Here is a 57,010-nt window from a genome sequence, read left to right as displayed (position 1 = left end):
AACTCGTGGTTGCCGACGCCGTTGATGTCGAGGCCGAGCAGGTTCATGGCCTCGATCGTGGGCTCATCGTGGAACAGCGCCGACACGAGCGGGCTCGCGCCGATGAGATCGCCGGCCGAGACCACCACGGTGTTCGGGTTCGTGGCGCGGAGCGCGGCGATGCGGGACGCCAGGTAAATGACGCCGCCGGCGTCCACGGTGGTGTTGGTGGGTGTGGCAGGTACGGTGATCCTGCCGCTGCTGCCTGTGGGGGGCTCCAGGTTGCCGTGGAAGTCGTTGAAGGCGATGATCTGAACGCTCACGGTGTCGCCGCCGGAGCCGCCGGAGCCGCCAGCGCCGCCGGTGCCATCCGAGCCGCCGGAGCCACCGGTGCCGCCCGAGCCACCGGTGCCGCCCGAGCCGCCGGTGCCACCAGAGCCGCCCGAGCCGGCAGCGCCGGTGCCACCGGAGCCGCCCGAGCCGCCGGAACCACCGGAGCCGGCAGCGCCGGAACCACCGGAGCCGCCGGAGCCGGCTGCGCCGCTGCCGCCGGAGCCACCTGAGCCGGCTGCGTCGCCGCCGGAGCCGCCGGAGCCGGCAGCGCCGCCGCCCGCGCCGGTACCCGTCGCGCCGCCGCCGCCGCTGCCGCTGGACACCGAGGCGGTGGTCGTCGCCCCGTCATCGCCGCAGCCCGCGCTGGCGACCGGCGGCACGCACAGCGCGGCTCCGAGGAGCGTGACCCGCCACGCTTGTGCGCATCGCCCGGGGACCCACGAAGCTCCGCTCGATCTCATCTCTGCTCCTCCACGCCACAGCGCTCGCCGCTCCATGGTGCCACATGCTGGATTCCCCTGGAAACGGTCATGTGAACGCCGCGCGGCGGGCTCATGGCCGGCCGCGGCCGCGGCTCCAGAACGCTACGACGTCCTCTGGCAGCTCGCGCTCGCGCAGGACCCGAAGGTCGTCGGCGTCGACGCCGAGCACAGCAGGGATGCCGCGGCTGCAGTGGCGGGACCACATGCTCAGCGTGTAAGCCCCCGTGTCGCGGATGAGCACGAGATCGCCGGGCGACAGCTCCGGAAACGCGAGATCGCGGGCGAGCACGTCGCCGCCGAAACAGAGCGGGCCGCCGAGGGTGCACGGCGAGAGCGGCCCCCCCTTGGGTTCGGCCTCGGGATCGAGCGCCATGAAGTCATGGTGCCAGTCGTCCGGGTGATACGCGCGGCGCAGCAGGAAGTCGGCGCCGAGGTGAAGGATCGCGGTGCGCCCGGCCGAGTCCTTCTTCACATACTCCACCCGCGAGACCGCGAAGCCGCAGCCCGCCTGGATCCAGCGCCCGAACTCGGTGATCAGCGTGGTCCCCTCCTCGAAGAGCGTCGGCACCTCGCGCCGCAGCGCGGCCGCGTAGTCCTCGAGCGCCGGGGGGCGGTCCGTGCTCCGGTAGGCGACCGGCAGACCGCCACCGATATCCATGGTGCCGGCGGCGAGCGGGCCCATCGCGCGCCGGAGCTCCTGGCGCAGCGCCTCGACGCGCCCGATCCCGTCGATGAGCTGCGAGAGCGCGCACCCCTGCGAGCCGACATGCACGTGCAGCCCGTCGAGCCACGGGTACCGCGCAAAGGCGGCGCGCACCGCGTCCGCCTGTTCGAGGGGGACCCCGAACTTGGAGCGCCGATCCGCGACGCTGGTCAGGGCGATGCTCGAGGCCCCGACCTGCGGGTTGATGCGCAGCCCGATGCGGCTGGCCACCCCCCCGTGACGGACGAGCTCGTCGATGCGTCCGAGCTCATCGAGGTTGTCGGCGTTGAGCCGCACGCCCAGGCGGAGGGCCTCCGCGATGTCGGCGCGGGACTTCGCGGGAGAGTCGTAGACGATGCGGTCGGGTGGGCAGCCGGCGGCCAGCGCGAGCTTCACCTCCTCGAGGGAGGCCGCCTCGAGCCCCGCGCCGCAGTCGACCGCCGCCCGCAGGACCTCGACGAGGGGGTTCGCCTTGATCGCGACGGTGTGGAGGGCGCCCGGCGGAAACGCCGCGCCGATCCGTCCGATGCGCGCCCGCATGCGCCCCAGATCGTGGAACAGGACCGCCGGCTCCACATCCATCCCGCGGCGCCGCGCCTCGCGGAACGCGCGCGCCATGCTCCCGGGATCCAGCCGATCCGTGTCGCTCATGGAACCTCCCTGCCGCAGTCTGGCGCCCCGGAGGGCGATTGTCCGCCCCGCGCCGGCGCGGCGAACGGAAGAGGTGCCCTGTTTCCTCGAATTTTCGTGACGCTCGGCGGGCAGCGGGCAGGCGCCGTCCCGGCTCGCCGAGGGGTGGCCCGGGTCGAGCCGGGGCGTGACGCACGGCCCCCTGGGCAGGACATCCGTGCGCTCAGGCATCGACGATGATGTTGAGAATGCTGGTGACCAGCCCCGAGGTGTACGTGGCCGGCATGATCACGTTGCCTGGCGGCGGATCGAGGCTGGACGCCGGGAGGTTCGCCGAGCGAGCCGCGTAGGCCGCCTCCTTCTCGAAGACCTCCGCGCTGAGGTCCGCGTCGAGATAGAGCTGCGTCGTGATCAGCCTGGTCGTGGCTCCGTTGATGCGAGCGACCATGTGGACGTGGACTGGCCGCCCCGCGTCCGACCCGGGATAGATCGACTTGAAGCCCACGATCCCGTTGCGATCCGAGAGCTGCACGCCGCGGCAGAACCGATCCTGGCTCTCCGGCGTGCGCTCGGCCGCGCCCGTGGACGGCGTGGAGGGGCGCTGATGCTCGAAGCCGCTGGTTTGCCCATCCGCGTCACAGTGCCAGAGGTAGACCTCGGCGTCGGGGATGGGCTCGTTGTTGCTCCGGGCGTCGAGCAGGCGGACATAGAGCCGGAGCTCGCAGCCGGGGTGGTCGTCCCGGATGTCGCTGCGAAACAGGCTGATGTCGTTCGGGATCTCGCTGTTGTCGATGAAGAACGGACCCCCGATGTCCTTGGCGGTCAGTCGGCAGCTGCCGGCGCCCTCGAAGATCGACGGATCCAGCGCGTCGGCGCCGCCGGCGCTGCTCGAGCTGGTGGCGAAGGGGCCGGCGGTGCGGCTGCCCTTGCTACCAGGGCCGCTCCACGTGCCCCCCCCGCCGCCGGTGCCGCTCCCGCTCAGGTCGCCGCCCCTCTCGTCGTCCTCCCTGCAGGACACGAGTACGGGCCTTGTGATGGCGAATGCCCCGAGCTTGACGAGGGGCTGCCGACGGTTGAAGACCCAGTCGAGCAGCTCTCGCGGCACGGCTCCTTGGCTATTGCGCATACAACGGTCTCCTTCGATGAGTCGCTGAGCCGACCCGTGCAACCACCCTGGCTTGACCGGACAGGGAGCGGCGTCCCGCCCCGGCGCTGCCCATGCCGGCGCCGTGGCTGACGGTGGGGCCGTTGTCGACGCCGCCAGCGCCGCTGGTCGCCGAGGAGGCGCTCGTCGACGCCGCGTCATCGGGGGCCTCATCGCTGTTCCCGGTCTCGGACTGGCACGCCACCATGACGAGCGACGGGATGAGCGCGCCGAGGAGGGGTCGGGGAGCACGGGGACCGAAGCTGCCCGAGGACAGGCTGCCCCACCCGCTGTTCACGGTGAGACAGTGCTTCAAGGACATACGGGCTTGGCCCTCCTAAGTAAGAACCGGGCGACGCGCCGAGGTGCGCGGTAGCGGAGCGACGTACCGCGAATGAGAAGCTCTCGCCCCGTCCAGCTCTATCGTGGCCGAGCCAGGGCTCTCATCGAAGCAGCTCTGGTGAAAAAATGCAGTGCGCGCGGTGCGCACAAGGTTTCCTGTGTGACTCAGACGAATTCCCGGAACGCGCCGATGTGATCACGGCACGGGTTCGAGGAGGGGCCAGGTCGGTCCTCGGAGGCCGCCGCGGGGCACCTGACCAGCGCGCAGCCGGGCCTGGAGGGCTCAGGGGCGCCGCCGGGGACGCGCTCTCCTGTCGGAAGGCCGACAAACGCTTCCGATTTTGCCGTTTGTGGTGTACTAGGCGCCCCCTCGAGAGCTCGAGCCGGACCCGCCGCATGACCCGCATCCTCCTCATCGACGACTCCGCCGCGATGCGGACGTACATGCGAGCCGCTCTGGAGGGGGCGTCAGAGCTCGGGCCGGCGGTCGAGGTCGCCGAGGCGGCGAGCGGGTTCGAGGCGCTCCGGCGGATGCACGGGGGCGCCTACGACGCGGTGATCCTCGACATCCACCTGCCGGACATCGACGGCCTCGAGCTCATCCGTTTCATCCGGCAGAGCCGGCACCATCGCGACGTCGCGGTCGTCATCGTGTCGTCGATGTCCTCGCCGCGCGAGCGGGAGCGGGCGTTCCGGCTCGGCGCCCATGCGTTCGTCGCCAAGCCGTTCGCCCCGGATACGCTGGTGGCCGCCGTCCGGCGGGGGGTCGCGTCGAGCCAGCTGGGCCTGCGCGTCGCGACGTAAGCGGGCGCGACGCCTCGCGGCGAGGCTTCCGGCGCGCCGCTCCGAGCTGGTAGGGTGCGGGCCATGACGCTCCTGTCCCACCTGCGCCGCTTCCGCGTGGCTGCGTCGCTGGCGCTGCTCGCCGCGACCGCCTGCTCTGCCTCGTCTCCCGCGCCCCGCGTCGAGCCGCCGCCCGCGGCCGCCGCGCCGGCGTCGTCCGGCGCGCCAGGTGAAGTCGGCCCGACCGGGCTGCTCTCGGAGGAGGACTTCAAGGCCCTCCACGAGCTCAGGGCGGACAAGGCCCCGCCCGCGCGAGGACAGACGGTCGAGGTGGCTGGCACGAAGGCATACCTGAGCCTGCCGCGGGACGCGAAGCCGCCGATCGCGGGCGTCGTCGTCATCCACGAGTGGTGGGGCCTGAACGAGCACATCAAGCACTGGACCGATCGCCTCGCGGAGGACGGGTATGCGGCGCTCGCCGTGGACCTCTACGGCGGCAAGGTCGCGACCACGCCGGACGACGCGATGGCGGCGATGAAGGCGGTCGACGAGGCGAAGGGGATCGAGGTCGTGCGCGCGGCGCACCGCTTCCTCACGACGGACGCGCGCGTCCTCGCGCCGCGCACGGCCTCGATCGGGTGGTGCTTCGGCGGCGCGTGGTCGCTCAAGCTCGCGCTGAACGAGCCCGAGCTCGACGCGGCCGTGATCTACTACGGCCGGCTCGTCACCGACCCCGCGCAGCTCAAGGCGATCAAGGCGCCCGTGCTCGGCATCTTCGGCAACCAGGACAAGGGCATCCCGCCCGAGGTCGTCAACGACTTCGACAAGGCGCTCCACGACGCGGGCATCGAGCACGAGGTGCTCCGGTACGACGCCGACCACGCCTTCGCGAACCCGTCGGGAGAGCGGTACAACACGAAGGCCGCGGCGGACGCGTGGGAGAAGGCGCGGCGGTTCCTGGCGGCGAAGCTGAAGGGGTGATGAGCGGCGTGGCTGGCGAGGAGGGCTCAGGCGGCCATCCCCCTCGCCGGCCAGGCGCTCAGCGCGACTTGAGCCGCTCGATCTCCGCGCGCGCCTGCGCCAGCTGCCTCTCTGTCTCCTCGCGCAGGCGCTGCTCCCCCTCGCGCAGGCGCTGCTCCTCCTCGCGCAGGCGCCGCTCCCTGTCGAGCTCCGCGGCCAGCTCCTCGGCGATGCGCTGCGCGTCCTCCTGGTGGGAGATGACCTGATCGAGCATCCCGCCAAGGCGGGCGATCCTCTCATCGGTGTCCTCGAGAGGGGCGTTGCCCGCGAAGAAGCGGAGGCGCGTGCCGTCGAGCAGCAGATCGAGTCCGAGCACCTCGGAGGCGAACCGGCCAGCCTGAGGCACGATGCGCTGGTAGGCGCGCGGGCGTGAGGGATCGCTTTCCTGTGCCGCGGCCGCGGGCAGCCTGTAGGCGTGCAGGCGCAGGCGGGCGCGGTCGAAGAGGAAGTACTCGTGGATGCCGAGCCGGGCGTAGCGGTCGACGTTGAGCTTGTGATCCTTCGTGCGGCTGCCGGCGACGTGGACCTCGATCACGAGATCGAGCCCCTTGCCCTCGTGGTCGACCACCCACCGCATGCGCTCGTGGGGCTCGACGTCGACCACGGCGAGAAGATCGGGCGCGAACCGCGGCTCGCCTGGATAGAAGACGGCGAGCTCGGAAGAGAGGTAGATCTTGCGGGCGGTGCGGCGAAAGAAGCCGTCCAGGGCGTCCAGCGCGTCGCGCTTCGCCTTGCGGTGCGCGTCTCCCTCGGGAGGCATGAGCTCCAGCGGGACCTCGGCAGGGAGCATGTCGACGACGCGCGCGCGCTCGGCCGGGGTCATCCGCGCCCACTGCTCGCTCGTCGGCGCGCGGGGGTCGGCAGGGTCGAAGAGATAACCGGCAGGGAGGGCCTGAACCACACGCAAAGCCTAGCTCAACCGACCTCGCTCGGGGAGGCTCCCAGGGCGCCGCGCGCCAAGGGCACCCCTTACGGCCAGGCATCGTTTTGCGTGTGATTTTCAGGGGCGGCCGTCGCTCATCGCCTCAACGGAGCTCGCGCAGCGCTGCGATGAGCTCCGCCAGCGACGTCGTGTCGCTCCGATCGAGCGCCCCCGATCCCGCGGCGAGCGCCTCGGCGAGCGCGCGCGAGCCCCCGGCCTCCGGCGCGGCGGCGGCGACGGCCGACTCGGCGCGCGCTATCTCCGTCACGAGCGCGCCGATCGCCGCCGGGTCGATCTCCGCCGCCCTCGCCGTCGCGGAGAGCGCGCCCGCGGCGCTCTCGACCTGCTCGACGGAGGTGCGCGCCGAAGCGTGCAGCTCCGCCAGGCGCAGCCGCTCGAGCAGCGCGCCGTAGGCCGACTCCATCGCGGTGAGCTCGCGCAACGCGAGCGCCGCCGGGCCCTCCGCTCCCTCTGGACCGGTCGAACCGTCTTCGCCGGGCGCGCCCGGCGCGCGCCGCTCCGCGATCTCCACGACCTCGGCGCGCGCCGCCCGCACCTCGCCGAGGAACGCCTCGATCGACGCCGCCGCCGGGGCGAGCGCGCCCGCGCCCAGGGTCGCGAGCGCCTGCGTCGCCTCGCGCGGCCGCCGCCGCAGCAGCCGCCGGAGCGGCGCGTTGCATGCGATCCGCAGCGCCGCGGCCTCTGCGGCGGCGAGCACCCGCTGGCCCATCGACAGCTTCAGCGCGGCCTCGTCGCACGCGCGCGCGAGGTCCTCGGCGAGCGCGCTCGCCTCCGGTCGCTCCTCCGACTGCGGCCCGTCCTGCGCGCCGGCGCGCTTCGCCTCGAGCGCGGCGCGCGCGCCGGCCAGCGAGCCCACCGCGGCGCGCAGCCGCGCGACGGCGTCGTCGGCCGCCGCCGTCTCGGCGGCGAGGTCGTCTCCCTCGGCGTACGCGCGCTGGCTCGCCGCGAGCAGCCGGCGCCGCTCGTCGCCGGCCCGCAGCGCCGCGGCGCTCCGGCGGGCCTGCGCCGCCCCGAGCGCCGCCGCGGCGCGCGCGCCGAAGGTCCACGCGCACGCCGCGGTCGCCCCGATCGCGGCCGCGGCGGCGATCCCCACGGCGGCCGTCGGGACGGTCGCGCCCGCGCCCGCGCCCACGCGCAGCCCGACCATCCCGGCCGCGAGCGCGCAGGCCGCCGCGCCCGTGCCGACCGCGCGCGCGCCGCGCCGGCGCGGCGCGGCCTCGAGCGCCGTCACGCCGAGGTAGGCCACCGAGCCGAGCGCCACGAGCAGCAGGACGAGCGCCAGCGGCGACGTCAGCGTGACGAGGAGCCAGCCGAGCAGCGAGACGTCGATCATGGCAGCGCGCCGCTCGCCAGCGTGACCTCCCGGTCCTTCGCGCCGATCGACCCCGGCGCGCTCGTCACCTGGAAGGACGCCCCGTCCCACACGATCGTCGTCACCACGAAGCGCACGTCCCTCCCCGGCGGATCGCTGCGGAACCGGACGCGCCACTCGAGGCGCGCGAGCTCCGAGGCGGGCAGCTGCACCGCCGCGAGCCCGACCGCCGGCGCGAAGGTGCCGTCGCCGAGCGCCGCGTCCACCTGGCCGTCCCGCGCCGCGAGGGCGAGCTCCGCGGCGTAGTCCTCCCAGAGCACGACGCGCAGCGCCCCGGGGCCGCTGAAGAGCTGGAGCTCCTTCAGCTTGCGGGCGAGGCTCTCGGCCTCGGCGCCGGCCGCGGGGGCCGCGCCGCCGCCCCCGGCGAGCAGCCGGCCGATGCGCGCCGCCGACAGGAGCCGCGCCCACGCGCGCGGATCGTCGGGCCCCGGCGTGCCCTCCGCGGCGGAGACCTTGCGCTGGATGCGGAGCGCCTCGTCGACGCGCCCGCTGCCCGCGGCCGCCGCGGCGAGCCGCAGCCAGCCCTGGGGCTCGGCCGGCGCGAGGTCCGTGAGCGTCGTGTACTGGCGGTACGCCGCCGCGTACCAGCCGTGCCGGAGGTAGACGTCGCCGAGCATCGCGCGCGACGCGGGGCTCGTCGGATCGAACTCGACGACCTCCGAGTACGTGCGCAGCGCGTCCGCCTCGAAGCCGCTCGACGCGAGCACGTCGCCGAGATCGAGCGCGAGCGCCGGGCTCATGAAGCCGCGGTCGCGCAGCCGCCGCCCGTAGGCGAGCGCCTCGTCCTTCCGGCCCGCCTCCGCGAGCAGGCGCACCCGCCGGATCTCCCCCTCCGGATCGTCGGGCCGCTCGGTGAGCGCCTGCCGCACCAGCGCGAGCCGATCGTCCACCGCCGGGATCGCCGCGAGCCGCTCGTCGAGGAGCGCCCAGCTGGCCCTGGGATCGACGCCCCCGAAGAGCGTGCGCCGCACCGCCGCCGAGACCGCGGGGTCCACGCTCCGCCTGAGGAGCGCGTGCGCGATGAACCGCTGCGCCTCGGGCTCGCCGGCGAACCGGGCGAGCAGCGCCTCGGCGCCGCCTTCCGTGGACACCCTCGCCTGGAGGAGCGAGAGGAGCGCGGCCCTCGATCGCCAGTCCGGCAGCTCGCAGGTCGTGAGCGCGCCCTCGTAGCGCGCGATGAGCTGCTCGGCCGTCGTGGCGCGGGCGAGGCGCTTCGACCAGACGACGATGCGCTCGGCGAGCGGCCGCCGCGCGGTGTCGCTGCACGGCGCCATCGCGACCTGCGGGCGCCTCGGCGGCGGGGAGGTCCGGGGAGCGGGGCGCACCGCCGCGGGCGCTGCCTTGCGGGCCTTCTCCAGGCGCGGGATGGCGTCGGACGGCGCGATCGCACCGCCGCCGCCCGTCGCGCGCTTGGCCTCGGTCGAGCGGATCGCTGCGGGCTCGGACGGCTTGTCGGCCGCCGGTGCGCTCATGGGCGCAGCCAGCCGGCGGGGGGCGGCCGGCTGGTTCGTCGCGGCCTCCTGCTTCTGCAGCAGGGGCTCTTGCTCCGCCTCCTCGGCCGGGCGCGCCGCCTCGGGCGCAGGGGGCGGGGCCGCCAGCGTGGCGCCGGGCGCGGCGACATCTCCCTTGAGGCCCTGGTCCCGCTCGTTGCCCTGCTCCGCGATCGCCGGCGCCATCGCCGGCGCTGGCGCCGCCGTCTGCGCCCTCGCGCCGCGGCCGCCTTCTTTCGCCGAGCTCTCCTCGTAGGCCGCGCTCGGCTCGCTCCTCGAGCACCCGGCGGCGACGGCCGCGGAGGGCGGCGCGAGCAGCGCCGCGAGCTCGCGCTCTCGCTGGGGCGTGAGCGCCGTCAGCCGCTCGCCCCGGAGCGGCGAGCGCCGCCGCCGGATCCCCTGGTTCACGTAGGCCTGCTCGCTCTCGAGCGCCAGCGTGCTCGTGAACGGCGTGATCAGCCCGTAGTCGAGCCCGAGCTCGACCACCTTGCCCCGGTGCGCCTCGATGTCGTCGCCGTCCGCGAGCAGCCGCCGCATCTTCTCGGCCGCCCAGAAGCGCGGCACCAGGGCCGCGCCGACGCCCCGATCGAGCTCGATGGGGTGCTCGCGGGTGTACTCCTTCCCCGCGAGCCGCCCCTTCACGATCGCCTTCGTGGGCAGCGCGTGGTGCGTGCGCGCGAGCAGCACCACCTCCTCGCCGCGCGACACCTTGCCGCTCGCGGTGAGCATCGGCTCGTCGAGCCCTGCGCCGAGGTCGATCGCGAGATCGGTGATGGTCGGCGTCTTGATCGCGCCGGCGAGGCGCAGCACCTCGGACGTCGAGCCCTCGGCCTCGTCGATCCGGAACGCCTGTCCTCCCCCGGCGCGCGCGAGCTCGCGCAGCAGCGCGTGGTTCGAGTTCTCGCCGACGCCGACGGTGAAGAAGCGCGCGCGCGAGCCCGTGAGCGAGCGCCGGAGCCGCTCCGCGAGGCGCGCGCCCGTCACCTCGCCGCTCGTCGCGAGCCCGTCGCCGATGTAGATGACCGCCGGCTGCTCCTTGCCGTGCACCCGCCCGAGCGCCGACTCGAACAGCGCGCCGAGGTCGGTCGCGCCCCCCGTCGCGTGCTCGGCCAGCCGCGTGAGCGCGGCGGAGATCTCCTTGTCCGACGCCTCGGCCAGCCCGTCCTTCGGGTGCAGGACCGCCGGCGCCGAGTCGAGCGCGATCAGCGCGAAGTGATCCGACGGCGACATCGCCCGCAGGATCGCCTCGGCGGCCGCCGCCTTCTGCTGCCGCGCCGACTCGTCGGCCGACGCCGACGTGTCCACCACGACGACCAGGTCGGCGGGCAGCTCCTTGAGCTCGGCCCAGTCCACGTCGGGCACGTACCTGGCCATCACGTAGTCCGCGCGGTCCTCGCCCGCGGCGAAGCGCGACACCCGAAGCGGCGTCGCCTTGGCCTTGACGGAGGCCTCGAGCTGGAAGTCCGCGCGCGGCTCGTAGCCGCTCCGCCGCATGCTCACCCGCCGCCCGCCGTCCTCGATCACCGCGTCGGCCAGCGTCGCGATCTCCAGCCCCTGACCGGCCTGGCCGAGATCCACGGAGAGGGAGAACTCGCCGATCTGCACGGGATCGCTCGCGCGCATCGGGTAAACGTAAGCAAGCTTACCTGACGGCGCGCTGAGCATCTCCACGTAGCGCAGCACGACGCGCCGGGAGCCGCTGGCGGGCACGGGGAAGATGCGGGCGCGGTAGCTGTGCCCGTCGACCCACTCGAGCAGGGCCGGCTCGTGGCCGGTCTGCACGGCGGTCTGGTACCGCTGCGCCGCTTCCTTCCGCTCGATGACCTCGCCCTCGACGAGCACGCCGTTGGTCTCCACGGCGAACGAGCTCACGATCGCCCGCTCGGGCACGGTGAACCAGTACCAGCCCTCGACCTGGCGTCCGCCCGGGTTCGAGAAGGTCTGGTCCACCTCGGTCTCGGCGATGCCGTCGCGCAGGACGGCCCGCACGGCTTGCCGGCTGATCTCGAGCGTGCGCGCCTGCGTCCCGGGGGCGCCCTGCAGGTCGACGCCGTAGATCCGGCCGGATCCGCTGCCTTCGCCTGCGAGCGGCCGGTGGTCGCCCATGCCGCCGGTCCAATCCTCCCAGTAGGCGAGCGGCGCCACCTTGGGTGCGGCGCCGCCGGCGACCGTCGCCTGCTCCCCTGCGTGCACCTCGACGCGCCCGCCGGGGGCCGCGACGACGGCGAGCCCGCGCGCCACGTACACGCTCACGGCGTCGCCCGAGCGCCTCATCGACAGGCCGGCGTCGGCGGCCGAGACGTTGACGTCCCCGAGCGCGTGCGTGAGCCCGCTGCGCCCTTCGGGCGGCGCGTCGAGCCAGACCTCGCCCTGGGCGATCGAGAGCCCCTCTGCGCGGAGCGCGATCTCCGAGTCTGCGCGGAGGAACACCGCCGAGCCGTCGGCGAGCCGGACGAGCGCCCGCGCGCCCTTTCCGGTCGCGAGCTTCGCCCCGACCGGGACCGGGATCCCGGACACCACGGTCGACTTCCTTTCGCCCTGAGCGTTCGCCGCGAGCGTGACCTCCCCCGAGGACAGCTCGAGCCGCGCGCCGATGGCGCTGGTCTTCTCGGGCTTCGTCTCGTGGGTCAAGACGAGCGCGGTCACGCTGGCGGCCAGCGCGAGCGCCCCGAGCGCCAGCCGGAAGCGCAGGCCGCGCCTGCGCCGCGCAAGCTCGGCCCCCGCCCTTGCTGCGCCCTCTTCTGCCGGCGTCTCGGCCGGCTCTATCTGTTCGTGCGACGACATCCAAGACCTCCTCGCCGCGGTGGCCCTCGCCCCCGGGAGCCCTGCGCGGGGCCGCATGCAGACGTCTCATGCCCCCCGGCGATCTACGAAGCGATCGCGCTGGTCATCGTAACGGGAAAGCGCGGAGGAAGCGTAGCCCCAAGCCGGAGCGGGACGGCGAGGGGCGCGCATCCGGCTGCCGCCTGGTGTGGGGACGATCTGCGAGCCGCCCAGACGGCAAGAGAGCAAGAGAAGAGGAGAAGAAGAGTTGAACGCCAAGACGCCAAAAGACGTCAAGAGAAGAGAAAAAAGCTCGTGAAGGCGCCAGGGGAAGTTTGCAACGCCAGCGCGCCAAGGGAGCGAAGGAGGAAAATGTTCTCTCTCGCATTTGGCGTCTTCTGGTCTCTCTTGGCGTCTTTTGGCGTTCGATTCTTCCTCTCCATCCGACCGGCGCTTCAGGTCATCTCGCGCCCCGCGGGCCAGGCGCGGCGGGTCGCGTTGTGCTCCGCATGGAAGCTCTCTATGCTCTGTCCATGCAATGGACACATCGATTGCTTGTGATTTCCGTCGTGAGCTGTCTCGGCTGTGAAACGAGCGGCCCCGAGGAAGGCGTCAGCGCCGGCGGCACGGATGTTCCGGACGTCTCGGGCGGCACTGGAGGCTCGGATGACGCCCGGGACCCGGACTTTGGCGCCGGGATCATCCCTTCGGAGGGAGAGTTCGATCCCATCCCGCTCGAGGGCCTCACGCCCTGCGCAGAGCGTCCGGTGTTTTGCGAAGCTGGAGGTACCTCTGAAGACGTTGCGACGGAGCGCCTGCTGGAGATCGGCGAGGATTGCGTCATCGCCACGAACTTTCCGTGCGGCGCTGGGTTAGCGGCCAAGTTCGATGAGATGGGCTGTGCGGTAGGGATACAGGATCCTGACATCGACGCGAGAGCAATGTCCTGCGTCATCGAGGCCGTCACGGCGGAGCGATGGGCTTGCGCCACGGGCATGATCGTGCGCGCGGGCGCCTGGACTTGTGAATAACCGGCGCTCGCCTCGACACGCCACCCAGGGCCGCCAACGCCCAAGAGCGGGGTTAAGCAAGCCGAGCCGCCACGGTGATCCGGACGCATGATCCGGGATGGCTCACCCGCGACGTGGAAATCTTGCTGCGCTACGCCGTTCCGGACGCTGATCGGGCACGCTGCCGCCACGATGGCCGACCGGGCGATGCAGAACAGCAGGGCGGCCTTCTTGATATCGCTCGCGCTGGCGGCCGTCGCCGCCTGCGGAGACGACGGCAGCGGAGAGGCGAGCGCCTCGACGGCATCTTCCGCGAGCTCGGGCACAAGCGCGAGCGCCGGGACCGGCGGCGGCTCGACCGGCGAGGGCGGCGCGACCGACGGCGGTGGCGGCAGCGGCGGCGCAACGGACGGCAGCAGCGGCGTGACAGGTGGCGGCGGCGCTGGCGGCGTGGGCGGGTCGGCCGGCGGCGGCGGCGCGGCGGTGGAACTCCTGGATCAGCTGCGCGCGCTCGACGTCGCCGTGGTCACGGAAGAGGCGTCCAAGATCCCCGGCTATCGGTTCTTCGTCATCGAGCTCGAACAGCCTGTCGATCACGATGCCCCGGGCGGCGAGCGCTTCCGGCAGCGGCTCGCGCTGCACCACCGCGACTCGAGCGCGCCGCTCGTGCTCGCCGCGACCGGCTACTCGTTGTTTCTCCCCGAGCAGTACATCGAAGAGCCCACCGCGCTCTTGAACGCAAACCAGATCTACGTCGAGCACCGGTTCTTCACGCCGTCACGCCCGGAGCCGGCGGATTGGACCAAGATGACGATCGAAGCGGCGGCCGCCGATCACCACCGCGTCGTCGAAGCGTTCCGCACGATCTACACCGGGAGATGGATCTCCACGGGGGCGAGCAAGGGCGGAATGACCTCCGTCTACCATCGTCGTTTCTACCCCGATGACGTCGACGGCACGGTGGCCTACGTGACTCCGCTCAGCCACGGCGTCGAAGATCCACGCTACATCGATTTCCTGAACCAGGTCGGCGAGGCCGACTGCCGCGAGCGCATCGCCGCGTTCCGGCGCGAGGTGCTGCTCCGGCGCCCGGCCATGCTCGAGCGCGCGGAGACGGAAGCGGACGCGCTGGGCTTGACCTACGACCTGTTCGGCGTGGAGGCGCAGCTCGAGAGCGCTGTGATATGGCTCCCGTCCTACTTCTGGCTCTACTCGCTCGAGGCCGCCTGCGGCCAGATCCCGGACGTGTCGGCGTCCGACGACGACCTGTGGCTGGCCCTCGGCCAGATCTCTCCCGTGAGCGCCGGCGCCGATGCTGCGTATCTCGCCTTCGAGCCGTATTACTGGCAATGCTACACAGAGCTCGGCGCCCCCTTGCCCGACACCGCTGATATCGCTGACCTGCTCACGTTCGACTGGGGGTCGGTCGACCGCCTGCCGAGCATCCCCATCGAGCCGGAGTTCTCGCCTGCCGCGATGGAGGACGTCGCGCGCTGGGTCGCTACAGAAGGCAGCGAGCTCCTGTTCATCTACGGCGAGAACGACCCCTGGTCTGCCGGGGCCTTCGATCTCGGCGCGGCGGTGGACTCGTATCGTTATTTAGCGCCGGGCGCCAACCACGGCGCGCACCTCGGCGGCCTCGCCCCGGCCGACAGGGAAGCCGCGATGGCGACGCTCGCCCGGTGGGCGGGTGTGCAACGGTCGCTCATGACGGCGCAGCCCTTGCGCGCAGGCCTCCCCCGCTCTCCGCGCATGCCGCGCCCTCGATTCGCTCTCTGATCTCTTTGACCCCGGGTTACCCTCGACCGATGACCACCGCGGACCACGGGCAGCACCTCCTGGCGATGCGGCCGCAGCAATGAGCGAGGACGCTCCCGGGGCGGCTTCGCCCGAGCGACTTTGCAAGGTCGAGGTGCAGGACGCCCGCCGCGACAAGCGCCTCCTCGGGTCCGTGGTCGTCACATCGCTCGTCGGCACGTTCGCCGCTCCGTGGGGGCTGGCCGTGCTCGGGATGGAGAAGGCCTCGCTCTTCGCCGCGCTGATCGGCCTTGGCAGCTACTTCGCCAGCGCGCTGTCGTTCGCTGGCGCGGACCGCGGACCGGGCGAGCGCCGCCTCCGCGACGGCCGCGTGAAGATCGAGGGCGAGCGCCTGCTGATCGCGGAGGGAGCGAAGGAGAGCCGTCTGCCGCTCGCGCGCCTCGCCGGCGGCTGGACGGAGCGGACGCCGAACGGCCACGCCGCGGTGCTGTCGTTCTCGGATGGGCGCGTCGCCGCCGTCGCGCAAGCCTCGGAGGAGGAGGCGATCGACCTCCTGTCGCGGGCCGGGGCTGGGGCGCAGGCGCGCGCGGTGCGGATGCGCACGTACCGCGAGGACTCCAGCGGTCGCAAGATCGCCGGCTGTCTCCTGGCCATCTTCGTCCTGATCCTCGCCCCGGGGGTGCTGGCGTTGCTGATTCTGCTGTTCATGGCCATCGCGGAGTGGTCCATCGCGCCCCTCGGTCCGATGGTGGCAATGGGCGGGCTCGCGCCGCTCCCGGGCGTCGCGGCCTGGCTCTGGTCCAAGGTGACGCCGACCTGGGTGCATATCGGCACCGACGGGGTGATGGTCAAGGGCGCGTTCCGGCGGCGGTTCTTCCCGCACAGGGCCATCGTCCACGTCACTCTCACCCACGGGGGCGTTGGCGGCGCCTACTATTTCGTGAAGATCGGCCTGCGGGACGGCAGGTCGATCACCGTCCCGGCGGCCAGCCCCGCCGAGGCCACGGCGCTGATCGAGCGTATTCGGGCCGCTCAGGCCGCCGTCGCGATGCAGGATCGGGCGCGGCTGCTGGAGGTCATCGCGCGCAATGGCCGGCCGCTCGCCGAGTGGAAGAGAGCGCTGGGGTCGCTGGTGGCCAGGGCAGGCTACCGGACGGCGGGGAACGACCTCGAAGAGGTGCTGCGCATCGTCGAGGACGGTTCTGCGCCGCCGGAGCAGCGCGTCGCTGCGGCGCTCGCGGCGCGCCCGCACGGGGGCGAAGCGGTGGAGAAGCGGATCCGCGTCGCCGCCGAGGCGAGCGCCGAGCCGAAGCTGAGGCTGGCGCTGGAGAAGGTGTCCGCGGGGGAGGACGAGGAGGATTTGCTGGAGGAGATCGTCGCCGGCGACGCCCGGAAGGCGGCGGGATGAGCGGTGCTATGAAGAAGAATTGAACGCCAGAAGACGCCAAGAGACGCCAAAAGATGCCAAGAGAAGAGAAAAAAAGCTCGAGAAGGTGCCAGAAGAAGATTGCGACGGCAGCGCGCCAAGGGAGCAAAGAAGGAAATATTCTCTCTCGTCTTTTGGCGTCTCTTGGCGTCTTCTGGCGTCCAGATCTTCCTCTCTCCATCCGACGGCGCTTCAGGCCACCTCGCGCTCCCCGGGTCAGGCGCGGCGAGCGCTTTCCTAGGGCCAGGGCCCTCTCTATATCTTCATGGAACAGGCCGCCTGGCAGGGCGAACGTCCCTGCGATGCGCGAACGGCGGTCTCTGTGGGGCTATCCATCATAGGAGGGGGCGATGGCAGGATTGCTTCCGGAGTTCCGGAGGTTCATCGACTACGTGTCTCTTGTCGCCTGGAGGCGGGGGCCGCGCCGAGAGCTGCCGGGCGACAGGTTCCTCGCTGAGGTGGTGAGGACGGTCGACGGCGACACGCTCCGCGTGCGCGACGAGAACGGCGTGATCCATCCTGTCCGTATGCTCTCCATCGATACGCCGGAGACGCACTTCCTCGGCGCCTCGCAAGGTTACTGGGCCGAGCTGGCCGCCGAGCGGCTCTCCGAGCTGCTCCCCGACGGCGCCGAGGTCGAGATCCAGACGGACCAACAGCCGTTCGACGCCTATGGTCGCGTCCTCGGATACGTCCTGTCGCGCGGTCGGCTCATCAACCGGCAGATGCTGGAGGAGGGCCTTGCGACGACCTACATCGTCGCCCCGAACCTCCGTCATGCCCGGGAGCTCTCCGAGGCCGCGCGGCGGAGCTTCGCCGAGCGCCGCGGCATGTTCGGCGACGCCAGCGTCCTGCTCCCGTACGAGTTCCGGTGGAGGATGCGAGGCCAGTCGAGCGCGAAGCTCGTCGGCAGCCTGTCCCGAGGCGAGGTGGTCGATCTGGCGGAGCGGGAGCGGATCCCCGTCTGGGATCGGGTGTTCTTCTTCGACGCGAAGGACGTCAGGGCGCCGTTCTTCCGCGCCAGGCCGGAGCGGGACGAACAGGGCCGCTGAACGGACCGCCGCCGGGCGCGCGCGCTCGCGCCCCGGTCGCGCACGCGGCGCGGCGCGGCGCAAGCCATGATGCCACGGATCGTGGCAGTTTGCCTCGCGCCGCCCGCACATCGGCTGGACGGAGCCGCGCTCGTGAGCTCCGCGGGCACGGCGACCCGCGATGGCGCGAGGCGTGCTCGTTCGCCGATCCGAGCGAGGAGGCACGATCTCCCGCGCAAATTGCCCCGCTCCGCGCCTGATCAGCAACGGAGCGCACAGCGGGCGCACCCTTGGCACAGGAGTCGCCTGCGGGCGGAACTGCCCACGGCGCCTCGGCTGTGTGCCCGGCGAGCCGCCATTCGTGTGCACCGGGCGGGAGCTCCGCGCGCCAGGAGGCGGGGCGCTCGGCCAGCCATTTCTGACGACGTACCCCTCGTGAAGGAGCCGCTCGTATGCCTGTGAAGAGAATGGATATCACGTGCGTGGTCGCGTGCACTGCCGCGCTCTCGCTCGGCCTCGTGAACTGCGTCTCGACGCCGGGGGCGGTACATCTGGCGCCTGACAGCACGCGTGGCACGCCGCCGGGGACGCCCGAGGCGGTCGCGCCCACGGGCCCGAGGGCGCCCATGAACGCGTATCCGCCGCCCGGCCCCGCCACGCCGCGAACGAGCTACCTGCCGGTCGACGACAAGGAGCCGTTCGCCGCGCTGCTCGCCCGGATGAAGGCCGACAAACCCGCCGTGATGAAGCGCCACCAGACGCTGCTCGACGCGCGGTACGACCTGGCGAACCGCCCCGCGCCCGGGGTCACCATGTCACGCGGAAAGCCCGTCCAGGGGGGCGTCCGTGTGAAGCTCGAGAAGGGGACGACGTGGGAATCGCTGGCCGCCCTCACGCCCGACGCCATCCGGGACCAGGGCCTCTGGCCGCAGGGCTTCCTGCCGCTGCCCCACCCGAACCAGCCGGAAGGCGGGATGCTCTTCCCGAAGCTCCAGATCGAGGAGCTGAAGCGCCAGACGGGCAGGGATCTCACGCGCTTCGATCTCGACTTCGATATCCCGGATCACCTCATCTCCGAGTTCCCGCCGCCGATCTACCTCACGACGCGGCCTGACCTGGGCGACGTCTCCAAGGGGCAGCTCGTCACCATCGACAACTTCTACGAGCTCTTCAACGGCATCCTGAACCCGAAGCAGCTCGAGGGGCTCCGCCTCCTCGTCACGCCGTTCCCGCAGATGCAGTTCAACGCGACCGCGGACCGGCGCTCGGAGAAGGCGAGCCTCGGCGTCGCCTGCTTCGATTGCCACGCGAACGGGCACACGAACAACGCGACCCACCTCGTGGGCGACATAAGGCCGCAGGAGTTCCGTCACCGGGTCGACACCCCGACGCTGCGCGGCGTGAACATCCAGCGCCTCTTCGGCTCGCAGCGCGCGCTCAAGACCGTCGAGGACTTCACCGAGTTCGAGCAGCGAGCGGCGTACTTCGACGGTGACATCGTCATCGCCGTGAAGAAGGGGATCAACATCCTGGACCGGGGGCACCAGGTGCACCCGATGGCCGAGTTCCAGGAGATCCTCGACTTCCCCCCGGCGCCGAAGCTCGCGTTGAACGGGCGCCTCGACCCCGCGAAGGCCACGCCGGAGGAGCTCCGCGGAGAGCAGATCTTCAACGGCAAGGGCCAGTGCGCGACGTGCCATGCCGCGCCGTACTACACCGATAACCTGATGCACAACCTGCGGGCGGAGCGCTTCTTCAAGCCCGTGCTCATCAACGGACGGATGGCGACGGCGGACGGCCCCATCAAGACCTTCCCGCTGCGCGGCATCAAGGACAGCCCTCCGTACCTGCACGACGGGCGCCTGCTCACGCTGGAGGACACCGTGGAGTTCTTCAACCTGGTGCTCGGCACGAAGCTGACGGCGCAAGAGAAGGCCGATCTCACGGCGTTCCTGCGCGTCCTTTAGGAAGGCCGCGGCTACCGCCGCTCGCGGGGGCCTTTTCCCGCCGCCGCGCCGCAGGAGAGGCGCGCGGCGATGCCGTCGAGCACGCAGTCGAGACCCCTGTCGAACGCGGCGTCGGCCGGCGGGTGGGTGGCGTCCTTGACCACCTTGGCGAGCGTCGGGAAGCGGCCGGTGGCGATCATCCGGCGGATGTACGCCTCCGACGCCCGCTGCCATTCGGTCTTATCCATGCCACTCGCGACCTCGGCGCGTAGCTCGTTCGCCTCGCTGCGCATGGCGCCGATCACGTACGCGTTGACGGTCCCGACCGCCATCATGACGGCATCGATGTCCTCGAAGCCCGGAGCGCCGCTCAGCGCGGCGAGCGAGGCCTCGAGGTGCGCCAGGGCGTTCGGGCCCAGATGGGGACGGCCTCCCAGCAGATCGATGAACCACCCGTGCTCCCTGGCGGCGCGACGGGTGCGGTGGGCGATCGTCCGGAGGGCCTCGCGCCAGCCGCCGGGGATCGGCCCCGCGGACGCCATCTCCCCGTACACCGCGTCCACCATGAGCTCGAGCAGCTCCTCCTTGGTGTCCAGGTAGCCGTAGAGGCGCATCGGGCCGGCGTCGAGCGATGCCCCGATCTTGCGCAGAGACACCGCGGCGAGGCCTTCCGCGTCGGCGAGCGCGATGGCCGCGCGCACGATCCGGTCTCTGCTCAGCGGCCCAGGAGCGGGACGGAGCGCCGGCTCCGGGCGGTCCCAGATGAGGGAGGCGCCGGTCGCGTGCGGTTTTTGGGAGCAGGCGGCGCCCGCGATCGAGCGCTCGCCGTGCTCGGGCGCCGCGATCGCCCAGGATCGTCTCGAGCCCAGGCTTCGAGACAGGGCGGTCGAGCTCGGCGCCGACGTGAGGCTCGGGACCGAGCTGACCCGCTTCGAGCAGGACCCGGGCGGCGTGACCGCCTGGCTGCGCGAGCGCGACGGGCGAGAGGTGGCGCTGCGCGCTTCTTACCTGGTGGCGGCGGACGGTCACCGCAGCGCGATCCGCGAGGCGCTCGGGATCGGCCGCGCCGGCAGAGGGCACATCCGGACGGTGCGCAGCGTCCTCTTCCGGGCTCCGCTCGAGGAGTACCTTCGAACGGGGGTCACGCAGTTCGCGATCGAGCAGCCGGGCTTCAGCGCATTCCTCACCACCTACGGCGATGGCCGCTGGGTGCTGATCTTCTGGGATGACGAGGAGCGCGACGCGGCGACGTTGAGAGCGCTGATCTCCAGGGCGATCGGCAGGGCTGATCTGGAGATCGAGATCGTCACCACCGGGCGCTGGGAGATCAGCGCCTTCGTCGCCGATCGATTCACGTCCGGCAGGGTGTTCCTCGCCGGGGATGCCGCGCACACGCTGCCGCCCAACCGGGGCGGTTACGGCGCGAACACCGGCATCGAGGACGCCCACAACCTCGCGTGGAAGCTCTCTGCCGTCCTCTCCGGCGCGTCGGCGCCGGAGCTGCTCGACACGTATGACGCCGAGCGGCGCCCGATCGCGTGGCTCCGGCATCACCAGATCTTCGCCCGGGAAGACTACAAGGCGCACGCGGGCGGGACCGCCGGAGGCGCGCCGATCCTCGACGACGACGCCATGGAGCTCGGGCAGCTGGTCCGATCGACGGCGGTGCTCGGCGCCGGCGACGGGCTCCCGCCGGCATTGCGGCCCGAGCAATGGGCGGGTCAGCCCGGCACGCGCGCGCCGCACGCGTGGGTGGTGAGGGGCGGAGAGCGGCTGTCGACGCTCGATCTGTTCCAGCGACGCTGGGTGCTGCTCACCGAGGACGCGCGGTGGTGCGCCGCCGCAGCGCAGGTCGGTGAGCAGCTCTGCATCGAGCTCGAATGCGTCTGCATCGGCGCGGAGGTGCTGCCATCCGAGGAAGGAGCGTTCTGCAAAGCGTTTGGCCTCGGGGCCGGGGGAGCGTCGCTGGTCCGCCCGGACGGCTATGTGGCGTGGCGCTCGCTCGATCTGCCGGCGGATCCGCGCGGCGCGCTCGCCGATGCCCTCGGGCGGGTGTCGTCCGCCGCGCGCCGCGCCGCCGAGCCCGCCGCCCTCACGTAGGTGGTCATCGCCAGCCAGGTCGACCGACGAGGAGGCTCACGACCGAGTGATCCGGAGGACCGGGCACGCTGACGGGCAACCGCTCACTTGACGTAGAAGGCTCGCACCGGCTCAGCCACGCCCTTCAGCCGGAGCTCGCCGGCCGACTCCAGCGGTACGGCGCTGCCCAGCAGCTTCGCCGTGCTCTCGCCGATGAGGATACGGCCCGGCTCACTCGCCGTCTCGAGCCGCGCGGCGATGTTCACGGCAGGTCCGATGACGGTGTAGTCCGAGCGCGCCAGCGACCCGAAATTGCCCACGACGGCATCGCCCGTGTTGATGCCGGCGCGGGCGACGAGGCGAATACCATCACCCACGCTCGGCAGCGTGGCCTGAAGGTCGCGCGCGAGCGCGACGCAGCGACGCGCCTGCTCGGCCGGGTCGAGGGGATCGGGGGCTCCGAACACGATCATGACGGCGTCCCCGACGAACTTGTCGACCGTGGCTCCGTGCGCGTGCGCCACGTCGGCCGCCGTCGACAGGTACCGGTTGAGCAGCCGCCCGACGGCCTCGGCGCCGAGCCTCTCCGACAGCGACGTGAACCCCACGAGGTCGGTGAACATCACGGTCACCACCCGCCGCTCGGGCTCGGCGTCCATCCGCAGCTCTCCGTGCGCGGCGCGCTCGACGAGCGACGGCGGCAGGTAGCGCCGGAGGACGGACTCCGTGAGGTAGCGGTGGAGCTTGGCGGTTTGGTTCACTGCGTAGTTCGACGCAAAGAACACCAGGAAGATGCCGGCAGCCATGTTGGCCATCACGGTCGCCGCGGCCGCGGGCTCGGCATAGAAGAGGTGTGGAGAAGGTGGGCTGAACAATGGCTGCGGTCGGATCACGCCGGTCAGCTCGAGGGCGCCCACGCCACAATACAGACAGGAGCCGAGGACCGCAGCGAAGAGGCCGAACCGAAAGTCGAGGAAGATCCGGTACAGCGCGACGAACATGACGATGTACAAGGCCGACGGTGACATCAGCGTTCCGGTGGCATGCATGCCGAGCTGATTCGACACGAGCTCGGCGGTCAGCGTGACATACGTCAGCGCGCGAGCGACGAACGAGGCGTCCCGCCCTCCGACCCGCGTCACCGCCAACAAGGCCGCGTTCGCGACGATGTACACCGGCAGCAAGGCGAACCAGGCGGCCACGATGGAGTGTGCGTGCACCGGGTGAGGCGCGCGCTCCGCAAATGTAGATAACGCCAGTCCCGCTGGCACCACGATGGGTGGAGCGACGAGGAGCCTCACGCAAGCGGCGGTCCGGATCCGCTGGCGCGTGGCGCGCTGCGCGCCCGTGTCCGTCAGGAATTCGCGAAAGAACACCCGCACGGACGCGCCGAGATGGCCGGCCCCGCCGTGCTCCTGCATCTCACCGACCGAGGCGCGCACCGGGCGAGCGTACACATCGCGCGCCGGCGCACGCAAGCGTGGTCGTCACTCGGCCGCTGCCGCGCCGTGCTCAGCGTGCGGGGACGGAGCGCTCATGATGTCGGGCAATCGCGCCCCGCGCGCCGCGACCGGGCGGCGGTCTCTCGATCGGGCTGGCGCCCGGATCACCTCAGGTAGTCGGAGATCGCGTCGTACCAGCGGCCCGCCATCCGGGCGTAGCCAGCCTTGTTGGGATGGACCCCGTCGCCGAGCTCGGACGTGGGGAAGTCCTTGAACTGATCGACGAAGACGACGTGCGCGCCCTTGCTGGCGCGCGCCTCGACCAGCGCGGGGATCTTCGCGTTGTACGTGCTCACCGGGTTCGCGCTGCTCGGGAGAGGAATGATGTTGCTCACGACGATCAGCGCGTCGGGCGCCTCGGCGATCAGCTCGTCGATGAGCGCGCCCAGGCGGGTGTCGGCGCCGTTCGGGTCTCGATACATGTCGTTGGTGCCGGCGTGGAGCAGCACGATGTGCGGCATCTCCCGGAGCCCCGGGGTCGGTATACGATTGGCGATCTGCTGGATGGTCTCTCCGCTGATGCCCTCGTGATTGCGGGGGAACGGCTTGCCATCGACCATCGCGGGGCCGTTCATCTGCTGCGTGCCCGTGAAGGTGACCTCGTGGCCGTCTTGCGTGGCAAGGTGGAAGAGCTCGACCCGGTAGCCGCCGTCGAAGCCGAGACCGAAGGTGATCGAGTCCCCGAGGGGCAGGATCTTGCAGGCGCCCGTCGCAGGGCAAGGCTGGAACCCTGTGTCGGGAGAGCCGCCGCTGCCGCTCGATGCTTCCGCTGAGCTGCTGCTGCTCGCGCCCCCATCCCCTCCGGCGCTGCTCGAGCTGCTGGAAGAAGCGCCACCGCCCGAGCCGCTGGTCGCCGTCGTGCTGCTCGCTCCGCTCGTCGTCGACGAGACCCCGGAGCCCTCACCCGCGCTCGTCGTCTGGGCGTCGCCGGAGGAAGAAGCCCCTCCTCCGGAGCCGCCCGAGCCGTCGGACGACCCATCGGAAGCGCTGGAGCAGGCCATGGAACCGACCAAGAGAAGGCCCACGAGCGGAATCCCGCGGGCAAAGGTGCCGAATGCGCCACGGCGGACGAGCAGCGAAGAGGTCGAGGTAGACATGTGAGCCCCGCTCCCGGTCAGCGACCGAAGAAAATTGTGTTGTAAGCAGAGAGGGCGGGCGCTCGGCGCAATGCCACACCACCCGCACAGCCTCTGCGAGGAAGTGAAGGGAAGGGTACGTGGCGCTCGCAGAGAGGTCGTTCAAATTCCCGGCGAAGCTTTTCAGGATCCCGACGCGCGGGACCCGATCCACCCGGCGCCAGCGAGCAGAGGTGTGTGTGCGCTCACATGCCCAGCGCACGAGGGGGCTTGACCCCCCTGTTCCTCGACGCCGACGATGCTCCGGGGCGACCCGAGGCATGACCGCGGAGTATTCAGCAAAGTACGGCGCGGCGCTCACCGGCTCGGACTGGGTGGGGCTGCCGCTCCGGATCGGGTATGTGCCCGAGAGCGGCCGGCTCGAGGGGCTCGAGGCGCAGAGCGACGCGGTCCTTGTGTGGACGGGAGGCCCCTCGCAGGTCGACATTCGCTTCGCGGAGCCGGCCTCGGGCGAGGTCCGGGAGCATTCCTTCGAGCGGCTCTCGGGAATGATGGACCTCTTGCCGCGGAGGACCAGGCTGTACAGCGTCGAGTGGCGGGGGCGGCCCTCCGTGTGCACGTCGGTGAACTTCCCCGAAGCATCCATGTTGGCGCTCTGTGCGTCTCCGTCCGGCGTGCTGGTCCCGGAGCGGGAGCCGCGGTTCGGTCTGGTCGACGCCCATGTCGTCGACCTGGTCCGTCGCCTGCAGGCGCAGGCCGAGGGGCAGGAGTACTTCGGGGCCGTCTACGTGCAGTCGCTCTGCCTGGCGCTGGCTTCCTACCTGTCGGCGCGGTACGGCGCGGGATCAGGGGCGGAGATCTCGCTGCGCAACGCGAGCCTCTCGAGGAGCCAGCGAACTCAGATCGAAAAATTCGTGGACAGCGAGCTCTCCTCGAACTTCGGGCTCGTCGACCTGGCGGGGCTGGTGGGCTATTCGCCGGACCATTTCTCGCGCCTGTTCAAGAGCGCCTTTCACCAGACTCCCCACCAGTACGTCATTTCGCGCCGCATTGAGAGGGCGATGACCATGCTCCAGGACGAGCGGCTGTCCATCGCGGAGATCGCGCTGGAGTGTGGCTTCTCCAACCAGGGGCACCTCACGACGGCGTTCAAGCGCCGCACGGGGACGACGCCGGGCGCCTATCGGAAGAAGTGAGCGCCCCGTCAGGCTTCCTGGGCGCAGGCGATCCCTTCGCGCCGAGCAGGGCCGGGCGCTCCGGCGCGCGCCGGGGGGCGGCGCCCGCGACCTGCATGAGCGGCCGCGCGCGGGCTCCGCGATCACTGGACCAGCGGGGCCGGCGGGCCCTCGGCTTCTTCCTGGGATCCATCGAGCGTCAGGCCCGGATCGACCGGCGCCACCGCGCTTCGCAGGGCGAGCTGCCGCTCCAGCAGCTGCTTGGTCCGCCGGACGCCCGACACCGAGCGGATGAGGCTCCGGTGATCCGCGCCGAAGTCGATCCGCGGCACAGAGAACGGCGCGTCCGCGGAGCTACGGAATCCGCTGGCCGTCGCATGGTCGCCAGGCCAGTTGGTCACGGCTCCCAGGAAGCCGAGCCGGCGAAGCGTCGCGCACTCGCGAGGACCGAAGTCCGTCCCCACGTGCCCGTTCGGATAACAGAAGATGGGGACCGGGCGGCTGGCCTCGGCGCGCAGGCGCGCCCAGGACACGTGGATCTCGTGCTTCGACTGCGCGTCGCTCGTCCTGGAGAGCACCGGATGGGTGACCGTGTGCGGACCGAACGTGATGCCGCGCGCCTCGCACGCGCGGACGTCATCCCACGACATGGGCGCGTACCGCGCGGGAGGGCGCGCCGGGAGATCGACCTCGGCCGCGTCGGCGAGCCGCTGGATGGCGCGGAGCTTCTCGGTCTCGGGCACGCGCTTGCACCGCTCCATGAAGCGCCGCGCGAGCTGCGCCCGCGGGACGCCGTCGTGCAGGCGGATGACGTGGTGGATGCCGCCCACCATCACGCTGAGCTCGCGGCGCCGCGTCGTCTCGAACACGTGCTCCACGCGGTGCCACCAGCACCACAGATGACCGTCCAGATAGCCGCTCACCACGAAGATGGTGGCCGGGCAATCGAACTCCGCGAAGATCGGCGCGGCGACCGTCGCCTGGTCGATCGTGCCGTCATCCATCGTGAACGCGACGGCCCGGTCGATGGGCGGCTCCTCGCCCGCGAGGCCCCGGAACACCCGCTCGAGCGACACGAGCGGATACCGCTCGCGTCGCAGGAACTGCAGCGCGCGCCGGAGGGCGCGCGGATCGAGGCCCTCGATCCCGCGATCCGGGTCGGCGAGCCGGTGCATCACGATGATGGTCGAATGGCCGTGCATCATCGGTGTGAATGGCCGCGTCGCCCACGGCGAGGCCAGGAGATCCGAGAGCCATCGCATTGCGTTCGACATGAGTCGTCCCCCCTCGAGAGCGTTTGAAAGCAGCAGCGTTCGGCGACGGCGGCGCTCCGCCGCCCGATCAGCTCGCGAGCGGCGCCGGCGAGCGCGACGACGGGTGATCGCCGAGAGCTCGCCCGCCGTCGCGGTGCGGGGCGGCGGTGGTTGCGCGCGGCGCCGGGTCCGCGCCCCAGATCCGGGCGAGCAGGGCGCTCGGGCGGACCGCGGCGGCGCGCCGCGAATGCCGCAGGAGCAGCAGCGCGTACAGATCCATGTAACGCTCGGCCATCCGGATGGCCGAGTAGCGCCGGAGCGCGAGCATCCGGCCGCTCCGGCCCATCTGCGCGGCGCGGGCGGGATTGGCGTGGAGCTCCGAGAGCCTCGCGGCGAGCGGCGCTACCTCGTCGGACGGCACGAGGTAGCCCGTCTCCCCGTGGACGAGCACGGTGGACACGCCGCCCACGTCGGTCGCGACGACCGGAAGCCCAGCGGCCATCGCCTCGAGGAGCGCGAGCGGCAGGCCCTCGGAGAGGGAGGGCAGCGCGAACACGTCGAGCGCGGCGAGGAGCGCCGGCACGTCGTGGCGCTCGCCGGCGAACAGCACGCGCTCGGACACCCCGAGCTCGCGCGCGAGGGCGTCGAGCCGCGCTCGCTCGGCGCCCTCGCCGACGAGGAGCACCCTTCCGTTCCAGGGCAGCGACGTCGCGGCGGCGCGCACGAGCAGCGCGTGGTTCTTCACGGGAGAGAGGCGCCCCACGCTCCCGACGACCCAGGCGTCTCGTGGAATCGCGAGCTCGGCCCGCACCCGCACCCTCGCCGCCGGATCCGGCGCGAACCGCGATAGATTGATGCCGTTCACGACGACATGCAGCTTCGGCGGGTCGACCTCGCGCCGGCCGAGGACGACCGCCGCGGTCGGCTGCGACACCGCGACGTGAGCATCGACGAACGCGGACGCGGCGCGGCGCAGCCAGCTCCGTCCTTGCATGTCCTGAGACACGCCGTGCTTCGTGTGGATGACGGGGACCCGGTGCAGCCATCCGGCGGGCGCCGCGTAGATGAGCGAAAGGTGGTTGTGCGCGTGGACGAGCGTGACGCCCTTCGTCGCGAACAGCGCGGCGAGGCGGGCGGTGAGCGTCGCGTCGAACCCCGGGCATTTCGGCGCGAGGTGCACCTCGACCCCGCGCCGCCGGAGCTGCTCGGCGCGCGGGCCGTCCGGATCCTCGGCGATCGCGACCGCCAGCACGTCATGACCCGCGGCGCGCTGGGACGCGGCGAGATCGACGACCACCTGCTCGGCGCCGCCGATCTGGAAGCTGCTCACCACGTGCGCGATGGCGAGCCGCCGGGAGGCCCGTGAATCCTTGAGAACACGAGCCTCGATATCGCAATCGGTCCGTACCACCATACCCCTCTCCCCCCATCGAGTAGACTGTCGATCTCTCGACTCGACCGCTCATCGAGCGCCAGGCATGCCTCGCTGTCCTCCCGCCGCGCCGTGGCTCTCCGGTACGGAACACACCGTCCAGGGCATCGCGAGCGCGAAACCGGGACGGATGGGGCCTCGACCTGGCAGATCGACACGAGCGCTGCAACACGCCGCATGACCAGATTGCGGACGGCAGGGGCGCGACTCGCATCCACTATACGGCGAATTCGCGAACTGACAAGCACATCGTACAACAAACGGGAAGACCGGAGTAAGGGGGCCGCAAAGCTCAATAAGGACATGGGCAGCGGCCCAGGAGTGGTGATCCGTCCCAGTCTTCGACTGGCCACGTCCCTCGCGGGCTCTCGCCGGCCCAGGTGCTCGCCGAGAGCCCGCGTGGCGGCGCGGTCGATGGCCAGGAAATCCGTTTATTTCCGCCAGGTTACAAGAATCGTCGCCGGCCAGTCACGAAAGGTGAGCCGCGTCTGGCTCGTCCGAGCACTGTAGAGGGCGTGCCGCGGCCCGGGCCGGGGGGCGACCTGGGATGGCGCGTGGTTGGCAGCTGTTCGCCCTGCGGCGGCGCCGGGGGTGACTTCGGATCATCGTCTCCTCACGGAGCATGGGATACCGCGATGGATATCGCCGGACGGAGGACACCTCGACGCGGATCGCGGACGGCGCAGCTGCGCGCGTCCGGGGGGGGCTGCGCCGATCGCGACCGCGACCCGCGTCAACGGACGCGCGCCGGTGCTTCTCGGAGGTAGTCGAGCAGCCGGGCCTCGTCGCTGCCGATCATCCGATCGATGCCGTCCTCGCGGAAATGGCGCTGGATCTGCAGCGCCCCCGCGGTCGTCCGCACGAGGATGGCGACGCGCCGGAAGCGGCCCATCACGGGCGGCCGAATCCGCTGCATCGCCGCCTCGAACTGCGGGTCGTTCCGCCCCACCGCGGCGCGCAGATCGATGAGCAGACACAGCCGATGGCGGTCGACCCGGTCGAGCGCGCGGCTCACCTCCATCCACAGCTCCTCGAACTGCTCGACAGACTCGGACGGCAGCGGGCTCCGCGTGACCCGTGCGATCTGCGAAACCGGGTCGATCGTCACCGTGTGGTGCGCGTTGCGGAGGAGCTCGAGCATGGCCAACGACCATTCTATCAGACCCAGAGCAGCGGAGCGAGCTGGCCTGGCACCCCGGGTGGAGCTGCCGAGTTCGCCGGCGTGGCCTGATTGTTCCTTCGATGCCGCGGGAAGAGACGCCTCGGACACGTCCTGGAAACCAGCCCGGCGAGCCCCACAGCGTGAATCGCTCTGACGCGCAGTGGCAACCCCTGGACAGGAGGGGCGAGGGATGCGCTCGGCTGGCAGAATGGTCCAGGGGCATCAACGCTTCGCCGGGTGACGCGGGCGCGCGCGGCGCCGGCGCGCCGATCCGCTCACCGGATCGCGAGCGGGATGCCCGGTGATCCGGACGCGCCCCGGAGGGGCAGCGGGCTGTAGACGTAGAAGAACTCGTAGGGGCTCTTGTGGCCGTGGGGCCGCTCCTGGAGCTCCGCGGCCAGATCCGCGGCCAGCTCCGAGAGCACCATCACCTCGTGCATGAAGATTCCGCTCTTCACCAGCAGGTGATGGTGCACCGGGAAGACCACCCCCGGCGCCACCGGAGGCTTCGGCGGGGTGACCTCGATGCCGAAGTTGTCCGACCCGACGCAGGCGATGCCCTTCGAGGAGAGCCACTTCGCGACCTCGAGCCCGATCCCCGGCTGGGCCAGCCCCACGCCTGGCTGCGTGTAATACCCCTCGGTGCCGAGCTCCCAGTTCTCCTCCCAGCCCGTGAAGATCAGCACGACGTCGCCGACGCCGATGTCGCGCTCGTCCATTTTCTGCGCGCGCAGCGTCTTCTTCACCATGGCCAGGGTGATCTCCTGGCCGAACGCGAGCGTCTGCCCGCCGTTCGCGTAGCGCTTGACGTCGAGGAGCACGCCGCGCGTGACGAGCGGCTTCACGTGCTCGACGCCGAGGTGCGCGAGCCCGTCCTCCGTGAGGATCTCGGCGCCGGTGAACTGGTTGTAGAAGAGCGCGTCGGCGGGGTCCGTGCTCCCGGGCGGGATGTAGCCGAAATGGCCCAGCGCGTCGAACTCCGTCCCCATCTGGCCGAACTCCCCGTGCATCACCTCGGAGTTCGTGACCTGCTGCTGGATGACCGCGGTCGGCCCGGCCTCCAGGGAGAGCCCCTGGTTGCCCGGGAACGTCGGCATACCGGGCTCGTAGACGTGACCCAGGCGATAGACCTTGCCCTCCTTGATGAGGCGCTTGCCCTCGAGGACCTTGTCCGGCGTCTGCGTGTTGGAGGCGCCCGCCTCGTCGTCAGGGCCCCACGGCGAGGGACCGGGCATTGGATCGTAACTCTCCAGCATCGGCACGCCGCGGGCCAGCGCTGCCCCCGCGACCAGGCTGACGGCCATGGTCACCACGATCGCGCCACGTAACGGCATCACTCCAGGCTTCATAGGCAACCTCCTGGGTCACATCGCACGTTGTACCGACAGCGCCCCGCGCTCCGTCATGGGCGCGGGCGCATGTCATCAATAGAATACACCGTCAGGGGCGCCAGGAACCTGCTCTCCCGAGGTCATCGCGGGCTTCTCCAATGCCATGAAGGGCTTGTGCGTATCCGCGTACACCCGGTCGCTCGGTGGGAGCGCGCTCGGTCACCAGCGGAGCCGGCGCCCGAGCGCGTAGGCGATGCCGCTCTCCAGGGTCCCTTTGGTGACGATGCCGCTCAGATCGGCGCCCATCGTCGTGAGGGTCTGCGCGATCTGCGGCTTGATCCCGGTGAGCACGACCCGGGTGCCGAGCAATCCCGCGGCCCGGGCCGCGTCGACGAAGGATTGCGCCACCCGCTCGTCGACGACCTTCACCCCGGTGATGTCGAGGATGGCGATCCTGGCCTGCTGGGCGGCGATCCCTTCAAGCAACGTCGTCAGGATCTGCTCGGCGCGCGCGGGGTCGACGCTCCCGACGATCGGCATCGCGACGACGCCGGGCGCCAGCGGCAGGAGCGGCGTGATGAGCTCCTGGATCGTCGCCTGCTGCATCTCGATGAGCTGCCGCTGCATCTCCGCACGCTCGGCCTCGGCCTGCTTGGCTCGGCTGATGTCCACCGAGATCGTCCCGACCGCGTAGATCTCCCCCTCGGCGTCGCGGATGGGGAACTTGGTCGACAGGTAGGTGCGCGGACCGTTCGGGAAGACGAGCACATGCTCGGAGGCGGCCGGGCGTCCGGCGACCGCCACCTCTTCATTGGCCTTTCGTATCGAGGTGGCCGCCGGCGTCGGGAGAAGGTCGTAGACGACCCGCCCCAGCAATTCCTCGCGGCTCATCTTGTAGAACGACTCGATTTCGCGGTTCACGAGGAGGAGCCGGCCCGCGGCGTCCACCGCGACCATCATGGATGGCGTGTATTCGAGGAACCCATGGAGCAGGCTCTCACTCCGCTCGAGCATCTGCTCGGTATGCTTGCGCGCGGTGATGTCGTGCGCCGACCCCAGCATCCGCCGCCCCGGTCCCTCCGGATCGCGGCCGAGCGCGACGCCTCGCTCGACGAACCATCGCCAGCCGCCGTCGCGACCGCGCACGCGGTACTCCACCGTCGCCTGCTCCCCGCTCTCCGAGGCGGCCACGCGAGCCCGGTACTCCTCGATGCGACCGATATCGTCCGGATGGACTATGGGGGACAGGCCGTCGCCGCGGGGCGAGCCCGCCGCGGCGCCGCCGCCCTCTCCGATGAGATCGGCGAGCTCCCGGTTCCAGTAGACGTACCGCCCCTCATCGAGATCGAGCACGTAAACGAGGCTGGGCAGCGCCTCGAGCAAGCGCTCCGGGGCGCCGCGGCCGGCCGCCTCCAGCTCGGCGACGCGGGAGCGCAGGCGCTGCACTTCCTTCTGCAACGCGTCCAGCTCCGCCTCGAGCGCCACGGTCTTTTGCGCGTCCATCACCCTTCCAGGGCGATGGTATCCCAGCCCCGGGCTGAGGTGGGTCACAATTTTCCTGGGTATCCGGGTTCCAGCACGATCGCCTCGAACGCCGCGAGCGCCCGCGCGACGTTGTCGAACGTCACGGCCTGCGGCTGCCCGGGAAACGCCAGCGCGAATGCCTGCCTGTAGCCTCTGGACGAGCGCAGCGCCGCCTCGATGCCCTCGGGCGACGACGCCATCGCGCTCCGGGCCTCTAGCTCTTCCTTGGCCTGATCCACGAGGTTGTTCTGCCGGCCATCCCACAGCAGCGTGGAGTAGCCGGCGACGTTGTAGACGCTCAGCGTGTTTCGCGGGGGCTCGAGACCCTCGCTCCCGCGCGATAACTTCCTGTGATCCACGCCCCAGGCCTCGAGCGGGTGGCACGAGGCGCAGGTGAGGTCGTGGTTCCTGGACAGGCGCGGATCGTGGAAGAGCATCCGGCCCAGCCTGATCTGCGCCGCGGCGGCCGGGTCCGGCGGCTTCGCCGGGCCGGCGGGCAGGGGCGCGAAGCTCGCGAGCCGCTCCGGCGCGATCGCCGAGGGCGCCGTCGGCGCCATGCGGGAGAGCCCGAAGGCGAGCAGCGCGCGGCCGCGACGGCGCCGCCCAGGATCACGGTAAAGCCCCGCCGGGGCCGCGCCGGTGCGGCCGAGCTGGCAGCCGCGTTGTGCTGCAGGTCCGCCGCTCCCTCGGGGAGGGTGGACGTGACGAGCGGGCTCACGGACCGGTGCGAGCGCGGCTGTGCGTCGGCCGATGGCCGCTGCGAGGCGCTGGCGCGATGGGGCGATCTCTCGCCGGCGCTGCCGCTGTCTCCTCGCGCGGGTGAGAGCTGCTCGGTGGCCGCGAGGGATGGATCGCAGCGGTCAGGCCGCTCGCAGGCGTCACCCGGCGCGCGGTAGCTGTGGATGTGCTCGACAGAGGCGCTGGCTGCCGGCGTCCCGAACGGCTCGATCGCCTGGGCAAGCTCGACGATCGTCTGTGGGCGCAGGCGTCGATCCTTCTCCAGGCAGCGCAGGATCGCGCCCTCGAGCGCCGCCGGCACGTCGACTCCCCAGGCGCGGATGGCCGCGGGCGGGGCCTCGACGCCTGCGAGCAGGCTCTCCGGTGTCCACCCGACCTCGAAGGGGCGGTGCCCGGTGATGAGCTCATAAAGGATCACGCCGAGCGCCCAGATGTCGGCGCGCTCGTCTGCCCACTTCAAGCTGAGCGCCTGCTCGGGCGCCATGTACGGCATGGAGCCCGCGATCACGTTCGAGGTCGTGAGGCTCCCGGTCCCGTCATCCACGGTGGATTTCGAGAGGCCGAAATCGAGCACCTTGATGAGCGCCGACCCGTGCTCGTCCCTCGCCAGGAACAGATTGGCCGGCTTCAGATCGCGGTGGACGATCCCGTGCGCGTGGGCCTCGGCGATCGCCTCGCACGCCTGCAAGACGAGGTCGACCGCCTCGGCGACGGGGAGGTGATCGCGCGCGCAGAGCACCTCCCGAAGGTCGAGCCCCGTCAGGCGCTCCATGACCAGGTACGGCGTGCCTGCGTCGAGCAGGCCGGCGTCGAGCACGCGCACAACGTGCCTGTCCTGGAGCGACGCGGCGGCGCGGGCCTCGCGCAGGAAGCGCTCCACGGCGTCGGCCGTGCGCATGCAGCCGGGGAGCAGCAGCTTCAGCGCGACCGGCTGTCTCAGCGCCACGTGCTCCGCGGCGAGGACCACGCCCATCCCGCCGCGCCCGAGCACACGCTCGACCCGATACCTCTCTGCGAGGATCTCGCCCGGTGCTGGGACTCCAGGGATAGAGGCGTCCATGGTCTCTCGACGAGCTGGCGACGCGGAGAGGCACGGCCGCCCGGGCTCGGCGGCGCGACACGGCCTTGTGGCCGGGAACATGGGCGAGGCGATCCCGACCGGCAAGGGCCCGCAGCGGGCGAGCTGCGGTGTCAGGCCGGGAGGGCCGTGTCCCGGGCCGCCAGCCGCCGGCGGCGCGCATCGCGGAGGCGCCTTGCCGGCAGGACGGCGAGCGCGAGCGCGAAGGCCATGAACGTGGAAGCGCTGCGCGTCGGCTGACCTGGGCCGCCGATGCGGCAGCCGCCACCCCCGCCGACATCGGTCCCAGGACTGCCTGTACCAGCGGACGCCGTGCTGCTGCCCGCGTTCCCGCCGCCGGCCGCAACACTGCTGCTCGCGGCGGCGCCGCTGGCCGCTTCACCGCCAGAGCCGCCGCTGCCCGCCTCACCGCCAGAGCCGCCGCCGCCTGCCTCACCGCCAGAGCCGCCGCCGCCCGCAACAGTGCTGCTCGCGCCGCCGCCCGCCTCACCGCCAGAGCCGCCGCCGCCCGCAACAGTGCTGCTCGCGCCGCCGCCCGCCTCACCGCCAGAGCCGCCGCCGCCCGCAACAGTGCTGCTCGCGCCGCCGCCGCTCGCCTCACCGCCAGCGCCGCCGCCGCCCGCAACAGCGCTGCTCGCGCCGCCGGCGCCCGCCTCACCGCCAGAGCCGCCGCCGCCCGCGCCGCTGTTGCCCCCGGGCGCGCACTGGCCGGCCTTGCATGAGCCGCTCAGGCAATCGGTGTCAGCCACGCACGCCGCGCCGTCCAGGGACGGCAGCGCGTACACATAGGCCGCGCCGCTTCGGTTCAGCGGGGCGCTGTGGTACGGCGCCCCGACGACCACGCTCCCGCCGGCGTATCCCGTGCTCCACCCGAAAAAGTCCAGCGTTTGCCCATCCGACGGCGCGAGCGTCCGCGCCTCCGTCCATGTTCCTTCCCCTCCGTGAAACACGGACACGATCCCCTTGTTGTCAGCGACGCCGACGAACCCGGCGACCACGGCGTTGCCGAGGAGCTGCACCCCTGTCGCCTCGCTCCCTCTCAAGGCGGGCACGAGCTTCGCCTGCTCGGTCCAGGCGTCGCCGCTCCGCGTATAGATGTACACCGCGCTCTTGGCGCCGATCGCCGCGGTGTCCCCCGCGAGATCGACCGAGAAGCCGAAGGACGCACGGGGGCTCATGTCATGCGGCAGGAGCTTCGCCTGCTGCGTCCAGCTGCCCCCATCACGCACGAACACGTAGGCCGAGCCGGCGAACTCGCTGCCTTCGGGCGAATCCGCCGCCGCGCCCACGATCGCCGTGTCGCCCGACACAGCGACCGACCAGCCGAATCCCCGAGGGCTGTCCTGAGGCACGAGCTCCACCCGCGGCGACCACGCGTCGCCCGTCCTCGTGAACGCAAATGCCTTGCCCAGCACGATGTCGATGTCCTCTCCCACCGTGCTCGCGACGACCGTGTCCCCACCGACGTCGACCGCCATCCTCGAGAAGCTCAACGCCGGATCCTCGGGGACGGTCAGCTTCGCTTGCTCCGACCAGGCGCCCTCGCTCCGGACAAACACATAGACGCGCTCTTCGTACGGCCGCACCTCATAGTTGGCGCTGGCCATGACGGCGGCGGTATCGCCGTCGAGGGCCACCTGACGGCCGAACACCATGCCGTTTTCGCCGTCGCTGGGCGCGAGCGTGGCGTCGAGCGTCGCGGCCCCGCCGGTCACGGTGTAGACGTGCGCGGCGCCGCGGGTCAGGCTGTTCTCGTCCGGCGCTCCGATCAGCGCCGTGTCGCCGCTGCCCGCGACCGCGAACCCGAACACGCGCTGGAGGGCCGGCGTCTCCTCCGTCAGCTTCTGGTCCTCGGTGACCGTGAGCGCCGCGCGCGCGGCCGCCAGCCGTCCTTCGTCGGGGCCTGGAGCGGCGCACGCCGCAGCGCAGAGCGCTGTTGGAATCACGATCATGCGTTCGATTCGCCAAACCTTCATCGGGTGCACCTCGGAGCGCGGAGCGTAGCCGGAGCGCTGCCCCGTGGGAATCGGGGCGGAATCGCAGCGGTCCCGTGCCGGGCGCTGGCGCCGGCGCCTCCTGTGGTCAGCGGGAGGCGAAGACTCGCAGGGTGGGGGGCTCTGCTCCACGTCAGGTGGACGCCGCGTGCGACAGGAGAGGCGACTCTCCGCGCTGCCGCCGCTCGGCCGGTGGCGATGTCAGCGTGGAGGATGGGCAGGCCGAAGGAAGCCGAGGTGCCGAGGGGGCGCTCCCTCTCCCGAAAAATGCACGATCCTCGTCACATCTTCACCGCCTGTCCGGTCTTCACGATGACATGCGACTCCTCGTACTCGGCGCGACCGGCAAGACCGGCAAACACCTCCTCGACCTTGGCCTCGCGAGAGGCCATCGTCTGACCGCCTTCGTTCGATCCCCGCACAAGATCGCGCGCTGCGACGGCGCGCTGACCGTCGTCCAGGGCGACCCGCTGCAGGTCGAGCAGCTCGCGCGCGCCCTCGCCGGGCACGACGCTGTGCTCTCGGCGCTCGGCCCGTCCGCGCGCGAGGCGTTTCGGCCGAGCACGTTGCTCGCGGAGTGCGCCGCGAGCACGGTGGCCGCGATGACGACGGCGGGGGTGGAGCGCATCGCCGTCGTGTCGGCTGCGCTCCTGTTCCCGGAGAAAGGTCTCCGCTTCGCCCTGTTTCGCCGGCTCCTCACGCACCACCTGCGCGATCTCGTCGCGATGGAGACCGTCGTCCGGGCGAGCGGCTGCAACTTCACGATCACGAGGCCGCCTCGGCTGGTCGACGCGCGCGACGAGGGCTACCGGAGTGAAGCTGAGGCGCTCCCAGCGGGCGCCGCGGTCATGTCGTTCCGTGCGGTCGCGGCGTTCTTGCTGGATTGTGTCGAGCAACGCACCCACGCGCGGGAGGTCGTCGGGCTCGCCAGGCGGCGGTCACCTTGAACACCGGGCTCATGGATGCGAGATCCTTCCGATGACGACGAGCTCCGCAGCGCGCCGGCTCGCCGCGTTCGAATCGTGTCGTCGGGACCTCGTCGTGCTCGCGTACCGCATGCTCGGCGACATGGGGCGCGCCGAGGACATGGTGCAGGAGGCCTGGCTTCGCTGGGAAGGCCACGAGGTCGAGGCGAGCTCTCCGAAGGCGTACCTGACGACGGTGGTCACACGCCTGTGCCTGAGCGAGCTCGACTCCGCCAGGGCGCGGCGCGAAGAGAGCCGCGCCGACAGGCTGCCAGAGCCCGTGGATCTCGACGAAGGAGGGATATCGCGCGTCGAGCGGATCGAGGAGGTGTCCATGGCATTCCTGGTGATGCTCCAGCGCTTGACGCCTGCGGAGCGCGCCGTGCTCCTGCTCCACGACGTGTTCGACTTCGAGCACCAGGAGATCGCAGCGCTGGTCGGCAACAACGCGGCGGCGTGCCGCAAGCTGCTCGAGCGCGCGCGCCAGCACATCGCCATGGAGCGGCGCGTCCTGATGGCGCGGCCCGACGAGCACCGGCGGCTGCTCCGAGCGTTCTTGAACGCCGCTTCGGCCGGGGACACGCGGGCGCTCGTGGAGCTCCTTGCGGAGGACGCGATCATGATCACCGACGGAGGGGCGGAGGGCCGCGCCGTCGGGCGGCAGCGCAACCTGCCGCGGCCGCTGGCCGGAGCGGCGCGCATCGCGGCGTTCGTGGCCGCGACGACGGCGGCGCGGAAAGGCGAGCTTCAGGTCGAAGAGCACGAGCTCAACGGGCAACCGGCAGTCGTGTTCTGGGCCGGGGATCGACCCTTCGCCGCGCTGCTGCTCGCGGTGGCCGACGGGAAGATCCAGCGGGTGTTCTTCCACGCAGACCTGAGCCGCCTTCGATATCTGGGTCGGCGTGGACTCCCGGCATGAATCGGGGATGATCGTCGCGCTCACTGTGCGCGCGTGGAGCTTGGCGGGCCCGACTCCGCGGATGAACCGATGCCGGTAGGGTGAGCGAGGCGTTCCATGCGGTGAACCCGATGCTTCCCTCTGCGCCAGCGCTGCGTTAATGGGGCAGCATGCAGAGCGTGTTGGAAGCGTTCACGGCGTGCGGGTGGGCGGCGTGGCTCGCCCTCCTGGCCGGGATAGCCGGCATCGCGATCGGCCTTGCGGGGGCGGGGATGCTGGCGACGAAGGCGCGCGGCATGGCCTGGATCCCGGGCGCCATCGCCGTGCTGCTGGGGCTCAGCGCCGTCTCGGTGGGGCTGCTCGGCCGATCCATCGGAATCGCCCGCGTGGAAGCGGCGCTCGGCTATTCGGGCATCGAGATCGACGCCACGCAGCGCGAGATAATCCGGCGCGCTGGCACGGAGGAGGCCAATCAGTGCGTGAACATCGGCGCCTCGATGGGCGTCCTGCCGTTCGTGATCGGCGCGGCCGCGGTCGGGATCGGGCTCGCGCTCCGCGACAAGCCGGCTTGAACTATTCGCGATGTGCACGAGGGACACTTGCGGGATCTGCTCGATGGCCCCGCACTCGCCTGAAAGTTCGCCGAGATGATGTTCCGCTGCGACGTCCGGCGAGAGCTGCCCGAGGTGCCGGTCTCCGCGCTCGTCATCCAGTGCACGCGCGACGACTTCCCTCACGGGATGGGACGAACAGCGCGCTGAAATGCCTGGAAACCAAGGATTTGTGCGATCGAATCGTCAGGGCGAAGTGTCAGCGCACCTCGCGGCCTAGCTCCGCCGGGGTCGAGGTCGAGGTGCAGAGCGACTCCGCCGACCATGAGGGCGCCGACCTCTCTCGCCGCGAACGTGTCCCGTGTCCCGAGGTGTCCTGACGTGTCCTGGACACGCCGTGAGCATCGTGTCCCGTGTCCCCCTAAAGGGGGAGAACGGACACGTACGCCGCGTGCGCGGCGCCGAAGAAGGCGCGGTGCTCGATCGGCAGCGCCCGGGTCGTCGGGTCCGCGCTCGCCGCAACCGCTACCGCGGCGCGGCCTGCGCGCTGACGGAGCGAAGCGGGTGGAACGGGGTCCGGGGCTTCAGCAAAGAGGCGTCGTTGCGCGACATCGCGCACCCATCTGCGCAGCGTGGTCCAGCCGGTGACGGCGCTGTCGCCGACGATCCCCGCGGGGGCCACGCGGCGCCGGACCTTTTGTGGCCGGCCCCGCGCCGCTGCTCCGCTCCTCGGGTGGACCTACCCCGTCGTGAGTTGGGCGTGCGAGCAACGATAGCTAGAAATCTTCGATGGTTGAACGGAAGGGGCCGAGATCGGGCATCAGCGGCGTCTTCGGCCGACGCGAATGTGCTGGGAGGGGCCCGTGGTGAGAATTTTGATCAGCTAACCGGATTGCACGGCGCCGCCACTCTCCGGACGCCATCGCCCTCGTTGTCCGTGCGGAGCGAGCACGCTCCATGATGGCCAGCTTCGCCGGGCAGGGCTCCTCGCCATCAAGAAGGATGCTCGATAAGAGGAGCTTCGGCATCAACGAGAGTGCGCGGTAATACCGCGCTGCGCGCGTGGCTCATGCAGCGGATCGAGCGTAAAGGCGGCGATGGGTCGGCTTGGCGGAATTAACCATCTGTCGAAGCGCCCGAACCCGACGCCGAGGAGAAGCAGCCGGCGGAGCTTCCCTCGACGTTGCCCCGCTCCGCGCAGCCGGTGAGGCGGCTCTGGCCGGAGCCGCTGCTATCCCTCACAGCCAAGCGAGCCGACCGTCTTCAAGCAGCACCCAGGGGGCCGAAGGCGAGTACGCATCGGTCCCGGCGACGGGCAGGCGTGGCGCGTCCGAGAGCTGAACGAGCCCCTTGTCTCGGAGCCGCATCCCGCGTTCGGTGAGGCGATAGACGAACGACTTCATTGGGATGTCGGGCCTCGGGCCGGGTGCGCGCTCTACGAACGCGCTCGACTCGTGGCCTGCCCAGTGCTCCAATCGGCGTCCTAAGAACAGGTCACCTGTACAGGAGAGAAGCCGCCACAAATTCATACCCGTTTGTGATTTGTGGACGGCCACGGCCATCGGAGTCTGCCACTCCGCCGACAAAAGAGTGAGAAGCAGTTCGTCGAATCGGCTGAGGAGCAGGGCTCCTTCAGTGGTCTTCCTTGGAAAGAAGCAAGAGAGAAACGCCCACAGAGGAGCAAGTTCTGGGAAGCCTTCGCCACCGGCGATGCAGCTGTCGACGAAGGGCATCGGGTTCTCACCGGCGTAGCTTTCCCAGAGGTGAATGGCACAATCGTAGCGTTCCGCTGGCCAAGGGCACGCCTTGTCGAGACGATCCAGGAGCACCTCATCAGGGTAGTGAGCGACCGACGCGGAGCAGTTGAAGGGCGGAACGCTTGATGGTTCTGGAGAGCTTTCTATTGTACTTGACACAAACTCGAACTCGGCGATGAGAACGTCACTGCGCTGGATCCCCAGGTGCCGCAACCAGCTACAAGTCCTCCATAAGTTCACCCGCTCGTGTAAGCTCACTGACGCCCACAGGATAACGGGCGGCTTCCAACGGACCTCCGGCGAATAGAGCCGGTCCCACTTCTCATCAGAGTTCCACAACTCTTCACGCACCCGAGCGTGTTCAAGGGTATCCCGCCGGTTAGGTCCGACGATAAGACGATCGGCCGCACGCACGACGTTGGTAGCTCCGAGCTGCAGTAGGCGTTCTGTCGTCCGTGCATCGAAGGCGACGTGCGTCGCTCTGTGAAGGGAGGTGAGGTCCGTCATGTTCAATAAAACCCGCACTTATAGCACTCGCCCCAGGAGTAGTCTCGTTTGTCGTAACAGTCGTCACGACAGATGTCGCATAGAGTCCTGCCGAACTCGATTTCTCGCGTGCAAGGTCTACCCTTATCCCAGCAAGCGTCGTACATGTCGGTACATGACTTGCTCGGCGAGCACCCCCCGCCATCGCAAGCTGTGCGCTGCCCACATCGTCGTCTTCCGGCTCGTCTTCTTCGCCGTTGCTGGGGTAGTCTCCCGCCCCTGCGGATTCTGTCGGGTATCCAGCACCCGCGCTTCCCGGCTCCACTGTGTCTCAGGTGTAGGACAAGTCGCATGCCGACGCGAGCACCATCACGAATCCGCCGCACAGCACGAGTGCGCTCGCCTTCTTCAAGCCGTCTCCCATGCTTCCTCCCTTTTCTAAATTGGCGCATCCGTTCTCGCACCGGAAGGGCGACGGCAACGGTGATCTGAGCCGTGGTTATGTCCGTGCTGCGATCGAGCCTGCGACTCAAGTCGCGTCCGGTGCGCCGCTGGGTCGAGGATCGCGTCGGCAAGCTCGGCGTTGTCGCCCCCCACCTACCGACCGCGCGCGACCTGTGCGGCCAAGCGAGACCGCCTACGCCGCCCTTACGGGCATCGACCTGAACTCTCTCGTCTCCGTGCGCCCTCCGTGTGCCCCGACGCCAGGGCACGCGGCTCCAACGCGGCCGACCTCGCGATGGGAGACGGGCACCTCGCCCCCGCCGAGCAGCAGATGCTCAACCAGATCGTCCAATCGTGGCAGATCCCCGAGCAGTACCTCGGACCCTACGTCCAGGCCCTGATGGTGAAGAACAACGTCGCTGTCTTTGGCTGAGCGCCGTCCTCGCCGGCGCGCCTCCACGTGGGCGCGCCACCCCGATCCGTCTCCCAGCGCTCACCCACTTGCAGGGACTCGGCGCTTCCGGCGCGCCCTGAAGCACCAGAGCACGAGGTTGAGGAGCGCAAAGCCCGCTGCATCCGGCCGGTGGCCGCCAGGCGTGCTGCACGCGCAGCCGGCCGAGTCGTCGGCGCTGCTCGTGCTCGGATCGGCGCCATCGCCGCCCGCGCCCAGGGTTCCGCCGCTACCGACGCTCGTCGTGCCGCCGCTGGTTGCGCCGCCGCTGGCTGCGCCGCCGCTTACCGCTCCTCCGCTTGCGCTTGCGCTCGCGCCGCCCGACCCCGTATCCGCGGTACCGCCGCCGCCCGAGCCACCGCTCCCCGCTCCGCCGGTGCCGGAAGCCCCGGCGGTCTCGGTCTCGGCCAGCCCCGCCTCGAAGCAGCCAAAATCCGGAGCGGAGCCCGCGTAGGGCAGCCCGACGTCGACGCCCTTGTCGATGGCGTCGCTGTCCGCCGCGAGGCGGAAATTCGTGAGCACGGGCAAGCTGCCGTCCGCCTGTCGCGGAGCGTCCAGCCCCATTTCGGACGGATTCTGAAAGTCCGCGTCCGAGACCGTGACACCCCCCGCCGTCCAGGAGTTGTTCGCGTCGTCGGCGCCGTTGCGGTTCGAGAACAGCGTCCCACCGAACGCCAGGTTGTTCCGGTAAACCCCGACGGTGATGTCGTTCCCGCTCGAATCCATCCCGAGCATGTTGAAGTCGGGGCGATTGCCGTACGACGTGTTGTTGTAGAAGTAGAGCGTGCTCGGGTGGTGGTTCGCGTAAAACCCTGCCGCCCTGTTGAAGGCGGCGAGGCAGTTCTGCACCGTGTGCGCGGCGGGCTCGGCCGGAAACCTCGCCGGATCGGCGCCGTAGCCGCCGCCCTTGAAGCCGTTGCCGTTGCCGATGCCGGTCTGCGTCCCCGGCTTGTAGCCGTTGTACCAGGCCCACGAGCGCTCGACGAGGCAGGCGGCGCCGGAGTTGATGAAATCGTAGCCGTCGTCCGCGTTCCACCAGGCGCGGCAGCCTCGGAAGACATTGCCGGTCTCCCGGGCGCCGACGTGACAGCCGAAGCCGTCCGCGCTCTCGCCTGCGCCGTTCGACGTGAGCTCGTCGAAGTTGTCGTGCGAGTCGCAGTTGAGCACGAGGTTGTTGCTGCCGCGCTGGATGAAGATGCCGGCGCCCATGATGTGGTGGACGTCGAGCGCTTCAAAGATGTTGTTGCTGCCCTGGTTCCACACGCCCCAGGACTCGTGGTTCAGGTTGTTGTTCTGGCGAACCCCCTTGATCTCGAGTCCCTTGAGGTGAATGTAATTCCCGGAGACGAGGATGCCCTTGATACGGCAAGAATCCCGGATGCCGTCGAAATCGAAGACGGGCTTCTCGCCGGGCGCGGCCCAGTACTTGATCGGATTGCCGGCGCTCCCGCTCTTGTTCAGCACCACGCCGCTGATGATCGCCGTCCCGCTCGAGCAGGTGGTGGTGCCCTTTGTGTACGTGTACGTGCCGCCTCTGAAGTAGACGACGTCGCCGGCCATGGCCACGCTTTGCGCTTTGGCCATCGACGCGAACGGCGCGCCTTCGGTGCCGGCGTTGTCGTCGTTGCCGGCGGGGGCCGGGGCCACGTAGTAGTCCTTGGCCCAGCCGCTCGTCGCGACGAGCAGCGGCGCGCCCAGCGCGGACAGCGAGAGAAGGAGTCGCACGTTCATTTTTGCACCAGCCCGAGGTCGTCGAGGTTGAAGCTCGCGGAGGCCGGGGGAAAGCACACCCAAGCGTCCCGGAGACGTCAAGCCCAAACTGCAGGACCTCCGGGTTGACAGGTCCAGCGGCCATGCGATATCGGCTGCAGGTGCGCCGCCGGAGCACACGGGGAGTGGATCCATGCGACGATTCGCGATCTCTCATTGGCTGATAGCGTGCTTGGCGAGCTGCACGTCGGCGCCGCCGTCCACGCCGGGGGACGGGGTCGTCGAGGGGCCTCCGCCCCCTGCGCCGACGTGCCCGACCCAGAAGCTCGCGTTCACCAGGGAAACGGGGTGCGTGAACGATGGATCCCTGGAGTTCTGCCTGCCGTCGGACGACGCGGCGCTCCTCGCACGCGTGCGGGGCATCGCGCCCGCGATCCGGGCCGGCTCATCGAGGGGGCGCGCCAGGTGCGATGTGCCCGCAGAGACCCTGTATTTCTTCCCCACGGGAGACGCCGAGTGCACGGCGCGCCATGGCGCGCTCGATGACGCGGCATGGGACCAGGTCTGTCGTATCGCCGCGCTGCCCGAGGTGCGGGAGATCGTGCCGACGTGGTACGAGTGAGCGCGGGCGGGCGCTCCTGCGCTGGCTCGCCGGCTGAGCGGCCCGGCCGCGCGGATCGCTGGTAGAACCGCGCCGCGGAGAGGGCCGCCCGCCATCCACCGGGCGTGAGGGGGTGAGCAACCCGGTCACGGGCGCGCGAGGCCGGCCGCCCGGGAGTCACTTGACACCGCTCGGGGGCGGCACCTTGTTCGCTGTGGCCCGACCCCTGCCGTGCCCCGCCCGGCTCATGCGCTCTCGGCGGAGCGCGTGGCGCTCGTTGCGGCGAGCGGACACGCCGGTGAGGCGCTGGGCTTCGAATTGCGGTTGCGGTTAAGGCGAAACTCCAGCTCCGGGAAGAGGAGGGTGCACACATGGCTGATCGCTGGGAGGACCCTGTTCATACGACGAGCTTCGGATTGCAACTGGTCGAGCCTCATACCTTGCGGGAGAACCGCGGCTCGTTCATCGGGCTCGGCATCGCCCTTCTGGTGCTTGGGGCGCTCGCGATCCTCATGCCCGTGATCGCCTCGCTGGTCACGGCGGTCGCCATCGGGGCCGTGCTGGTGGCGAGCGGCCTCTTTCAGGGCCTCCACGCCATCCAGCACCGGCAATGGGCCAACGCCGGCTGGTCGCTCGCGAGCGCCCTGCTCCAGATCGCCGCGGGCGTCCTGATCGTGGCCTTCCCGCTGACGGGCACGGTCACGCTGACCTTGATCCTCGCGGCCTTCTTCTTCGCGGAAGGCTTCCTCAAGATCGTCCGCGCGCTCCAGCATCGCGAGATGCCCGCCTGGGGCTGGCTCCTGTTCGACGGGCTGCTCGCGCTGGCGCTCGGGGTCCTGATCTGGTGGCGCTGGCCGAGCACCGCGGCGTGGGCGATCGGGTTGCTCGTCGGCGTCAACGTCCTCGTCAGCGGCACGTCGATGTTGCTGATCGGGACCAGCGCGCGACAGCGGCCGGTGGCCAGCATGTGACAGGCGCCCCGGGCCGGAGACCGCGCTCAACGCTCGTTTCTCACTGGCCGCCACCGCTCGTGGCGAGCAGCCAGGTCTCCACGGCGTGCGCGAAGCCCTCATCGGCGTTCGACAGCGTGATGAAGTGGGCTTGCCGCTGCACGACGGCGCGCGCCTGCCCCATGGCGATGCTGAGCCCGCTCTCCCGGAACATGAGCACATGATCGGGCAGCTCGCCGATCGCGGCCATGGCCGCGCCGGGGAGGCCGAGGCGCGCCGAGAGGGCCCTCGCGACCTCTCCGGAGTTGGCCCGCGGGTGCATCACCTCGATGCAATGGGGCACGGGGCGTGACGCCGAGAAGAACGCGCAGGCCCCCCGGAGGTCCGACTCGCCGCGCTCGAGCACCTCGGCGTCGTCGCTGACACCGACGATCTTGACCGCGCTGTCCACGACGCCTTCCCAGCGCTCGACGACCCTGGGGACACACTGCGCGACCTCCTGCTCGCGCGCGACGTGCGGCGCGTCGGCGCGGCGCACCAGCCAGTCGTCGCCCTGGTAGACCCAGACCGCGGCGCCGTGCCGCTCCAGGGTCGCGATGACGACCGCGGCCGCGCCGTTGTCCAGCGGGTGCTGCTCGATCACCGAGAGATCCGGCCGCACCAGCATGCCGCCGCCGAACGCGGCGACCGGCGTCGTGATCCCCAGCCGCCCGAGCAGGACGCGCAGGCCGCGCGGCGAGCGCCTGCTCATCAGCGCGAGGTCGATCCCGGCGTCGCGGAGCCGACTCACCGCCTGCTCCGCCCTGGGGGTGAGCACGCCGTCGGGCGTGAGGAGCGCGCCGTCCACGTCGGCGAGCAGCATTCGAATCCTGGTCATGCGGCTCTCCTCGCGAGCGGGGTGGCCACGGTGGGTGTACGCCACCCGCCGAGGTCGGCGGCCAGGCGGTCGGCTTCGGCTGGGCCCCAGCTGCCCGGCTCATAGGGCGAGAGCGGCGTCGCCTGGTCCAGCACCGGATCGACGACGGCCCATTGCGCCTCCACTTCGGCCTGGCTCGCGAACAGGGTCGGATCGCCGGCGAGCGCATCGCCGAGGAGCCGCTCGTAGGGCCCCAGCGCCTCGGACAGGTCGCTCGCCACGAGCAGCTCGGTCGGCTGTCCGGCCATCAGCTCGCCGGGCGCCTTGATCCGCACGCCGACGGCGAGCTCCGGCGCCGGGGCGAGCCGGATGCGCACGTAGTCGGGAGCCCCGCGCCCGACATCCTCGAACACGGCGTGCGGAGGCCGCCGCAGCAGGACGAGCACCTCGGTCGCCGTGACCGCGAGGCGCTTGCCGGCGCGGATGCAGAACGGCACGCCCGCCCAGCGCCAGGTGTGGATGCGTAGCCGCGCGGCGCAGAACGTCTCGACCTGCGACCCTGGCGCGACGCCCGGCTCGCCGCGGTACCCGTCGTATTGACCGCGGACGACGTGCGCCGGATCGAGCGGCGTGATGGCCCGCAGCAGCCGGACGCGCTCCGCGCGCACGGCGTCCGCGTCCCCGGACGGCGGTGGATCCATGGCGAGGCACGCGACCACCTGCAGGAGATGGTTTTGCAGGACGTCGCGGATGCACCCGGTGGCGTCGTAGAACCGGCCGCGGCCCTCGATGCCGAACCGCTCGGCCATGGTGATCTGGACGCTCTCGACATGGTGGGAGTTCCAGACCGGCTCGAGCAGCGCGTTCGCGAAGCGGAAGTAAACGATGTTCTGGACAGGCTCTTTGCCGAGGAAGTGGTCGATCCGGAAGATCTCCTCTTCCGGAAAGACGCTCGCGAGCGTGCGGTAGAGCGCCCGAGCGGACTCCAGATCGTGGCCGAACGGCTTCTCGACGACGAGCCGCCCTCGCCGTACGCACCCGGAGCGGTCGAGCGCCTTGACGACCTCTTCGAACAGGTCGGGCGGCACGGCCATGTAGTGGAGCGGCCGCTGGGCGGTGCCGAGCCGCTCGCGCAGGCGGTGGAACGTCGCCGGATCGGCGTAATCCCCGCTCACGTACGAGAGCCGCGCGCACAGCTCGCGGTACACGCCCGCCTCGAACGCGCCCGCCCGCTCGAGGCTCTCGCGGACGCGGGCGCAGAGCTGATCGAGGCTCCACGGGCTCTTGGCCACGCCGACGATCGGCACCTCCAGCTTGCGGCGGCGGATCAGCCCGGCCAGCGCCGGGAAGATCTTCTTGAAGGCCAGGTCGCCTGTCGCTCCGAAGAGCACGAGCGCGTCGGCGGCGTTCATGCCGCCTGCTCGGCGGCGCCGGACATCACGCGCTGCACGCCCGAGCTCTCCTGGCCTTCAGCTTCCATCCATCCAGTGCGCATGCGCTCGGCTCCTCGCGTCTCGCCATGGCCCGGGGGCCCTGGTCCCGATCCGGCATCGCGTGTGCCACGCTGGATCGGCGCGAGCACGCCTTTCGTCACGCGCGCTGTGACGCCGTGCGCCTGGGCTTGACTGCCCTGACGGCCCGCCTCTTCAACAGGAGAGGGAGGCTCTCGATCACGTCGACCCGATCCGCGATGAACAGCGCGACCCAGTGGGAGAGCCGGTGATCCGGGACCTTGTAGGCGATGCGGCGCAGCGCGCCGCTCGCTCCTCTCGGCGGCAATGCCGTGCTGAACACCGGTGTCGGGCGGGCGCGCCCGGGGTGCCTGAGCAGCGGCCCCTCGATCGGCTGCTGCTCGGGCTCGAGCCAGTGCGCGCTCTCCAGGAGGCGCGGCGGCACCTCCCTCGGGACGCCGGGCCTGTCCTCGAGGCAAAGGTCGACTCCCCAGTACGGCAGCTCCCTCGGCAGCACGCTCTCGGCTTCCATGATCGCCTCCTCCTCGATGACGGAGCTCACTTGGCCCCCCGCGGAACGAGCACGCATTTGAGGATCCCGTCGGTCCTCGCCGCGAACACCCGGTACATCTCCGCGGCCGCCTCGAGCGGGGCGCGGTGGGTGATGAGCGCCCTCGGGTCGATGTTCCCGCTGCGGATGTGCTCGAGAAGGCGGGGCATGTACCGCTTCACGTCGCACTGCCCGGTCTTGATCGTCAGGCCCTTGTTCATGGCCGCGCCCACGTCGAGGAGGTTCCACGGCGGCCCATAGACGCCGACGATCGAGACCCTCCCGCCGCGGCGGACCGACTGGATCGCCCAGTTGAGGGCGACGGGCGACCCGGCCTCGAGCTTGAGCGCCTTGCCCAGCACGTCGTGCAGCGCCGAGCCGTTCGCCTCGAGGCCGACCGCCTCGATGCAGACGTCCGGCCCGCGGCCGTCGGTCATGTCTCTGAGCGCGGACACGACATCCGGGGTCTCGCTGAAATCGAGCGTCTCTGCCTTGTTGTGCCGGCGCGCGAAATCGAGGCGGTAACCGACCGAATCGACGGCGATGACCCGGCGCGCGCCGAGGATCCATGCGCACCTCTGGGCCACGAGGCCCACGGGCCCGCAGCCGAAGACGGCCACGGTGTCCACGGGGCTGATGTCCCCCATCTCCGCGGCCTGGTACCCCGTGGGGAGGATATCCGAGAGAAAGAGCGCGTCCTCGTCCGAGAGGTCGTCGGGGATCTTCATGGGGCCGACGTCGGCGAAGGGCACGCGGACGCGCTCGGCCTGGCCGCCCTGGTAGCCGCCGGTCGTGTGTGAATAACCGAAGATCCCGCTGGCGAGCGTGGTGAGCGGGTTCGTGTTCTCGCAGGCGGAGGTGCGCTCTCGCTGGCAGAAGAAGCACGTCCCGCAGGCGATGTTGAAGGGCACCACGACGCGGTCGCCGCGCTTCAGCGTCTGCACCGAGGCCCCGAGCTCCTCCACGACGCCGGTGAACTCATGGCCGAAGATGGTCCCCACGCGCGTGTCAGGCACGTAGCCATGATAGAGGTGCAGATCCGAGCCGCAGATCGTGGCGCGACTCACGCGCAGGACCACGTCGTTCGGATGTTGAACCCGAGGCTCCGGGTTTTCCTCGACGCGGACGTTCTTCGGCCCGTGGTATGTGAGCGCCAGCATTCGCACGACCTCCCAGCTTGCTCGAGTGGGCAATGCAAGGGGTGAACCAGGCGCGCGCGCTCGTGGGTGCACCTGGCGTAGGCATCGGCTCTCCGGGCTTCGAGCGCCTTCGGGCGCCCAGCCTCGGGACATCGAGGATATCGATGCTGACGCCGACAGCCCGGGCGCCGTTCGCCCTATCCGCGGTCGTTCGTCTTCTTCTTCTGTTTCTTCGCCAGCGGCGGCAGCTTCAGCTTCTTCGGATCGTCGAGCGCGCAGGCGCGCCCTTGCCGAGGCGATAGGCCGTTATCTTGCGCTTCAGGGTGTTCCTGTCGATACCGAGCGCGCGCGCCGCGCGCGAGAGGTTGCCCTCGTGCACCTCGAGCGCGCGCCCGATAGCGGCGCGCTCGGCCGACGCCACGGCCTCCGCGAGCGGCGCGACCTCCTCGCCGCCTGCCTCCGACGCCGGTGCTCGGGCGATCCCGCCTGCGCCGCCGCTCGCCGGCCGCGCCGCCGGCGACGCGATCTCCGGCGCGAGATCGCCCACGTCGACCGTGTGCTCGCAGAACACGCCCCACCGCTGCACCTCCGCGCGCAGCTCGCGCACGTTGCCTGGCCAGGCGTGCTGGTAAAGGCTCCTCAGCGCCTCGCGTGTCACCTCGAGCCCGCGCCCCTTGCGCCGCGACTGCACCTCGTCGAGGAACGCGCCGACGAGCACCTCGATGTCGCCACCCCGCGCACGCAGCGGGGGAACCTCGATGATGGCGCCGCGGAGCCGGTAATACAGATCCTCGCGGAACGTCCCTTCCTCGACCATCGCCGCGAGGTCGCGGTGGGTGGCCGCGAGGACGCGGACGTCGAGCTCGATCTTCGCCTCGCCGCCCACCCGCCGCAGCGTCCCGTCCTGGAGCACGCGCAGCAGCGACGCCTGCACCCGCGGGGACAGCTCGCCGATCTCGTCGAGGAACAGCGTCCCGCCGTGCGCCTGCTCGAAGACGCCGCGCCGCCGCCCCGCGGCCCCGGTGAAGGCCCCCGCCTCGTGGCCGAACAGCTCGCTCGCGAGCACGCCCTCGGCGAAGACGCTGCAGTTCTCCGCGATGAACGGCCCTCTCGCGCGCGGGCTGTGCTCGTGGATCGCCCTGGCCGCGAGCTCTTTCCCCGTCCCGGTCTCGCCGACGATCAGCACGGGCACGTCGGTCGCGGCGACCCGGGCGATGCGGGCGCGGAGGAAGCGCATCGGCTCGCTCTCGCCCACGAGCACCGTGTCGCGCGTGCGCGCCTCGGCCCGCAGGCGCACGACCTCCTCGCGCAGCGCGCGGATCTCGGGGAAACCCTCGATATCGAGCCGGACCTCGCGCACCGGCCGCGGGTGCGGGTGCGGCACGAACGCCGCCGGGATCACCTGGAGCATGCGCGCCGGCAGGATCCCCGCCTGCACCAGGATGACCCAGAGCGTCTGCGCCTGCGGCGTGCCGGCCGAGAGCAGGACGTCCGTCGCCCACGCCGCCGGCGGGAAGGCGCGCTTGAGCTGCGCCGAGAGCTTGCCGAGCGCCCGGAAGAGCTTCGCGTGGTCCGACGGATCGTCGACGTCCACGACCCGGAGCTCGATCCGCGGCGCGCGGGCCCGCGCCTGCTCGACGAGCGCCCGCGACGGCGCCTCGCCCGCCGGGATGGTGAGGACCACGATGGCGTCGTAGCGGCTCTCTTCCTGGTCGAGCAGCCGCAGCACCGGCCCGCGATCGCCCTCGGGCCGGCGGCTGTGGTGCGCCGGCGCCGGCCCGAGCGTGCCCGCGTCCGACCAGGTGAGGAGGAGGCGATTCACTGGTGCACCGTACACCAGGTATGGTGCACGATGTACCACTTTATCTGGTGCGTTGTGCACCACGTTGAGGCGTTCTGCCGGCGTCGCCGCGGGCCGCGCGATGGCACGGAAGCCGCAAGTCTCCTCCGCATTCCCATGGGCATTCCCGTTCCCATCCGCGTTTGCGCCTGCCTTTGCCGCCCGCCCCGGAGATCTCGATGAAAGCCCCCGCCGACAGCGCAGTCCTTCCTGCCCACGCCCGCCTGGTCGCCCGCGACGACGTCTGGCTCGAGGGCAACGCCGTCCAGCAGCTCGCGCGCGTCGCCGCGCTGCCGGGCTGCGTCCGCGCCGTGGGTATGCCGGACCTGCACGCCGGGCGGGGCATCCCCATCGGCGCGGCCTTCGCCTTCGCGGACCGGGTCGTCCCGGAGCTCATCGGCGGCGACGCCGGCTGCGGCGTGCGGCTCGTCGCGACGTCGATCGGCCGCATGGCCCCGGACGTCCTCGAGCGGCGCGCGCGGCAGGCGATGGATGACGAGCCGCTCGCCGAGTGCGACCCGAGGGCGGTGTTCGAGCGGGTCTGGGAGCGCGGCGCGCGCGGCTTTGCCGAGGTCGACGGCGTGCCCGAGGCGCTCGCGCGGCTCGCGGCGGCGGAGCCCGAGGACGGCCTTCGCCCGAGCGGGGACGCGTCGCCGTACCGCGCGGGCTACGAGGGCGCGCTCGGCTCGGTCGGCGGGGGGAACCACTTCCTCGAGGTCGCCCGGGTCGGCCCGCTGCGGGACCCTGCGGCGGCGAAGGCCCTCGGCCTCTCCGCGGGGGAGCTCGTCGTCCTGGCGCACTCCGGCTCGCGCGGGCTCGGCGGCGCGCTCGGGCAGCGCTGGGGCGGCGCGGTGCTCGAGGGGGACGCGGCCGAGCCGTACCTCGGCGAGCTCGCCGGCGCGTGCCGCTTCGCGCGGGCGAACCGGCTCCTGCTCGCGTACCGGATGCTGCGCGCGCTCGGCGCCTCGCGGGCGTCGACGATCACGGGCGGGCTCGACCTCACCCACAACGACGTCGCGCGCGAGGCCGTGGGCGGCGAGCTGGCCTGGGTGCACCGCAAGGGCGCGGCGCCTGCCCGGGGCAGCGACTTCACCGTGGTGCTCGGGTCGCGCGGCGCGCCGTCGTGGGTGATGCGCTCGTGCGACGCGGAGGCGGGGCTGCGCTCCGTCGCGCACGGCGCCGGCCGCAAGATGGGGCGCAGCGAGGCGCGCGAGAAGATCGCGGCCAGGTACCGGCGGCGCGAGCTCGCCCGCACGGAGCTCGGCGGCCGCGTCGTGTGCGACGATCCGGCGCTGCTGCTCGAGGAGCACCCGGACGCGTACAAGCCGATCGAGCCGGTGATCGAGAGCCTTGTCGAGGCCGGCCTGGCGACGGCGGTCGCGCCGCTCGTGCCGGTGCTCACGGTGAAGCGATGAGCCGGTCGTGGGTGCAGATCAGCGCGGGGAGGGGGCCTATCGAGGTGCGGCGCTTCGTGGCGCGGCTCGCCGCGCGCATGGAGGCGCTCTGCCAGGAGCGCGGGCTCGCGGTGGTCGACGTCACGCTGCACGGCGACGAGGACGCGCCGGCCTCGGTCGAGATCCTTGTGGAGGGCGACGCGCGGCGATGCCTGGAGGGCGAACTCGGGACACACGCGCTGGTCGAGCGGAGCGCGGCGCGGGGGAAGGCGGCGCGCAAGCGGTGGTTCGCGGGGGTGGCGGTCCACGCTGCGGGGGCGGACGCTGGGGTGGGCGCTGGAGAGGGCGTGGGCGTGGGCGTGGATCTCGGCGAGCTCGAGATCTCGGCCTGCCGCGCGAGCGGGCCAGGAGGGCAGCACGTGAACAAGACCCTGTCGGCGGTCCGGATCCACCACCGGCCGAGCGGGATCACGGTGCGCGTCGCCGATGAGCGCTCGCAGCGCGCGAACGTCCGCCGCGGGGTGGCGCGCATCGCCGAGCGGCTCGCCGAGCGCGCCGCCCGGCGCGTCGCGGAAGGGGAGGCCGCGCGCTGGAGCGAGCATGATCGGATCGTCCGGGGGGAGCCGGTGAGGACGTATCGGGTGGGGCGGAAGAGCGCGCTGGTGGTGGCAGGGGCGCGGTGAGGGGAGCGGCCTCGCGTCTTGTCGGGCAGGCGTAGTCTCTCCCGCTCAGACAACCGTCATTTGCGGGTCGTGCGGAGACGTGTGGCGAGCCGTTCCCGAACAACGTCCCAGGGCTCGGCGCTCGCCGTGCCACAGTCGACGTCCTGCAGACGTCGCTCAACCTCGGCGAGCCAGGCCGCCTCGACGTCCTCGTCCGCTGGTCCGTCGAGGCTCGCGATCAAGTGCTTCGCGACGTCTGCTCGCTCCTCCGGCGGAAGTTGCAACGCGTCGGCAAGCACGGCATTCCTGGACGACATCTTGAGATTGTCGCAAAATTTTGACCCGTCGGCATCCCCGACGACCGGACGCGGCTGCCTTGACATGCCTATCATGTCGCGACGGTTGTGGTGACAGCGCAACGGGAGCCTCTGCGGCTCGGCCGCCCAACGCCAAATTGATCTGTAGGCTGGCGAAACCCGCTGGCCAGATCCAATTTAGACTTGAGAAGTCCGTCCTTCATGACAATCGTCGCAGCAGTGCGATCAAACCAGCCGCATCTTCATCGCTGCAGTGGTCGCTGGCGGTCATGAGCTGAATAATGCGCTTCGCCGAGCCCTGATACCATGGTTCACGAACGTGCTCACTGTTACCGTTAAGACCGGCCGCCCACGCGAGAACCTCCTCCGTCATGACATGGTGGTGATCTGATGGTAGCATCAATACAGCGCGATAGATCTCCTCGCGGAGGTCCGGATCACCTCGCCAAGACTCGCCGAACTGATGATCAAATCCAAGCTTCAAGGCTGCTCGGATAGTCATCCGAAAGTCATCGGAGGGCATACCCGCGGAAAGTCGTGTAAGCGCCAGCAGCAACGTTAGCGCTGCTCGAATCACCGGCGGGCTATTCGCAGAGAGCACTCCTGCGAGTCGAACGAAGAGTATGCTGCGTTGTCCAAACTTGAGCTTCGCGAAATCCTGCGGTGTCATGCTCTGCAGGAGGCCAGCAACCTCATGCAACTGTCCGGATGCAAGGATCTCGGCCACCGACGTCCGGACGTGTTGGGCCGTCATGAACGCTTCCGCAAATTCCTGAATTGTCGCAGGACGCTCCTTTATCGGACCAAGCGAGCGGCGTAGTAAGGTGTCCAGAGCTGGCGGGATGGACTCGTCGATTTCTGAGAGGGGTTCATACGCCTCAGGCTTGGGAAGCTTATTGGACAGAAGATGATAGATTGTTGCCGCAATAGAGTAGATGTCAGCGCGGCCATCTATTGGCTCTCCGCGTGACTGCTCTGGCGACATGTAACCAACCGTGCCGTGAGCCCTCGATGAAGAATTTATAGTGTGCCCAGCCATGAGAGCGAAGCCAAAGTCGACAAGACAGCAAGCGCCGTCATCTCTCAGGACGATATTGGCTGGCTTGATGTCTCGGTGCAGAATGTCGCGAGAATGGGCGTGGGCCAGGGCGGAGAATATCTGACTAGTCCAGCGAGTGATCTCGCGAAGGGACGGGCGCGACTCGTTGAGGACCGTGAGAAGGTTCCTCCCCTCGATGAATTCAAAAATGATGCGAGGCGTGAGATCCAGTTCGATGTCATAGATGGCAGGAATATAAGGGTGGGATAGAGCTGCCAGCGCCTTCGCCTCACGACGGAGCCGATCGAGATCCCGATCGGCAGGTGCTTCGCCAAAGAATGGTTCGAGAGACTTTATCGCGACAGCACGCTCCAGGATGCGGTCGCGCGCCTTGCGCACAAGGGCCTGTCCACCTACACCGAGAGGATCCCCGAGCTCGTAGCGGTCAACCATGATCGTCTCCGTGCATCTGCTCAGCGTACCGGTGTTCAGCTGGGAGTGCCAGACTGAGCGGGGCGATGGGGGCACCATCGGTTGCAACGAATTGTTGGTCAACGCTCATGGAACGGTCCCCGATGGTGAACCAGCGACCGCAGCCATCTTCAGGATACGATCGGCGCGGTCGTGCATGAAATCGCGCAGGCGTCTCTCGACTTCCGCCGACCATCCACTTGCCTCGATATAGTTCCACTCCGATCGGGCGAGTTGGCGAATGGGGGCCCAAAGCCTCTCCTTATCGATGAACTGGTTGACGCTATCAATCCAGTATCTCTCGAATACACGTGCCGAGCTCGGGAGACCGAGGTCGCACTGCGAAAGATCGAGCAGGATGCCAAAACGAAAGCACTGGGTGAACACCCAATTCTGCCTGCCGAGTGTGTCGACCCAATGCAGATGCGCTTGATACTCCGCCATGCGGCGAACGAGACCACCTTCGAACTTGCCAGGCTTCAGAGAAGCACCTGCCGCGTGGATCACCGTTTTCTCGCGACCCCTGTTGTTGTCGCGTACGACTTCTGTCAAATCGTTGGTAAAGAAAAAAACGTACAACCCGTCGCGCATTTGCGGAAGTCTGTTGGATACTTGCTCAGCGAACGTATCCCAGCCGGGGGCGGCGCTGGGGCTCAGGCGAAATTCGTGGAGCATACTTGGGCTTCCTTGATCTCGGCCTTGTCTACGTTTTCGGACTGGGGCAGATAGCAGGGTTACGGAGGCGCGTCAACCGCACCCGCGACGATAGACGACTTTGCAAGCGACGCTGCTCGTTAGCTGCAACGGCCCATTGGTCTGGCTGAGGGCAACCTTCATGTGGTTCATTGTGTTCTGGTCAAGATCCCCTTGGAAACACGCTCGCCGAGCTTGCCGATGGTCGAGCTGCTTGCAGCGAGGGATGGCGCTCAAGCACCGGCTGGACGTTTGCGCAGTCTCCTAGAGCGACAAACGGGTTGAAACCACGAGAAAAAGCAGGGATTTCACAGGGAGGCGGGGAGGCGGGGAGGCGGGGAGTAAGAGACGGCAAGAGGGAGAAATTCATTTTCTTTTCTTCCTCCCCTCCTCCCCGCCTCCCTGTGAAAATTCCCCGGGTTTCAACGTGATCGTTGTTCTAGGCATCATCTTCGGCATCGCGGCCGGCCGCATAATGCTGCTGGTGTCATGCAGAGGGTGTTGGCGATCACTAAGAGGGCTGCGGCGCTGACGTTGGTCTTGGTGCGTTCGAGACGATGGAGAAGGCCAGGGCTCACGTTCCCCGCAGCCGCCAGCTCGTCTTGGGTGAGCCTTCGCCCGACGCGAAGCCGCTGTACGTTCGCCGCGGTATCTCGAAAAAAAGACGTTTCAATCTCGATGGGTTCCAGCACCACGAGCTGAACTTGGGCCGCGCCCCTCCTGTTTACCTTGTGTTCGCCGCAGGGATCGCGTGGCGTTCGAGGCGGCGCAGCATGACGAGCGCAGCGCGGACCTAGCCAGTCCCCTCGTCACATCGGCCGCCCATCGCTCGCGCGGACGATCTCCCCCGTGACCGCGGTGTTCGCCGCCGAGCACAGGAAGACGAGATCGTCGGCGCCACCTCCTCGGGCCGCAGCAACCGCCCCACCGGATATGCCTTCCCGCGCTGCGCGACGAGCTCCGGTGATGCCTGCGCGCTCACCCTGTCGGTCAGCGTCAAGCCCGGCACGACCACGTTGGTCAGGATCCCGTGCGGCCCGAGCTCGCGTGCGAGCACGGACGTGAGCCCGTGGAGCGTCCCCTTGGCAGCGGCGTACGGTCCGGCGCCCGCCACCCCGTCGAGCGCCACGCCCGAGGAGATGTTGACGATCCGCCCCCATCCGCGCGCGCATCGAGGGCACCGCGGCCTGGACCGCGGCGACGGTGCCGTCGATGTTGTCGTGGATGATGCCCTGCCACTCGGCGAGCGGGATGTCCTCGAAGCGCGGCGCTTGCCAGGGCAGGCGCTCGCTCCAGCGGACGGCGTTGTTGACGAGCACATCGATCTGCTCGAAGCGCACCACGGTGGCCGCGACGGTCGCCTTGACCCACTCGGCCAACCCCAGGTCGAGCTTCAGCGCGAGCGCCTGGCCTCCTTGCCGCTCGATCTCCAGGAACCGCGTAGCCCGCCGCGAGGCGCTCTTGGACGCGGCGCTCCGCTGCTTCGAGCAGCGGGGCCTGCTGCGGACCGGCATCGAAAACGTCCGCAAGGAGGCGGGTGCGAGCCCTTCGAGCGTGTACCACCTCTTCGAGGACTTCCCGGCGCTGGTGGCGTCGCTGCTCGAGAGGTTCTTCGAGCGGCTGGTGGAGTACGTGACCGGGCGCGTGCTGGTCGCCACGACGGAGCGCTCGGCGGTGCGGACGATGGTGCAGGCCTGAGGGTTCGACCACGAGGCCGAGGTGCGCTGCATGTACCAGGCGCTCGCGCTGGAACTCGACGGGCATCACCGCGCCGCGCTGCGGGAGACCAAGGCGGAGCTGATGGCGCACCGCTCGGAGTTCGGCGTCTTCTCTGCGGCGCGCTCGTCCGAGATCGTCGACGTCGTGCTGCTAGGGCCGGGGCACCAGGCGTGCCGCGCCTACCTCTCTGCGCCCGGCGTCGTGGACCCCACGTGGATGAAGGCGACTCTGCCCGAACTCGCATGCGGAGCGATGGGCGGGGTCGACCTGGCGCAACGGCTGGCGCGGACGGAGCAGCGCGCCGTTGGTGTAGAGCCGCGCCAGAAGGCTGGCGAGAGAAGGAAAAGCAAGCTCGAGGTCGGCTAGCCTAGTTCGCCGAATGAGCATCGAGGACGACGCGCCCCTGATGCAGGTGATGAGCCATCTCGGCCTGACCCGGGATGCGCTGCTCGGCATCGGCGGTGAAGCCTCTGTGTTTGCGCCGGGCATGAAGAGGATCGCGCGTATCCAGCATCGTGGCACCGTCCGGGAGACCGCGGCTCGGCGAGACCAGCTGCTCGCAGACCG

Annotated in this window: 48 protein-coding genes and 1 pseudogene (2 of these 49 cut by a window edge); 20 read left to right on the top strand and 29 right to left on the bottom strand. The window is 70.5% G+C overall.

The window, feature by feature from the left end:
• The 3 genes from WMF11_RS39395 to WMF11_RS39385 form a co-directional block, all read right to left on the bottom strand.
• Positions 1-773, bottom strand: partial view of a bifunctional metallophosphatase/5'-nucleotidase gene (locus tag WMF11_RS39395; RefSeq protein ID WP_437974460.1) — the start only. It extends 1,312 nt beyond the left edge of the window; 773 of the gene's 2,085 nt are visible here — the first part of the coding sequence; it begins with the start codon at positions 771-773; its stop codon lies off the left edge, out of view.
• 91 nt (positions 774-864) lie between these two features.
• Positions 865-2,148: a diaminopimelate decarboxylase gene (locus tag WMF11_RS39390; protein ID WP_437974459.1), complete on the bottom strand. Its 1,284-nt coding sequence runs from the start codon at positions 2,146-2,148 to the stop codon at positions 865-867.
• Positions 2,149-2,350: 202 nt separating this feature from the next.
• The gene (locus tag WMF11_RS39385; protein WP_437904288.1) at positions 2,351-3,253 is read right to left on the bottom strand and encodes a protocatechuate 3,4-dioxygenase; all 903 of its coding nucleotides are present in this window, start codon (positions 3,251-3,253) and stop codon (positions 2,351-2,353) included.
• 756 nt (positions 3,254-4,009) lie between these two features.
• Between WMF11_RS39385 and WMF11_RS39380 the strand changes: the two genes are divergently transcribed.
• Entirely contained in the window at positions 4,010-4,417 is a 408-nt protein-coding gene (locus WMF11_RS39380; RefSeq protein ID WP_437904285.1) for a response regulator, read from the top strand.
• Positions 4,418-4,480: 63 nt separating this feature from the next.
• Entirely contained in the window at positions 4,481-5,377 is an 897-nt protein-coding gene (locus WMF11_RS39375; RefSeq protein WP_437544890.1) for a dienelactone hydrolase family protein, read from the top strand.
• Between the two features lie 58 nt (positions 5,378-5,435).
• On the opposite strand, the gene WMF11_RS39370 is transcribed toward WMF11_RS39375, so the two are convergent.
• From WMF11_RS39370 to WMF11_RS39360, 3 genes are all read right to left on the bottom strand, one after another.
• Positions 5,436-6,317 carry a Uma2 family endonuclease gene (locus WMF11_RS39370; protein ID WP_437974458.1) on the bottom strand — a complete coding sequence of 294 codons (882 nt, stop codon included), beginning with the start codon at positions 6,315-6,317 and terminating at the stop codon, positions 5,436-5,438.
• Positions 6,318-6,441: 124 nt separating this feature from the next.
• Positions 6,442-7,692: a hypothetical protein gene (locus WMF11_RS39365; RefSeq protein ID WP_437974457.1), complete on the bottom strand. Its 1,251-nt coding sequence runs from the start codon at positions 7,690-7,692 to the stop codon at positions 6,442-6,444.
• Entirely contained in the window at positions 7,689-12,005 is a 4,317-nt protein-coding gene (locus tag WMF11_RS39360; protein WP_437974456.1) for a VIT domain-containing protein, read from the bottom strand. The genes WMF11_RS39365 and WMF11_RS39360 overlap by 4 nt, the downstream gene beginning before the upstream one ends.
• 488 nt (positions 12,006-12,493) lie before the next feature.
• Between WMF11_RS39360 and WMF11_RS39355 the strand changes: the two genes are divergently transcribed.
• From WMF11_RS39355 to WMF11_RS39335, 5 genes are all read left to right on the top strand, one after another.
• Positions 12,494-13,015, top strand: a complete 522-nt coding sequence (locus tag WMF11_RS39355) for a hypothetical protein (protein ID WP_437974455.1) — start codon at positions 12,494-12,496, stop codon at positions 13,013-13,015.
• Between the two features lie 171 nt (positions 13,016-13,186).
• Positions 13,187-14,773, top strand: a complete 1,587-nt coding sequence (locus tag WMF11_RS39350) for a S28 family serine protease (RefSeq protein ID WP_437974454.1) — start codon at positions 13,187-13,189, stop codon at positions 14,771-14,773.
• 79 nt (positions 14,774-14,852) lie between these two features.
• Complete coding sequence (locus tag WMF11_RS39345; RefSeq protein WP_437974453.1) at positions 14,853-16,160, top strand: hypothetical protein; 1,308 nt, start codon at positions 14,853-14,855, stop codon at positions 16,158-16,160.
• 368 nt (positions 16,161-16,528) lie between these two features.
• Positions 16,529-17,230 carry a thermonuclease family protein gene (locus tag WMF11_RS39340; protein WP_437974452.1) on the top strand — a complete coding sequence of 234 codons (702 nt, stop codon included), beginning with the start codon at positions 16,529-16,531 and terminating at the stop codon, positions 17,228-17,230.
• Between the two features lie 605 nt (positions 17,231-17,835).
• On the top strand, positions 17,836-19,176 hold the full coding sequence (locus WMF11_RS39335; protein WP_437911071.1) for a cytochrome B6: 1,341 nt from the start codon (positions 17,836-17,838) through the stop codon (positions 19,174-19,176).
• 11 nt (positions 19,177-19,187) lie between these two features.
• On the opposite strand, the gene WMF11_RS39330 is transcribed toward WMF11_RS39335, so the two are convergent.
• Entirely contained in the window at positions 19,188-19,856 is a 669-nt protein-coding gene (locus WMF11_RS39330) for a TetR/AcrR family transcriptional regulator (protein WP_437974451.1), read from the bottom strand.
• A gap of 61 nt (positions 19,857-19,917) precedes the next feature.
• Between WMF11_RS39330 and WMF11_RS39325 the strand changes: the two genes are divergently transcribed.
• The gene (locus WMF11_RS39325) at positions 19,918-21,255 is read left to right on the top strand and encodes an FAD-dependent monooxygenase (RefSeq protein ID WP_437974450.1); all 1,338 of its coding nucleotides are present in this window, start codon (positions 19,918-19,920) and stop codon (positions 21,253-21,255) included.
• Between the two features lie 83 nt (positions 21,256-21,338).
• On the opposite strand, the gene WMF11_RS39320 is transcribed toward WMF11_RS39325, so the two are convergent.
• The gene (locus tag WMF11_RS39320; RefSeq protein ID WP_437974449.1) at positions 21,339-22,676 is read right to left on the bottom strand and encodes an adenylate/guanylate cyclase domain-containing protein; all 1,338 of its coding nucleotides are present in this window, start codon (positions 22,674-22,676) and stop codon (positions 21,339-21,341) included.
• A gap of 164 nt (positions 22,677-22,840) precedes the next feature.
• Complete coding sequence (locus WMF11_RS39315; protein ID WP_437974448.1) at positions 22,841-23,737, bottom strand: SGNH/GDSL hydrolase family protein; 897 nt, start codon at positions 23,735-23,737, stop codon at positions 22,841-22,843.
• 395 nt (positions 23,738-24,132) lie between these two features.
• Here WMF11_RS39315 and WMF11_RS39310 point away from each other — a divergent pair, with 395 nt between their 5' ends.
• On the top strand, positions 24,133-25,008 hold the full coding sequence (locus tag WMF11_RS39310) for a helix-turn-helix domain-containing protein (RefSeq protein WP_437904273.1): 876 nt from the start codon (positions 24,133-24,135) through the stop codon (positions 25,006-25,008).
• A 122-nt stretch (positions 25,009-25,130) separates the two neighbouring features.
• Here WMF11_RS39310 and WMF11_RS39305 read toward each other — a convergent pair whose 3' ends face one another.
• The 8 genes from WMF11_RS39305 to WMF11_RS39270 all read right to left on the bottom strand — a co-directional run bounded on the left by WMF11_RS39305 (position 25,131) and on the right by WMF11_RS39270 (position 35,481).
• Positions 25,131-26,261: a polysaccharide deacetylase family protein gene (locus WMF11_RS39305; RefSeq protein ID WP_437974447.1), complete on the bottom strand. Its 1,131-nt coding sequence runs from the start codon at positions 26,259-26,261 to the stop codon at positions 25,131-25,133.
• Between the two features lie 67 nt (positions 26,262-26,328).
• The gene (locus WMF11_RS39300; RefSeq protein ID WP_437974446.1) at positions 26,329-27,654 is read right to left on the bottom strand and encodes a glycosyltransferase; all 1,326 of its coding nucleotides are present in this window, start codon (positions 27,652-27,654) and stop codon (positions 26,329-26,331) included.
• Between the two features lie 751 nt (positions 27,655-28,405).
• Positions 28,406-28,813, bottom strand: a complete 408-nt coding sequence (locus WMF11_RS39295) for a hypothetical protein (protein ID WP_437974445.1) — start codon at positions 28,811-28,813, stop codon at positions 28,406-28,408.
• A gap of 296 nt (positions 28,814-29,109) precedes the next feature.
• On the bottom strand, positions 29,110-30,168 hold the full coding sequence (locus WMF11_RS39290) for a cyclase family protein (protein WP_437974444.1): 1,059 nt from the start codon (positions 30,166-30,168) through the stop codon (positions 29,110-29,112).
• 216 nt (positions 30,169-30,384) lie between these two features.
• Positions 30,385-31,668 carry a PAS domain-containing protein gene (locus tag WMF11_RS39285; protein WP_437974443.1) on the bottom strand — a complete coding sequence of 428 codons (1,284 nt, stop codon included), beginning with the start codon at positions 31,666-31,668 and terminating at the stop codon, positions 30,385-30,387.
• A 44-nt stretch (positions 31,669-31,712) separates the two neighbouring features.
• Positions 31,713-32,105, bottom strand: coding sequence for a cytochrome-c peroxidase (locus WMF11_RS39280; RefSeq protein WP_437979381.1), 393 nt, complete (start codon positions 32,103-32,105; stop codon positions 31,713-31,715).
• On the bottom strand, positions 31,988-33,487 hold the full coding sequence (locus tag WMF11_RS39275) for a serine/threonine-protein kinase (protein WP_437974442.1): 1,500 nt from the start codon (positions 33,485-33,487) through the stop codon (positions 31,988-31,990). The genes WMF11_RS39280 and WMF11_RS39275 overlap by 118 nt, the downstream gene beginning before the upstream one ends.
• A gap of 131 nt (positions 33,488-33,618) precedes the next feature.
• Complete coding sequence (locus tag WMF11_RS39270; protein ID WP_437974441.1) at positions 33,619-35,481, bottom strand: hypothetical protein; 1,863 nt, start codon at positions 35,479-35,481, stop codon at positions 33,619-33,621.
• Positions 35,482-35,816: 335 nt separating this feature from the next.
• Between WMF11_RS39270 and WMF11_RS39265 the strand changes: the two genes are divergently transcribed.
• The 3 genes from WMF11_RS39265 to WMF11_RS39255 all read left to right on the top strand — a co-directional run bounded on the left by WMF11_RS39265 (position 35,817) and on the right by WMF11_RS39255 (position 37,934).
• A complete protein-coding gene (locus WMF11_RS39265; RefSeq protein WP_437974440.1) occupies positions 35,817-36,446 on the top strand; it encodes an NAD(P)-dependent oxidoreductase in 630 nt (209 codons plus the stop codon).
• A 31-nt stretch (positions 36,447-36,477) separates the two neighbouring features.
• Complete coding sequence (locus WMF11_RS39260) at positions 36,478-37,383, top strand: sigma-70 family RNA polymerase sigma factor (protein ID WP_437904264.1); 906 nt, start codon at positions 36,478-36,480, stop codon at positions 37,381-37,383.
• Between the two features lie 149 nt (positions 37,384-37,532).
• Positions 37,533-37,934: a hypothetical protein gene (locus tag WMF11_RS39255; protein WP_437904263.1), complete on the top strand. Its 402-nt coding sequence runs from the start codon at positions 37,533-37,535 to the stop codon at positions 37,932-37,934.
• 1,217 nt (positions 37,935-39,151) lie between these two features.
• On the opposite strand, the gene WMF11_RS39250 is transcribed toward WMF11_RS39255, so the two are convergent.
• Complete coding sequence (locus tag WMF11_RS39250) at positions 39,152-40,177, bottom strand: hypothetical protein (protein ID WP_437974439.1); 1,026 nt, start codon at positions 40,175-40,177, stop codon at positions 39,152-39,154.
• A 718-nt stretch (positions 40,178-40,895) separates the two neighbouring features.
• Between WMF11_RS39250 and WMF11_RS39245 the strand changes: the two genes are divergently transcribed.
• Entirely contained in the window at positions 40,896-41,033 is a 138-nt protein-coding gene (locus tag WMF11_RS39245; RefSeq protein WP_437904261.1) for a hypothetical protein, read from the top strand.
• A 60-nt stretch (positions 41,034-41,093) separates the two neighbouring features.
• Here the strand turns inward: WMF11_RS39245 and WMF11_RS39240 are convergent, their stop codons facing one another.
• Entirely contained in the window at positions 41,094-42,782 is a 1,689-nt protein-coding gene (locus WMF11_RS39240) for a right-handed parallel beta-helix repeat-containing protein (protein WP_437974438.1), read from the bottom strand.
• Between the two features lie 172 nt (positions 42,783-42,954).
• Here WMF11_RS39240 and WMF11_RS39235 point away from each other — a divergent pair, with 172 nt between their 5' ends.
• Both WMF11_RS39235 and WMF11_RS39230 read left to right on the top strand, forming a co-directional pair.
• Positions 42,955-43,383, top strand: a complete 429-nt coding sequence (locus WMF11_RS39235) for a hypothetical protein (protein WP_437710927.1) — start codon at positions 42,955-42,957, stop codon at positions 43,381-43,383.
• Between the two features lie 350 nt (positions 43,384-43,733).
• Positions 43,734-44,333 carry an HdeD family acid-resistance protein gene (locus WMF11_RS39230; protein WP_437904258.1) on the top strand — a complete coding sequence of 200 codons (600 nt, stop codon included), beginning with the start codon at positions 43,734-43,736 and terminating at the stop codon, positions 44,331-44,333.
• 40 nt (positions 44,334-44,373) lie between these two features.
• Here WMF11_RS39230 and WMF11_RS39225 read toward each other — a convergent pair whose 3' ends face one another.
• The 5 genes from WMF11_RS39225 to WMF11_RS39205 form a co-directional block, all read right to left on the bottom strand.
• Positions 44,374-45,189: an HAD hydrolase family protein gene (locus WMF11_RS39225; RefSeq protein ID WP_437974437.1), complete on the bottom strand. Its 816-nt coding sequence runs from the start codon at positions 45,187-45,189 to the stop codon at positions 44,374-44,376.
• On the bottom strand, positions 45,186-46,580 hold the full coding sequence (zwf, locus tag WMF11_RS39220; protein ID WP_437974436.1) for a glucose-6-phosphate dehydrogenase: 1,395 nt from the start codon (positions 46,578-46,580) through the stop codon (positions 45,186-45,188). The genes WMF11_RS39225 and zwf overlap by 4 nt, the downstream gene beginning before the upstream one ends.
• A gap of 178 nt (positions 46,581-46,758) precedes the next feature.
• Entirely contained in the window at positions 46,759-47,151 is a 393-nt protein-coding gene (locus WMF11_RS39215; RefSeq protein WP_437904255.1) for a hypothetical protein, read from the bottom strand.
• Between the two features lie 26 nt (positions 47,152-47,177).
• Positions 47,178-48,329, bottom strand: a complete 1,152-nt coding sequence (locus WMF11_RS39210) for a zinc-dependent alcohol dehydrogenase (RefSeq protein WP_437974435.1) — start codon at positions 48,327-48,329, stop codon at positions 47,178-47,180.
• Positions 48,330-48,558: 229 nt separating this feature from the next.
• On the bottom strand, positions 48,559-50,130 hold the full coding sequence (locus tag WMF11_RS39205) for a sigma-54 interaction domain-containing protein (protein ID WP_437974434.1): 1,572 nt from the start codon (positions 50,128-50,130) through the stop codon (positions 48,559-48,561).
• Positions 50,131-50,327: 197 nt separating this feature from the next.
• Here WMF11_RS39205 and WMF11_RS39200 point away from each other — a divergent pair, with 197 nt between their 5' ends.
• Positions 50,328-51,563 carry an RtcB family protein gene (locus tag WMF11_RS39200; RefSeq protein WP_437974433.1) on the top strand — a complete coding sequence of 412 codons (1,236 nt, stop codon included), beginning with the start codon at positions 50,328-50,330 and terminating at the stop codon, positions 51,561-51,563.
• Positions 51,560-52,225, top strand: coding sequence for a peptide chain release factor-like protein (locus WMF11_RS39195; protein WP_437974432.1), 666 nt, complete (start codon positions 51,560-51,562; stop codon positions 52,223-52,225). The genes WMF11_RS39200 and WMF11_RS39195 overlap by 4 nt, the downstream gene beginning before the upstream one ends.
• 56 nt (positions 52,226-52,281) lie before the next feature.
• Here WMF11_RS39195 and WMF11_RS39190 read toward each other — a convergent pair whose 3' ends face one another.
• From WMF11_RS39190 to WMF11_RS39170, 5 genes and pseudogenes are all read right to left on the bottom strand, one after another.
• Positions 52,282-52,587, bottom strand: coding sequence for an addiction module protein (locus WMF11_RS39190; protein ID WP_437974431.1), 306 nt, complete (start codon positions 52,585-52,587; stop codon positions 52,282-52,284).
• A gap of 133 nt (positions 52,588-52,720) precedes the next feature.
• The gene (locus WMF11_RS39185; RefSeq protein WP_437974430.1) at positions 52,721-54,013 is read right to left on the bottom strand and encodes a serine/threonine-protein kinase; all 1,293 of its coding nucleotides are present in this window, start codon (positions 54,011-54,013) and stop codon (positions 52,721-52,723) included.
• 105 nt (positions 54,014-54,118) lie between these two features.
• Positions 54,119-54,706, bottom strand: coding sequence for a hypothetical protein (locus WMF11_RS39180; protein ID WP_437974429.1), 588 nt, complete (start codon positions 54,704-54,706; stop codon positions 54,119-54,121).
• A gap of 464 nt (positions 54,707-55,170) precedes the next feature.
• Positions 55,171-55,302 carry a hypothetical protein gene (locus tag WMF11_RS39175; RefSeq protein WP_437979380.1) on the bottom strand — a complete coding sequence of 44 codons (132 nt, stop codon included), beginning with the start codon at positions 55,300-55,302 and terminating at the stop codon, positions 55,171-55,173.
• A gap of 215 nt (positions 55,303-55,517) precedes the next feature.
• Positions 55,518-56,238, bottom strand: a pseudogene (locus tag WMF11_RS39170) (SDR family NAD(P)-dependent oxidoreductase).
• Here WMF11_RS39170 and WMF11_RS39165 point away from each other — a divergent pair.
• The 3 genes in view from WMF11_RS39165 to WMF11_RS39155 are tightly spaced (at most 30 nt apart) and all read left to right on the top strand, a layout consistent with a single transcriptional unit that may run on beyond the window.
• The gene (locus WMF11_RS39165; RefSeq protein WP_437974428.1) at positions 56,186-56,422 is read left to right on the top strand and encodes a TetR/AcrR family transcriptional regulator; all 237 of its coding nucleotides are present in this window, start codon (positions 56,186-56,188) and stop codon (positions 56,420-56,422) included. The pseudogene WMF11_RS39170 and the gene WMF11_RS39165 overlap by 53 nt on opposite strands.
• Before the next feature lie 30 nt (positions 56,423-56,452).
• Positions 56,453-56,809: a hypothetical protein gene (locus tag WMF11_RS39160; RefSeq protein WP_437974427.1), complete on the top strand. Its 357-nt coding sequence runs from the start codon at positions 56,453-56,455 to the stop codon at positions 56,807-56,809.
• Positions 56,810-56,822: 13 nt separating this feature from the next.
• On the top strand, positions 56,823-57,010 hold the 5' portion of the coding sequence (locus WMF11_RS39155; RefSeq protein WP_437974426.1) for a hypothetical protein. Its footprint extends 7 nt past the window's final position; the window shows 188 of its 195 coding nt (coding positions 1-188); the start codon lies at positions 56,823-56,825; its stop codon lies beyond the right edge, outside the window.

Origin of the sequence: Sorangium sp. So ce295, from assembly GCF_051527405.1 — a bacterium.
Classification (GTDB): Bacteria; Myxococcota_A; Polyangia; order Polyangiales; family Polyangiaceae; genus Sorangium; species Sorangium cellulosum_B.
The sequence above is the reverse complement of the archived record's forward strand: the minus strand, read 5'-3'. Positions and strand labels throughout refer to the sequence as shown.

Coding starts and splice junctions, on each gene's coding strand:
- WMF11_RS39230 (WP_437904258.1), top strand. CDS start 43,734: ATGGCTGATCGCTGGGAGGACCCTGTTCATACGACGAGCTTCGGATTG.
- WMF11_RS39245 (WP_437904261.1), top strand. CDS start 40,896: ATGGGAGACGGGCACCTCGCCCCCGCCGAGCAGCAGATGCTCAACCAG.
- WMF11_RS39225 (WP_437974437.1), bottom strand. CDS start 45,189: ATGACCAGGATTCGAATGCTGCTCGCCGACGTGGACGGCGCGCTCCTC.
- WMF11_RS39355 (WP_437974455.1), top strand. CDS start 12,494: ATGGAAGCTCTCTATGCTCTGTCCATGCAATGGACACATCGATTGCTT.
- WMF11_RS39310 (WP_437904273.1), top strand. CDS start 24,133: ATGACCGCGGAGTATTCAGCAAAGTACGGCGCGGCGCTCACCGGCTCG.
- WMF11_RS39340 (WP_437974452.1), top strand. CDS start 16,529: ATGGCAGGATTGCTTCCGGAGTTCCGGAGGTTCATCGACTACGTGTCT.
- WMF11_RS39185 (WP_437974430.1), bottom strand. CDS start 54,013: ATGGTTGACCGCTACGAGCTCGGGGATCCTCTCGGTGTAGGTGGACAG.
- WMF11_RS39295 (WP_437974445.1), bottom strand. CDS start 28,813: ATGCTCGAGCTCCTCCGCAACGCGCACCACACGGTGACGATCGACCCG.
- WMF11_RS39215 (WP_437904255.1), bottom strand. CDS start 47,151: ATGGAAGCCGAGAGCGTGCTGCCGAGGGAGCTGCCGTACTGGGGAGTC.
- WMF11_RS39195 (WP_437974432.1), top strand. CDS start 51,560: ATGAGCCGGTCGTGGGTGCAGATCAGCGCGGGGAGGGGGCCTATCGAG.
- WMF11_RS39180 (WP_437974429.1), bottom strand. CDS start 54,706: ATGCTCCACGAATTTCGCCTGAGCCCCAGCGCCGCCCCCGGCTGGGAT.
- WMF11_RS39255 (WP_437904263.1), top strand. CDS start 37,533: ATGCAGAGCGTGTTGGAAGCGTTCACGGCGTGCGGGTGGGCGGCGTGG.
- WMF11_RS39240 (WP_437974438.1), bottom strand. CDS start 42,782: ATGAACGTGCGACTCCTTCTCTCGCTGTCCGCGCTGGGCGCGCCGCTG.
- WMF11_RS39305 (WP_437974447.1), bottom strand. CDS start 26,261: ATGTCGAACGCAATGCGATGGCTCTCGGATCTCCTGGCCTCGCCGTGG.
- WMF11_RS39360 (WP_437974456.1), bottom strand. CDS start 12,005: ATGTCGTCGCACGAACAGATAGAGCCGGCCGAGACGCCGGCAGAAGAG.
- WMF11_RS39390 (WP_437974459.1), bottom strand. CDS start 2,148: ATGAGCGACACGGATCGGCTGGATCCCGGGAGCATGGCGCGCGCGTTC.
- zwf (WP_437974436.1), bottom strand. CDS start 46,580: ATGAACGCCGCCGACGCGCTCGTGCTCTTCGGAGCGACAGGCGACCTG.
- WMF11_RS39325 (WP_437974450.1), top strand. CDS start 19,918: ATGAGGGAGGCGCCGGTCGCGTGCGGTTTTTGGGAGCAGGCGGCGCCC.
- WMF11_RS39210 (WP_437974435.1), bottom strand. CDS start 48,329: ATGCTGGCGCTCACATACCACGGGCCGAAGAACGTCCGCGTCGAGGAA.
- WMF11_RS39365 (WP_437974457.1), bottom strand. CDS start 7,692: ATGATCGACGTCTCGCTGCTCGGCTGGCTCCTCGTCACGCTGACGTCG.
- WMF11_RS39380 (WP_437904285.1), top strand. CDS start 4,010: ATGACCCGCATCCTCCTCATCGACGACTCCGCCGCGATGCGGACGTAC.
- WMF11_RS39300 (WP_437974446.1), bottom strand. CDS start 27,654: ATGGTGGTACGGACCGATTGCGATATCGAGGCTCGTGTTCTCAAGGAT.
- WMF11_RS39265 (WP_437974440.1), top strand. CDS start 35,817: ATGCGACTCCTCGTACTCGGCGCGACCGGCAAGACCGGCAAACACCTC.
- WMF11_RS39160 (WP_437974427.1), top strand. CDS start 56,453: ATGTACCAGGCGCTCGCGCTGGAACTCGACGGGCATCACCGCGCCGCG.
- WMF11_RS39235 (WP_437710927.1), top strand. CDS start 42,955: ATGCGACGATTCGCGATCTCTCATTGGCTGATAGCGTGCTTGGCGAGC.
- WMF11_RS39375 (WP_437544890.1), top strand. CDS start 4,481: ATGACGCTCCTGTCCCACCTGCGCCGCTTCCGCGTGGCTGCGTCGCTG.
- WMF11_RS39385 (WP_437904288.1), bottom strand. CDS start 3,253: ATGCGCAATAGCCAAGGAGCCGTGCCGCGAGAGCTGCTCGACTGGGTC.
- WMF11_RS39250 (WP_437974439.1), bottom strand. CDS start 40,177: ATGACGGACCTCACCTCCCTTCACAGAGCGACGCACGTCGCCTTCGAT.
- WMF11_RS39275 (WP_437974442.1), bottom strand. CDS start 33,487: ATGGACGCCTCTATCCCTGGAGTCCCAGCACCGGGCGAGATCCTCGCA.
- WMF11_RS39260 (WP_437904264.1), top strand. CDS start 36,478: ATGACGACGAGCTCCGCAGCGCGCCGGCTCGCCGCGTTCGAATCGTGT.
- WMF11_RS39200 (WP_437974433.1), top strand. CDS start 50,328: ATGAAAGCCCCCGCCGACAGCGCAGTCCTTCCTGCCCACGCCCGCCTG.
- WMF11_RS39270 (WP_437974441.1), bottom strand. CDS start 35,481: ATGAAGGTTTGGCGAATCGAACGCATGATCGTGATTCCAACAGCGCTC.
- WMF11_RS39335 (WP_437911071.1), top strand. CDS start 17,836: ATGAACGCGTATCCGCCGCCCGGCCCCGCCACGCCGCGAACGAGCTAC.
- WMF11_RS39315 (WP_437974448.1), bottom strand. CDS start 23,737: ATGGCCTGCTCCAGCGCTTCCGATGGGTCGTCCGACGGCTCGGGCGGC.
- WMF11_RS39345 (WP_437974453.1), top strand. CDS start 14,853: ATGAGCGAGGACGCTCCCGGGGCGGCTTCGCCCGAGCGACTTTGCAAG.
- WMF11_RS39285 (WP_437974443.1), bottom strand. CDS start 31,668: ATGGACGCGCAAAAGACCGTGGCGCTCGAGGCGGAGCTGGACGCGTTG.
- WMF11_RS39190 (WP_437974431.1), bottom strand. CDS start 52,587: ATGTCAAGGCAGCCGCGTCCGGTCGTCGGGGATGCCGACGGGTCAAAA.
- WMF11_RS39350 (WP_437974454.1), top strand. CDS start 13,187: ATGGCCGACCGGGCGATGCAGAACAGCAGGGCGGCCTTCTTGATATCG.
- WMF11_RS39290 (WP_437974444.1), bottom strand. CDS start 30,168: ATGCCGTTACGTGGCGCGATCGTGGTGACCATGGCCGTCAGCCTGGTC.